Annotated in this window: 34 protein-coding genes and 2 pseudogenes (1 of these 36 cut by a window edge); 26 read left to right on the top strand and 10 right to left on the bottom strand. The window is 36.3% G+C overall.

Annotation, left to right across the window (positions count from 1 at the left end):
- Window positions 1-227: 227 nt before the first annotated feature.
- A complete protein-coding gene (locus E2R67_RS00950) occupies window positions 228-1,358 on the bottom strand; it encodes a YecA family protein (protein WP_134289028.1) in 1,131 nt (376 codons plus the stop codon).
- A 586-nt stretch (window positions 1,359-1,944) separates the two neighbouring features.
- Here E2R67_RS00950 and E2R67_RS00945 point away from each other — a divergent pair.
- The 9 genes and pseudogenes from E2R67_RS00945 (at window position 1,945) to E2R67_RS00910 (ending at window position 22,298) form a co-directional block, all read left to right on the top strand.
- Complete coding sequence (locus E2R67_RS00945) at window positions 1,945-2,781, top strand: helix-turn-helix domain-containing protein (protein ID WP_134289027.1); 837 nt, start codon at window positions 1,945-1,947, stop codon at window positions 2,779-2,781.
- A gap of 99 nt (window positions 2,782-2,880) precedes the next feature.
- Window positions 2,881-6,684, top strand: a pseudogene (locus tag E2R67_RS16980) (beta-ketoacyl synthase N-terminal-like domain-containing protein); the annotation flags it as partial.
- Between the two features lie 48 nt (window positions 6,685-6,732).
- A pseudogene (locus E2R67_RS16975) lies at window positions 6,733-10,866 on the top strand (SDR family NAD(P)-dependent oxidoreductase); the annotation flags it as partial.
- Window positions 10,867-13,341: a PfaB family protein gene (locus E2R67_RS00935; RefSeq protein WP_134289025.1), complete on the top strand. Its 2,475-nt coding sequence runs from the start codon at window positions 10,867-10,869 to the stop codon at window positions 13,339-13,341.
- Window positions 13,342-13,350: 9 nt separating this feature from the next.
- Entirely contained in the window at window positions 13,351-19,092 is a 5,742-nt protein-coding gene (locus E2R67_RS00930; RefSeq protein WP_134289024.1) for a hotdog fold thioesterase, read from the top strand.
- Between the two features lie 11 nt (window positions 19,093-19,103).
- Complete coding sequence (locus tag E2R67_RS00925) at window positions 19,104-20,741, top strand: PfaD family polyunsaturated fatty acid/polyketide biosynthesis protein (RefSeq protein ID WP_243836917.1); 1,638 nt, start codon at window positions 19,104-19,106, stop codon at window positions 20,739-20,741.
- Window positions 20,742-20,786: 45 nt separating this feature from the next.
- Entirely contained in the window at window positions 20,787-21,212 is a 426-nt protein-coding gene (locus E2R67_RS00920; protein ID WP_134289023.1) for a VF530 family DNA-binding protein, read from the top strand.
- A gap of 20 nt (window positions 21,213-21,232) precedes the next feature.
- Complete coding sequence (locus E2R67_RS00915) at window positions 21,233-21,685, top strand: GNAT family N-acetyltransferase (RefSeq protein ID WP_134289022.1); 453 nt, start codon at window positions 21,233-21,235, stop codon at window positions 21,683-21,685.
- A gap of 106 nt (window positions 21,686-21,791) precedes the next feature.
- Entirely contained in the window at window positions 21,792-22,298 is a 507-nt protein-coding gene (locus E2R67_RS00910) for a VF530 family protein (RefSeq protein ID WP_134289021.1), read from the top strand.
- A gap of 145 nt (window positions 22,299-22,443) precedes the next feature.
- Here E2R67_RS00910 and E2R67_RS00905 read toward each other — a convergent pair whose 3' ends face one another.
- The 4 genes from E2R67_RS00905 to E2R67_RS00890 form a co-directional block, all read right to left on the bottom strand.
- A complete protein-coding gene (locus E2R67_RS00905) occupies window positions 22,444-23,616 on the bottom strand; it encodes a PorV/PorQ family protein (RefSeq protein WP_134289020.1) in 1,173 nt (390 codons plus the stop codon).
- 28 nt (window positions 23,617-23,644) lie between these two features.
- Window positions 23,645-24,700 carry a hypothetical protein gene (locus tag E2R67_RS00900; RefSeq protein ID WP_134289019.1) on the bottom strand — a complete coding sequence of 352 codons (1,056 nt, stop codon included), beginning with the start codon at window positions 24,698-24,700 and terminating at the stop codon, window positions 23,645-23,647.
- 156 nt (window positions 24,701-24,856) lie between these two features.
- Window positions 24,857-25,432 (bottom strand): hypothetical protein, encoded by a 576-nt coding sequence (locus tag E2R67_RS00895; protein ID WP_134289018.1) that lies wholly within the window; start codon window positions 25,430-25,432, stop codon window positions 24,857-24,859.
- Window positions 25,433-25,492: 60 nt separating this feature from the next.
- Complete coding sequence (locus tag E2R67_RS00890) at window positions 25,493-26,068, bottom strand: DUF2057 family protein (protein WP_134289017.1); 576 nt, start codon at window positions 26,066-26,068, stop codon at window positions 25,493-25,495.
- Window positions 26,069-26,229: 161 nt separating this feature from the next.
- Between E2R67_RS00890 and E2R67_RS00885 the strand changes: the two genes are divergently transcribed.
- Complete coding sequence (locus E2R67_RS00885; RefSeq protein WP_134289016.1) at window positions 26,230-26,415, top strand: hypothetical protein; 186 nt, start codon at window positions 26,230-26,232, stop codon at window positions 26,413-26,415.
- 53 nt (window positions 26,416-26,468) lie between these two features.
- Here E2R67_RS00885 and fbp read toward each other — a convergent pair whose 3' ends face one another.
- Both fbp and E2R67_RS00875 read right to left on the bottom strand, forming a co-directional pair.
- Window positions 26,469-27,470: a class 1 fructose-bisphosphatase gene (gene fbp / locus E2R67_RS00880; protein ID WP_134289015.1), complete on the bottom strand. Its 1,002-nt coding sequence runs from the start codon at window positions 27,468-27,470 to the stop codon at window positions 26,469-26,471.
- Between the two features lie 369 nt (window positions 27,471-27,839).
- Complete coding sequence (locus E2R67_RS00875; RefSeq protein WP_134289014.1) at window positions 27,840-29,132, bottom strand: DEAD/DEAH box helicase; 1,293 nt, start codon at window positions 29,130-29,132, stop codon at window positions 27,840-27,842.
- Window positions 29,133-29,439: 307 nt separating this feature from the next.
- On the opposite strand from E2R67_RS00875, the gene E2R67_RS00870 reads away from it, so the two are divergent.
- Together E2R67_RS00870 and E2R67_RS00865 are read left to right on the top strand one after the other, a co-directional pair.
- The gene (locus E2R67_RS00870) at window positions 29,440-29,778 is read left to right on the top strand and encodes a hypothetical protein (RefSeq protein WP_134289013.1); all 339 of its coding nucleotides are present in this window, start codon (window positions 29,440-29,442) and stop codon (window positions 29,776-29,778) included.
- 40 nt (window positions 29,779-29,818) lie between these two features.
- Window positions 29,819-31,000, top strand: a complete 1,182-nt coding sequence (locus E2R67_RS00865; RefSeq protein WP_134289012.1) for a cyclic di-GMP phosphodiesterase — start codon at window positions 29,819-29,821, stop codon at window positions 30,998-31,000.
- A 1-nt stretch (window position 31,001) separates the two neighbouring features.
- On the opposite strand, the gene E2R67_RS00860 is transcribed toward E2R67_RS00865, so the two are convergent.
- Window positions 31,002-32,003: a Gfo/Idh/MocA family protein gene (locus E2R67_RS00860; protein WP_134289011.1), complete on the bottom strand. Its 1,002-nt coding sequence runs from the start codon at window positions 32,001-32,003 to the stop codon at window positions 31,002-31,004.
- A 116-nt stretch (window positions 32,004-32,119) separates the two neighbouring features.
- On the opposite strand from E2R67_RS00860, the gene E2R67_RS00855 reads away from it, so the two are divergent.
- The 13 genes from E2R67_RS00855 (at window position 32,120) to E2R67_RS00795 (ending at window position 39,858) form a co-directional block, all read left to right on the top strand.
- A complete protein-coding gene (locus E2R67_RS00855) occupies window positions 32,120-34,330 on the top strand; it encodes a Tex family protein (protein WP_134289010.1) in 2,211 nt (736 codons plus the stop codon).
- A 14-nt stretch (window positions 34,331-34,344) separates the two neighbouring features.
- Window positions 34,345-35,061, top strand: a complete 717-nt coding sequence (locus E2R67_RS00850; protein WP_134289009.1) for a tRNA (adenine(22)-N(1))-methyltransferase TrmK — start codon at window positions 34,345-34,347, stop codon at window positions 35,059-35,061.
- Between the two features lie 160 nt (window positions 35,062-35,221).
- On the top strand, window positions 35,222-35,605 hold the full coding sequence (locus tag E2R67_RS00845) for a hypothetical protein (RefSeq protein ID WP_134289008.1): 384 nt from the start codon (window positions 35,222-35,224) through the stop codon (window positions 35,603-35,605).
- 9 nt (window positions 35,606-35,614) lie between these two features.
- Window positions 35,615-35,962, top strand: a complete 348-nt coding sequence (locus tag E2R67_RS00840; protein WP_134289007.1) for a GFA family protein — start codon at window positions 35,615-35,617, stop codon at window positions 35,960-35,962.
- Window positions 35,963-35,990: 28 nt separating this feature from the next.
- Window positions 35,991-36,461 (top strand): HAD family hydrolase, encoded by a 471-nt coding sequence (locus tag E2R67_RS00835; protein WP_134289006.1) that lies wholly within the window; start codon window positions 35,991-35,993, stop codon window positions 36,459-36,461.
- Window positions 36,458-36,847, top strand: coding sequence for a DUF7079 family protein (locus E2R67_RS00830; protein ID WP_134289005.1), 390 nt, complete (start codon window positions 36,458-36,460; stop codon window positions 36,845-36,847). Before E2R67_RS00835 ends, E2R67_RS00830 begins: the two co-directional genes overlap by 4 nt.
- A 101-nt stretch (window positions 36,848-36,948) precedes the next feature.
- Window positions 36,949-37,341, top strand: coding sequence for a hypothetical protein (locus E2R67_RS00825; protein WP_134289004.1), 393 nt, complete (start codon window positions 36,949-36,951; stop codon window positions 37,339-37,341).
- Window positions 37,342-37,365: 24 nt separating this feature from the next.
- Window positions 37,366-37,635 carry a Rho-binding antiterminator gene (locus E2R67_RS00820; protein ID WP_134289003.1) on the top strand — a complete coding sequence of 90 codons (270 nt, stop codon included), beginning with the start codon at window positions 37,366-37,368 and terminating at the stop codon, window positions 37,633-37,635.
- Between the two features lie 9 nt (window positions 37,636-37,644).
- A complete protein-coding gene (locus tag E2R67_RS00815) occupies window positions 37,645-38,136 on the top strand; it encodes a GNAT family N-acetyltransferase (protein WP_134289002.1) in 492 nt (163 codons plus the stop codon).
- A gap of 29 nt (window positions 38,137-38,165) precedes the next feature.
- The gene (locus tag E2R67_RS00810; protein ID WP_243836916.1) at window positions 38,166-38,483 is read left to right on the top strand and encodes a hypothetical protein; all 318 of its coding nucleotides are present in this window, start codon (window positions 38,166-38,168) and stop codon (window positions 38,481-38,483) included.
- A gap of 57 nt (window positions 38,484-38,540) precedes the next feature.
- Window positions 38,541-38,879, top strand: coding sequence for a hypothetical protein (locus E2R67_RS00805; protein WP_134289001.1), 339 nt, complete (start codon window positions 38,541-38,543; stop codon window positions 38,877-38,879).
- Window positions 38,880-38,906: 27 nt separating this feature from the next.
- A complete protein-coding gene (locus E2R67_RS00800; protein WP_134289000.1) occupies window positions 38,907-39,521 on the top strand; it encodes a LysE family translocator in 615 nt (204 codons plus the stop codon).
- A 25-nt stretch (window positions 39,522-39,546) separates the two neighbouring features.
- A complete protein-coding gene (locus E2R67_RS00795) occupies window positions 39,547-39,858 on the top strand; it encodes a cupin domain-containing protein (protein ID WP_134288999.1) in 312 nt (103 codons plus the stop codon).
- Between the two features lie 123 nt (window positions 39,859-39,981).
- Here E2R67_RS00795 and E2R67_RS00790 read toward each other — a convergent pair whose 3' ends face one another.
- Window positions 39,982-40,737: an SDR family NAD(P)-dependent oxidoreductase gene (locus E2R67_RS00790; protein WP_134288998.1), complete on the bottom strand. Its 756-nt coding sequence runs from the start codon at window positions 40,735-40,737 to the stop codon at window positions 39,982-39,984.
- A gap of 513 nt (window positions 40,738-41,250) precedes the next feature.
- Here E2R67_RS00790 and E2R67_RS00785 point away from each other — a divergent pair.
- Window positions 41,251-41,799: an NUDIX hydrolase gene (locus E2R67_RS00785; RefSeq protein WP_134288997.1), complete on the top strand. Its 549-nt coding sequence runs from the start codon at window positions 41,251-41,253 to the stop codon at window positions 41,797-41,799.
- 70 nt (window positions 41,800-41,869) lie between these two features.
- Here the strand turns inward: E2R67_RS00785 and E2R67_RS00780 are convergent, their stop codons facing one another.
- Window positions 41,870-43,292, bottom strand: partial view of a sensor domain-containing diguanylate cyclase gene (locus tag E2R67_RS00780; protein ID WP_134288996.1) — the 3' portion only. Its footprint extends 581 nt past the window's final position; the window shows 1,423 of its 2,004 coding nt (coding positions 582-2,004); its start codon lies off the right edge, out of view — the gene reads right to left on this strand; its stop codon occupies window positions 41,870-41,872.

The raw sequence follows: 43,292 nt of genomic DNA, 5'->3' as shown, positions 1-43,292 counted from the left end.
ATATGTCAAGAAACCGTTATCTCAATCATGTAAAAAGCAGTTTAGGCAAAGGTGAATTATCGATTAAACGATACAGTACAAAAAACAAGTTTAACCAGAAAGGTTATCCCTTAATAATGAAGGGTGACGAGTTTTTTATACAATATCGACAGTGAAATAATAAATAAAAATCAATTTGAACTTGATTTACAAAGAGTGACCATATATGTCTAATACTTATGTTCTGTTTAAACTGACCAATTTACTAACTCTACAGCATTATATTCAGGGAATTTAAAATCAGCTAGTTTATCCGTTAACCCTTTAGCGTCGGGTTGTAAATCTGTGCTGATGTTATCAGCAAATAAAGTAAGTAATACTTTTCTAGCATCATCAGATAGTATTTCCCACCATTCTGGAGATACATATATATTTTCGAAGTTTTTGAACATGTATTGAACAAGTAAAGATGTGTATAAAATTGGATCTTTTTGCGATAGAGAGCTCATTAATTGTTTACAAACATCATGGCTATTTTCTAACCAAGCAAAAGCAATTATACCCTGCTCACCATCATAATATGATGTCAACGATATGTTTTCAGAACGTACTGTCAATTCCATTAAGTCTTGTAGCTCTCGCCCGCAAAAATCAAAATCAGGGTTCGTCCCACCACAAACCATAACAGGAGGTATTTCGTTAAAGGTAAAAATGACAGCTCTTATACTAGAAAAATCATTGCTCTCTATTACTTGGTCAAAGTAACCTTTATTGTACTTTAAGTCTTCCATCGCAGCTAACGTGCCAATTTCAGTTAAAAAATTCTTCGCTTGTATTTCAATTTGATCTTCTACAGATTTGCCTCTATCAGTTTGATGTCGAAGTGATGAAAGCTGTCTTGCTCCTTCTTTAGCATAAAACTCTTTTGCAAATGCTCTATATGCAAGCAAGAAACATTGCTGTTCTGTATTTTGAAATCGATGTTTTTCTAGCGGAGCAAAAATTAAATCATCATGATTTTTACAGAAACCATTGAATGTTGAAGCACGATTTATTCCTATAGCTTCAAGTTTTGGCTCACCTTTATTTTTTCTAATCGACTCATAACTCATATTTAACCCAAGTACATGTCCATCTTTTGCAATAGCTTTGAGACTAGAAGATTTAGGAATCGTATGTGCTCTAATTATTTTTCCTGCACACTCATCATGGAAAGAGTCAGGAGAAGAACAAACTTGACGAGAATGAATACTTTTAAACTGTTTGTTAATATCCCAGTTTTTTAGAGGTTCTTGCTTGTCGCGGTTTAGGTGGCATTTTTTATATTTAACTTGAGAACCACACCAACATAGATCATTACGACCAATTTTATTTTTCATTAACTTCGCCTTATCCGAGGAGGTTTAACAGCTTCTTAGCTTTCAAAATGTCGTATTTCCTGTGGAAAGATGACAGAAGCTAATGATTAAAATATGATGATAATTTACGCCTATTCATAGATAAAACAAGTGACTGCTACGACATTGTAAATTATTCATCATGTGTAATGGTGACGAAAAGTAATAACGATGATGGAAACACCACAATTTTTCAATAAGATTTACTTAATGAATAGAGATGATTTATTCCATCTCAGAATTTTGAGGTGATGAATACTAATAAAATTATTGTTTCAGTAAATCGAAATAGCCTAGTGAGCACAGACGAACTAAAACTAAATAATTCATATAAAATTCGGGATGTAGCTTTTAAGCTACCTTTAAGTTAACTATATAATCAAGGTCGGATAAATCCGACGTCCCTAAAAAATAAAATCTAAAGATAACTCTTTATCTCAGCACGGAGCACTTAAAATAAAAAGTATCACTAGATTGTATAGGGGGTGATACCTGTGTATATTATCGTTATATTTATCATTTAGTTTCAGTAATTGAGCAAATTTAATGCATAGCGAATCATAATCACTTGACTGCCAAACAGCATAAAAATGCAACCACAACCCCTGAGATCAGAGCTTTCATCCGTGAATCTGAATTACCGACGGCTGTTCTAGCTCGTCTATTAAAAATCTCTGAGTCAACGGTTCGCAAGTGGCGCAAACGTGAAACGCTTGAAGATGCTTCGCATATTCCCAAACACATCAACACAACACTTACCCTGCAACAACAATATGTGGTGGTGCAATTACGCACACATTTAATGCTTTCTCTCGATCAACTATTAAAAGTGTGTCGTGAATTTATTAATGAAAACACCTCTCGCGCGGGTTTACAACGTTGTTTGAAACGTCATGGCGTGTCTAAGTTAGCGGATATTGATCCTGCCGATGAATTAGGGCAGTTAGAGCATCAAGTGAGTGTCGCCATTCAAGATCAAACCTCAGCGGAAGTAAAAAGCTCGGTGGTGAATCCTCAAGCCATGATAGAAGTATTAAACCAGTTACGCGCAGAAGACGCTGCTGAACAATCAAGCAGTGAGTTAGCTAAGCACACTCGAAACGCTAAATCGCGGAGTCTAACCTGTGAAGATGTTGTACAAGTGAGCGTAACAACGTTACCAAACTTAGATGATAAAAAATCAGATAAAGCAACCGTTAAAAATAACAAACCGCATCGTTTATTGATCGCCAATGACCCTGATAGTCAGTGGGTTTATGTGGATTTATATCAAGACGATGAAGCGGATGCCGCAAGACGTTATATGAAACACGTTTTGAGGCATGCACCGTACCCGATACGCCGCTTATTAGCGGCAAATTATAATGAATTTTTGAGCCGATTTCGTTTGTTAAGCGAACAATAACTTACTTGCGTGCAAGTGATATTTAGTTGTGTGCAAACCACTAAATGATGAACAAAGCGTTTAACAGATTAATGAATAGTAGTGCCATTGGAGAAAAGAATGTCGAACAAGCCATCAAATGAGTCAACAAGTGAGCAAGTGTCAGATAAGCAGATCAATTCTCGCTTACAAGAAACCCCGATTGCCATTGTTGGTATGGCGTCTGTTTTTGCTGAGAGTAAAAACCTAAGCCAGTTTTGGGATACGATTGTTAACTCTGTGAATGGCATTCAAGATGTGCCTGAAGATCGCTGGGCGATTGATGACTATTATTCAGCGGATAAAAAAGCCGCGGATAAAAGTTATTGTAAACGCGGTGGCTTCTTGCCTGAAATCGACTTTGACCCAATGGAGTTTGGTTTACCGCCAAATTTATTAGAGCTTACTGATATTACGCAATTGATGGCATTAGTGGTTGCGCGTGATGTATTAGCGGATGCTGGCGTCAATGATGAAAGCAGTTTTGATCGCGATAAAATGGGGATTACTTTAGGTGTCGGTGGTGGACAAAAGCAGGGCGGACAACTAATGTCTCGCTTGCAAGGTCCTGTCCTTGAAAAAGTATTAAAAGCCTCTGGTTTAGATGATAACGATACTAATGTGATCGTCGATAAATTCAAAAAAGCCTACATTCCATGGGAAGAGAATTCCTTCCCAGGTATGTTAGGTAATGTGATTGCTGGTCGTATTGCTAACCGTTTTAATTTTGGCGGTACTAACTGTGTCGTTGATGCGGCTTGTGCCGGTTCATTAGCTGCTATCAAAATGGCAGTGTCTGACTTACTAGAATATCGCTCAGATATGATGTTGTCTGGTGGGATTTGTTGTGACAATTCACCTTTCATGTATATGTCTTTCTCTAAAACACCTGCATTTACTGATGGTGATTGTATTCGTCCCTTTGATGAAAATTCAAACGGTATGATGATTGGTGAAGGTGTCGGCATGATCGCACTGAAACGTTTAGAAGATGCTGAACGTGATGGCGACAGAATCTATTCTGTGATTAAAGGAATTGGTAGTTCTTCTGACGGTAAGTTTAAATCGATTTATGCGCCACGTCCTGAAGGGCAGTTAAAAGCGTTAAAACGTGCTTATGCGGATGCAGGGGTTGATCCTAAAACCTGTGGTTTGATTGAAGCACATGGAACGGGAACAAAAGCAGGCGATGCGGCTGAATTTAGAGGCTTGGATTTATTATTTAGTGAAAGCGCTGACCTTGAAAAAAATGAGAAGCAACATGTTGCTTTAGGCTCGGTTAAATCTCAAGTCGGCCATACCAAAGCGGCTGCTGGTACTGCGGGTCTAATTAAAGCGGCGTTAGCACTGCACCATAAAGTATTACCAGCGACAATCAACGTTGATAAACCGAATCAGAATTTAGATATCGAAAATACGTCACTTTATATCAACTCAGAAACAAGACCTTGGATGCAACGTGCTGACGGTGAAAAACGTCGCGCAGGGATCAGTTCGTTTGGTTTCGGTGGTACTAACTTTCATATCGTTTTAGAAGAATATAACGCAGAACAAAAGGGCGCTTATCGTCTTAATGAAGTTTCACAATCTTTCCTATTCAGTGCTGATAATAAAGCGGCATTAGTGAGTACATTACATGCCAGTGCTAATGCATTAAATGTAGAGAGTGAATTACAACCTTATGCGTTTAATGAGTTGGTGTTGTCATTCCCAATCCAGAAGATCAATAAAGACAAAGTACGTTGTGGTTTTGTAGCAGAAGATGCGGTGGAAGCTAAAAAACTGATTAAACAAATCATTCAACAATTAAGTACCGACGACAGCAAAGCATGGTCTAAACCATCGGGTATTTATTACCGTGAACAAGGGGTAGTGACAAAAGGTAAAGTGGCTGCGTTATTTTCAGGACAAGGCTCGCAATATCTTAATATGGGACGTGAGTTAACTTGTCACTTTCCGAGCATGATGTCATCGCAAACGGCGATTGATAAAGCATTCCATCAAGCAGGTAAAGCTAGTTTGTCTTCGGTGGTTTATCCTACCCCTGTTTTTGAACAAGAAAAACGTGCACAGCAAGAGCTTGATTTACGTTTAACACAATACGCACAGCCTGCCATTGGTAGTTTCTCTGTGGGTTTATTTAATACTTTCAAGCAAGCGGGTTTTAAAGCTGATTTTGCAGCAGGGCACAGTTTTGGTGAGTTAACCGCATTATGGGCCGCTGATGTATTGTCTGAAAATGATTATATGACATTAGCGATGGCGCGTGGTGAAGCAATGTCGGCTCCCGAAGATGTTAGTTTTGATGCGGGAAGCATGGCAGCCGTGATTGGTGATGTAGTAGAGATAGAATCAAAAATAAAAAACATCGATGGCGTCAGCATTGCTAACTATAACGCAAACAACCAAGCGGTAATTGCTGGTGCAACAGATGCCATTAAAGTCGCTGCTGAACAGTTAACAAAAGACGGCTTCAAGGTCATTGAGTTACCTGTTTCTGCTGCGTTCCACACGCCATTAGTTAGCCATGCTCAAGCACCATTCGCTAAGGCGATTGATGCCGTAACATTTAATAAGCCGAAAATGGCTGTTTTTGCAAATGCAACAGGTGAAGCGCATAGTGACAATCAAGATGATATTAAGGCTGCATTAAAAGATCATATTTTACAATCAGTGCAATTCAGTAAAGAAATTAATAATTTATATGATGCTGGTGCGCGTGTATTTGTAGAGTTTGGTCCTAAGAATGTATTAACGCGTTTAGTGGATAATATTCTAGAAGGGAAAGATGATGTAGTGACTATCGCAACCAATGCGAATGCTAAACAATCCTCTGATTTACAATTACGTTTAGCAGCGGTTGAACTCGCTGTGCTAGGTGTTGAACTTGACAATATAGACCCATATTCGGCAATTCAACGTCCAACAGTTGCACCTAAGAAATCACCTTTAGCAATGAAGTTATCTGGTGCATCATACGTTAGCCCTAAAACTAAAAAAGCATTCCAAGATGAATTAACCGATGATTGGAAAATAAGTAGCATTGCCGCTCCAGCCAAAGAAGTTATTAAAGAAGTCATTGTTGAAAAGGTTGTTGAAAAAGTAGTAGAGAAGATTGTATATGTTGATAGCACGGGCAAACCCGTTGCAGATCAGCAAGCGGCTCAAGCTTCAACTCCTGTTGTCTCAAATATCGGGGCGAGTGTAGAGCAGTTTATTAATCATCAGTCTCAGTTATTGTCTGTGCATCAAGCTTATCTTGAAGGACCAAACCAATATGCAGACACCTTTAAAACCGTATTGGAAGCGCAAGCAGGTCAACAAGCATTACCAGAAGGTTTAGATAAAACCTTAGCCATGTATCATGACTTCCAAACAGAAACTTTACGTGTTCATGAAACATACTTAAATAATCAAACGGCATCGATGCAGCAAATGTTATCAGGTGGTGTTGTTGCTCCAGAGGTTACACCGCTTAATTCTAAAGTTGTAGATTCTACGGTTGAAGATAATAAGCCGGCCGTGACATCGGTTGCACCAAACTTGCAACAACAGTTACAAGCAACACATAAAGTTATTCAAGAACATAAAGCACCGATTGTTCATCATGCTAAGGCGGCTGAAAAAGTTCAAGCTGCTACTGTGACTCAAGTGGCTGTTAATACGCCAGTCGATACAAAGGCTATCGAAAATACTATGCTGTCAGTTGTCGCTGATAAAACAGGTTACCCGACTGATATGTTGGAACTAAGCATGGATATGGAAGCGGATCTTGGTATTGATTCTATTAAGCGTGTTGAAATCTTAGGTGCGGTTCAAGATGAAATAACAGACTTACCTGAGTTAGACGCTGAGCAATTATCGCAAATGCGTACCTTAGCTGAAATCGTTAACTACATGAATGAAGTGGCTGCGAGTTCAGCTCCTGTTATTTCTTCAAATGTTAAATCACCAGCAACAGTCTCTAGCTCTATTGATACCAAAGCCATTGAGAATACTATGTTGTCAGTTGTTGCCGATAAAACAGGTTACCCGACTGATATGTTGGAATTAAGCATGGATATGGAAGCGGATCTTGGTATTGATTCTATTAAGCGTGTTGAAATCCTAGGTGCGGTTCAGGATGAAATAACAGACTTACCTGAGTTAGACGCTGAACAATTATCACAAATGCGTACCTTAGCTGAGATTGTTAACTACATGAATGAAGTGGCTGGTGGATCTAATACAGCGACTATTGCTGAAACTGTTACAACTTCTTCAATGCCAGAATTAACAACCTATGCTAATGCCTCTGTTGATCTACAAAAAATAGAAAGCACTATGCTGTCAGTTGTTGCTGATAAAACAGGTTATCCAACAGACATGCTTGAACTAAGCATGGATATGGAAGCGGATCTGGGTATCGATTCTATTAAGCGTGTTGAAATTCTAGGTGCCGTTCAAGATGAGATCACAGACTTACCTGAATTAGACGCAGAGCAGTTATCACAAATGCGCACCTTAGCTGAGATTGTTAACTACATGAATGAAGTGGCTGGCAGTGTTGCTGCTTCGCCTATGCAAGTAGCATCAACAGCGCAAGTTGCGACAGCATCCGTTGATATTCAACAAATAGAAAGCACTATGCTGTCAGTTGTTGCTGATAAAACAGGTTACCCAACAGACATGCTTGAACTAAGTATGGATATGGAAGCAGATTTAGGAATCGATTCTATCAAACGTGTTGAGATCCTAGGTGCGGTTCAAGATGAAATTACAGACTTACCTGAGTTAGATGCTGAGCAATTATCGCAAATGCGTACCTTAGCTGAGATTGTTAACTATATGAATGAAGTGGCTGGTGGATCTAATACAGCGACTATTGCTGAAACTGTTACAACTTCTTCAATGCCAGAATTAACAACCTATGCTAATGCCTCTGTTGATCTACAAAAAATAGAAAGCACTATGTTGTCAGTTGTCGCCGATAAAACAGGTTATCCAACAGACATGCTTGAACTAAGCATGGATATGGAAGCGGATCTTGGTATTGATTCTATTAAGCGTGTTGAAATCCTAGGTGCGGTTCAAGATGAAATAACAGACTTACCTGAGTTAGACGCTGAACAACTATCACAAATGCGTACGCTAGCAGAAATTGTTAACTACATGAGTGAAGTCGCTGGTGGGTCTAATGTTGAAGTTAATGCTGAAATCGTAGCTTCTTCTTCAACACCTGAATTAACAACTTTTGCGAATACTACGGTTGATCTGCAAAAAATTGAAAGCACTATGCTGTCAGTTGTTGCCGATAAAACAGGTTATCCAACGGATATGTTAGAGCTAAGCATGGATATGGAAGCTGACTTAGGTATTGATTCTATTAAGCGTGTTGAAATTCTAGGTGCAGTTCAAGATGAAATAATAAACTTACCTGAGTTAGATGCAGAGCAATTATCGCAAATGCGTACTTTAGCTGAGATTGTTAACTATATGCATGATGTTGCTACACCTTCTGAATCTTCAGTGATGAAAACGTCTGCAAATGAAGATAAGGCTGATATTGAAGTTGTTGTTCTCAATAAAGAAGTGAGTTTTGTGCCTTCACCAAGTTCAATCGTTGAAGTGATGCAACTTCCTGAGATTGAATGTATTGATTCAACTGTAAGCAATAAAAATTGTTTGCTAGTGAATGATGGCCTTGATAGTGCGGTTCAAATTGCAAATCATTTAGTTAAGTTTGGCTGGATTGTCACTTTATTAACACCGAACTGGATAGATTCAACCGCAAGTAAAAAGTTAGATGATGCAATTGCTAATATTACTTTGGCCGATGCAACGGAAGTTGATATTGAAAAAGCGTTAGGCTCTTCGCAATGGCATTCAGTGATTTATCTAAATCCAAAAACTAAGGTTGAAGGTATTCGTTTTGAGTCAAACCATAAGAAAGGCTTACAGCTTGCTTTCTTATTAGCAAAATTAACTAAGTTAAATCAGCCTGTCTTAGGCCAAGAAAATAATGATGTTCGGTCATCATTTGTGGTGTTAACTCGACAAGGTGGGGATTTCGCAACTAATAAAATTGAGAAGAAAGTCGACCTAATCCAAGCTGGCTTAGCTGGATTAGTTAAAACTCTAGATCATGAATGGGAAAATGTGTTCTGTCGAATCATTGATATTCCTTCTAGTTACGCGGCGAATAAAGTTGAAAATATTGTTATCAGCGAATTAAACGATAAACAAACATCGCCTGTTGAAGTGGGGTTTAACAAAGAAGGTCGTTTAACCTTAGTGGCCAAATCGACGGATAGTTATGCCTTAGAAAGTGGTAATCACATTACGCAAAATTCTGTTTTCTTAGTGAGTGGCGGTGCAAAAGGGGTGACGGCACATTGTGTTGTGGAAATTGCTAAACAACATCAATGTCGATTTATTCTATTAGGTCGCTCACAGTATCAGGCCGATGAAGCTAACTGGTCACTAAATCATGCAACGGAAGAGGCGCTGAAGAAAGCGGCAATGCAACATTTGATCGATTCGGGCAAGAAGCCAAGTCCTAAATTAATCAAAGAGATGATTTACCCTGTGATGGCCAATCGCGAAATTACGCAAACGTTAACCAATATAACTGCTGCTGGTGGGGTTGCTGAATATGTATCTGCTGATGTTTGCAATAAACAAAATGTAAGCGATGTGATTCAACCTATTTGTGATGTATGGGGTGATGTGACTGGCATTATTCATGGCGCAGGTGTATTAGCTGATAAATACATAGAGCAAAAAACATTACAGGAATTTGACCAAGTTTATAACACTAAAATTATGGGCTTAGATTCGCTATTAGCTTGTTGTGATTTAAATAAATTAACGCATTTAGTGATGTTCTCTTCGGCGGCTGGTTTCTACGGTAATCCTGGACAGTCAGATTACGCGATTGCGAATGAGATCCTTAATAAAGCAGCATACCGATTCAAGTCATTATATCCAAAAGCACAAGTGCTTAGTTTTAACTGGGGACCGTGGGATGGCGGCATGGTAACGCCTGAGCTAAAACGCATGTTTGACGAACGTGGTGTTTATATTATTCCTGTTGAGTCGGGAGCTAAATTATTAGCAAGTGAACTTGCCGCAAACAGTAATCGTTGTGTTCAAATTGTAGTCGGTACAGATATGTCAGGTGATGCTAAAAGCGAGGACGCTTCAATAAAAAAGCCGTTAACGGGTAGCCTTGTTAAAGTATTTAATACTGAGAACAATTCGCTACTTGCACATCATAAAATTGGTGAAAACCAAGTGTTACCAACGGTTTGTGCAATTGCATGGATGAAAGAAGCCTGTGAAGCGCTATATCCTGATTATTACTATCAAGGTATTGAAGATTTTAAACTGTTTAAAGGCATTGTTTTTGATGGACAGGAAGTAGACCAGTTTTTGATCGAAATGAAGTTAACAGAAACTAAGCCTGTTATAGATGATTCACTTTTAACTGTTGAAGTCACTGTAAGTAGTAAAAAAGAGCAAGGTAAATCGCAATTTCATTATCGCGCACTAGTCAACTTAAGCTTGAACAATGTTAAACAAGAGTTTGTTTATCAAGATGAATTACCTTTGCCACAAGCTTTAACGGTTAAAGCTTGTGAGTCTGTGAATATACTTTATCAAGATGGCAGTTTATTTCATGGCAAAAACTTTCAAGGTATTAAACAACTACATCATATTGATCAGTCAGGTTTATTAATGGAATGTGTTATTGATGAGTCTACCTTAGCGGCACAAGGTGAGTTTTTATTAGCCGATCATAATGTATTAGCGAATGATTTGGTTTATCAAGCTCTGTTAATTTGGACCAATAAATTAATGGGCGTGGGTAGTTTACCGACCAAAACCAATGGCTGGCAGGTTTATCGCGAAGTAGGTATTAATGAAGTCTTTTTCATCAAGCTTACGATCACAGAAACGGCAGGTCAACGCGTGGTTGGCGATCTGTTGCTAGTTGATAGTGATAATAAGATCATTGCTAAAGTAAGCGGTGCTGAAGTGACTTGTAGTGCAACATTAGCTGAACTATTTAAGGCTAGTGCATAGATGTTATCGGTAATAGGTTTAGAGGTTTGTTTTGATTCAGTAAAGGATATCGATGCTTTCGATTATCACCTTTACTGCAATCTGCCTATTGCCGTCAATACAGAAAATTCGTTTGAACAAGTAATCGATAAAACCGTTGTTTTGATTGATGGCATATTAACTACGAATCACTTGTTCAGATCTGAAACACATTTGATTTCTTTAAATGAACCTTCACAAACTTCATTATCGTTTGAAAAATTAACAGATAATTTTGCGAGTGTTAATCAACAGGCTTCGCTTAATGAAGCATTAGATTCTGCGCAAGTCATTAGCGAAGACTGTAATGCGCCTGTATTAATATTGTCAATTAATGAAAATGCCTTTGATGGAGTGGCCGCTCTTTTAGTGTGTGATCAAGTCGTTGCTGCTGTTCATCCACAAATCAAAGTCTGTTATCAGTATGCTGTCATTACAGCGAATGTTTTAAATGCAAATATTCAATCATTTTTGACGGCCAATAACTTAGTACCTGAACAAGTAGAATCTATTGTTTTAAATGAATCGCAGTCAGAATCTCAGCGAGATCAACATCAATCCATATGGTTAGAAGCATTTAAGGATCTTTACTGTCAATCTAGCCTTACTGAAGCTTCAATCCCAAATACCTTATTAACTGAAGTAGATCTTATTAAAAATAGCAGTGGACATTTTGATTTTATGCTGTGTTTAATTAGCGCTATTTTATCTGTCGATCAACGTTATCGAATTGGTTGCGAACATGAGCTGCTTGGTGACTTCTCTCAAGAAGAATGGCAAGCGGCTGGTTTGTATTATTTAGCTGACTCAACGAGTTACCTTAGCAATAAAGGTACTAAACAGCGTCATGTTATTGTGAGTAATTTGAGTCTCAAGCAGAGCATTCAAAAGCAGCAGCTGGTTCTTGTCTCTGAAACTACATCACTAATAACAAAAGCTAAAAAAAGTAAACCCAACTCAAAAGGAGGCTTTCTAGCACAGCAATCGGATAAACCTGTTATTTTTTATGCAGCGGATTGTGAGAGCTTATTAGCTGCTTTGAACCTCACTCAGACTCGTATTGAAAATGCTGAATTACAAGATTTCACTGCTTTTGCACATCAACAATATCAATCCTATGAAGATTTAAACACTCAATCTTTAAAGCCTTCTCATATCTATTGTGTGGTGTTAATTGCTTCCTCATTTGTCAGGTTAAGCCAACAATTAAAGTTAGCATTTTCAGGCCTTGCTGCTGCAATTGAAAGCGCTCAAGTATGGAAAACACCTGTTGGTAGTTATTGTAGTGGTCAGTTAGTCGCAGTGAATAACAAAGTAAATCCAGTTAGTTTTATTTACCCTGGCGTCGGCGCTTTATATGTTGGAATGGGCAAAGATTTATTACGTTTATTTCCTGAATCTTATGAGCAATTATCGGCTATTACTGATGACTTGGCATATAGCTTTCAAGATCATTTAATGACGCCAAGATTAGCCACGCAACCTGATGCAACAATGAAAGCTAAGCAGGAACAATCCTTACGAGCGGAGCTGGCAAATATTGCAGAAGCAGGTGTAAGTTATGCTTGTTTACTAACATCTATTTTTCAAGAGCAGCTTTCAATTAAAGCAACCAGTGCGGCAGGTTATAGCATGGGTGAAGTAAGTATGTTTGCAGCCTTGGGATGTTGGAAAACGCCTCAACTATTAGGTCAACGATTACGTCAAAGCAAAATATTTACCGAACAATTATCTGGCCCTTTAAAACGTTTACATGGCGTTTGGGATAAAGAAAATAGCGAAAGTGGAAAACAATGGGAATCTTATTATCTCAAAGCAGGGTTAATGCAAGTTGAATCCGTGTTGGAAGAGTTTCCGCGTGTTTATATCACTATTGTTAATACACCTGATAGCTTGGTGATAGCTGGTGAACCTTCGCAGTGTTTAGCATTAGCGAAGTGTCTTTCAATACGTGCTTTACCCTTAGATGTACCTAATATCATTCATTGTGACTTGGCAAAAAGTGAATATGAAAGTATGAAAGCTTTATATGCTTTGCCAGTTAATTCATCGGTTCACGCTAAGCTGTTTTCTAGTTCCTGTTATTTGCCAGTGCCAGTCACAGAAAAGGCCATTGCTGTGAGTATTAGTAAATGCTTAACCGAGCAAGTTGATTTTCCTCATTTAATTAAAGCGATCTATTCAGCTCTTTACCAAGCAAAAGCAGACAATGGCAACCATGCATTTATTGAAATGGGTGCAGGTAAGTCATTAAGTACTTGGATTGATCGTATTTTAGAAACAAAACCAGTGACTTGTTTATCAGTCAATCAGAAGAATTTAGATGATTATAGTGGCATCTTAAAAACTATCGCGCCTTTAATCAGCCTTGGTCATCCTATTAATTTACAGTCTTTCTTCAGCGGTTCTTTAGTTAGAAAAGTTGAAAAAATGACTCGCACAACGTTAGTCTCATAGAGAGTGTTTATGGAAAACATCGCCATTGTAGGTATTGCTAATTTATTTCCCGGTTCAAATGCACCCGATGCATTTTGGCAGCAATTACTGCAACAACAAGATAATAGAACACCTATTACTGACATTGAATTAAGTGTTAATCCTAATGAGTATTTAGGTAAGAAAGGTGAAAGTGATAAATACTATTGTTTGTATGGTGGCTACATTCGTGATTTCGAATTTGATGCCAAGGAATATCTACAAAGTAATGAAACTCACTTACCTGAAAATACATTATCAGAAAGTTATCTGAATAATCTTGATGATTTACATCATTGGTCTTTGTATGTGACTAAACGTGCGTTACAAGATGCAGGTTATTGGCAGAGCGAAAAGCTAAAAGAATGTGGTTTGATTTTAGGTAATTTATCTTTTCCAACAAAAAACTCTAATCATTTGTTTCTTGAGTCTTATCGCCATGTGGTGGAATTAGCATTACAGCAAACATTGGCCACCAATTTAACTTTAGCGCCATTTGCAGAAAGCAAAAACGTAGTACCTGAAAATGCATTAGTAGCAGGTTACCCAGCGGCTTTATTAGCACAAATCAATGGATTAGGCGGAAGTCACTTTGCATTGGATGCAGCCTGCGCATCATCATGCTATAGCCTTAAATTAGCCTGTGATTATTTGCAAACAGGCAAGGCGAAGATGATGTTAGCCGGTGCGGTTTCTGCGGCGGATTCACTATTTGTTAATATGGGATTTTCAATCTTCCAAGCTTTTCCTGAGAATAACCGTCACGCTCCCTTTGATAAAGATTCGCAAGGATTATTCGCAGGTCAGGGCGCTGGCATGATGGTGTTAAAACGTCATAGTGATGCGATTGCTGATGGTGATCATATCCATGCTGTGATTAAAGGTGGCTCGTTAACTAATGATGGTAAAGGTGAGTTTGTTTTAAGTCCAAACAGTAAAGGGCAAGTATTGGCGTATCAAGAAGCTTATCGAGATGCGCAGATTGATCCTAAACATGTGGATTATATTGAGTGTCACGCAACAGGAACGCCAAAGGGCGACAAAGTTGAATTAAGTTCAATGGAGCAATTCTTTAGTCGACATGATCATAAACCCTTATTAGGTTCGGCTAAGTCTAATCTTGGTCATTTATTAACGGCGGCTGGCATGCCAGCGATGACTAAAGCGATTTATGCGCTTAATGAAAAAGTGATCCCAGCTACTATCAATGTTACTAATGCGATTAGTACTAAACAAAACTACTTTTCAGCGGCTCAAATTCCAACAAGCCAAATATCATGGCCAGAAAACGCTCATAGAGCAACGGCTGGCGTGAGTGTTTTTGGTTTTGGTGGTAGTAATGCACATATCGTATTACAAGGAAGTGATTCGCCTTTAAGCGTTCCACCTAAACGTCTTAATGACGTACAAGGTTTAGCGATCGTGGGAATGGACTGCCATTTTGGCTCTATTGATAACTTAGGTGATTATCAGCGACTCTTAAATAGTAATGATAATGCTTTTTCTGCGTTACCAAGTCGTCGTTGGCAGGGGATAGAGCTGCAACTTCCTGTGCTACATCAAGCTGGTTTAAATAAAGCGCCTCGTGGTAATTACATTGAACAGTTCGATATTGATTTCTTACGCTTCAAGATCCCACCAAACGATCAAGATAGTTTGATCCCGCAACAATTGTTGATGATGAAAGTGGCAGATAACGCGGCGAAAGATGCTAAATTAAGTGAAAGTAGTAACGTTGCTGTGCTAGTGGCAATGGGATTAGAATTAGATTTACATCAATATCGTGGTCGCGTGAATTTACTTTCTCAAATTAAACAAAGCTTTGTCGAACAAGGGATTACTTTAACGGAAGCACAATTAGCTGAGCTGACGCATATCAGTAAACAAAGCATTAATGAACCTGCACAGTTAAACCAATATACCAGCTTTATTGGTAATATTATGGCGTCTCGCATCTCAGCATTGTGGGATTTTAGCGGACCTGCTTTCACGGTTTCAAGTGAAGAAAACTCGGTTTATCGGTGTGTTGACATTGCCGATAACCTGCTAAAAACATCTGATGTTGAAGCCGTTATTATTGCGAGTGTTGACCTTGCCGGTAGTTTTGAGAATGTTTCTTTAAGACAGCGTTTTAATCCTGTTTCTGAAGATGCACATATACAAGCGGATCCATTACAACAGTCAAATTGGCTAGTGGGTGAAGGCGCTGGTGCGATTGTCGTTAAAGCTACAAATAAAACACAATCACAGCAAGTGTATGCCAATATTGATGCTTGTGTGTTTACAGCTAACGATGGACAAGAAAGTAATCAAATCGCAGCATTGAATGCATTAAAGCAAGCGAGTGTTGACGCTTCTCAAGTCAAGCACATCGAAGCCTTTGCGGCTGGAAACTTGTCGCAATTGGCATCTGAAAGTAAAGCGTTATCGGCGGTTTATGGTAATTGTAATATCGTTTCTTCAAAACAGAAAATCGGGCATTGTTATAATGCTTCGGGCATGGCGAGTATTATTTCAAGTGTGCTTGCTGTTAAAAACGCAAACTATGTTGCTATAAATGGTTTAGGCATGGATAGCAGCGTTGCGCATTTAATACTTTCAAATCGAGATGCAGATAAAGACATACCTTTACAACAAAAAGCAACAATAGCTCCTAAAAAACCAAGTTTGATTAAGACCGTTTATTTAGGTGGTAAATCTATCTTTGATAGCATCTGTTCACAAAAAAATAACCCCGTGATAGTAGAGATAAAGCAGGTGTTAAATGAACAGCTCTTACCTGCGAATCCAATCCAAATAGAGGAGCCAGTTGTGGCAAGATCAACTGTTTCAAAAACGGCGATGTTAAAAGAAACTCAACTAGATGACATAACGCCAAGGTCATCAACGCCAACAAGCCAAATGATTGAGCAACAAGCAAAAACACACCAAGCTTTTTTAAAGCAACGCTTTATGGCTGAAAAACAGATTTCAACCTTAATCAAATTACAAGCTGGCGTAAATGTTTCTAGGGAAGCTTTAAGCGAATTTTTTGTACAAAATGAACAAACAACTAAGCAAACACCAATAACTAAGAACGCTATAGCGAAACAAGTAGGCCAATTATCCATTAAAGGACAAAGTGGGTATCAATATCCTGATTTGCAATTAAAAGAGCAGTTTAATAAACCGGCGAAAGTTATTTTTGATACCGCACAATTAGTTGAGTTTGCTGAAGGTGATATTAGCAAGGTGTTTGGTGATGAATATAAAATCATTGATAGCTATCCACGTCGTGTACGTTTACCAACCACTGATTATTTATTAGTAAGCCGAGTGACCGCGCTAGAGGCAACGACTCACGAATATAAAAAAGCGTCAATGTTTACGGAATACGATATTCCATTGGATGCACCTTTTTTAATTGATGGTCAAATTCCATGGTCAGTGTCCGTTGAATCGGGTCAATGTGATTTGATGTTGATCTCTTATATTGGTATCGATTTTCAAAACAAAGGTGAACGTGTTTATCGCCTATTAGATTGTGAATTAACGTTTTTAGAAGAGATGGCCTTTGGCGGTGAAACGCTACGTTATGAAATCCATATTGATTCCTATGCTAAAAATGGTGAGCAACTTTTATTCTTCTTCCATTACGATTGTTATGTGGGCGATAAAAAAGTATTAATTATGCGCAACGGCTGTGCAGGATTCTTTACTGATGAAGAATTAGCCGATGGTAAAGGCGTGATTGCGACAAAAACCGATCAAGCTGAATTTGATAACGCAGTGAAATCGAGTTTTACACCGTTAATAAGCAATACTAAAACTGAATATAACTATCAAGATATGCTGAAGTTAGTGCACGGTGATATCAAAGGTTGTTTTGGCGAAAATTATGATCAGCAAGGTCGTAATCCTTCTCTTAAGTTTTCATCTGAAAAATTCTTAATGATTGAGCGTATTACTAAAATCGACAGGCAGGGCGGTCATTGGGGATTAGGACTTTTGGAAGGACAAAAAGATCTTTCGCCTGAGCATTGGTATTTCCCATGTCATTTTAAAGATGATCAAGTGATGGCTGGCTCGTTAATGTCTGAAGGTTGTGGGCAAATGGCGATGTTCTTTATGCTTTGGTTAGGCATGAATGGCGAAGTTAATAATGCACGTTTCCAACCGATGGCAGGTGAGGCTCAAACTGTACGTTGTCGTGGACAAGTAAGACCACAAACTAATACGCTAACTTATCGAATGGAAGTTACCGATATTGGCATGTCACCAAGACCTTTTATTAAAGCCAATATTGATATCATTCTCGACGGTAAAGTCGTGGTTGATTTCAAAAATCTTTGTATGGAAATCAAAGAGCAAGATGAGAACAGTCCGTATCCAGTCAGTTTACCTAGTAACGTAGCTTTAGTTGAAAATAAGACGATTAACACAACAACTAATAATGCAGAAATGCTTGATGAACGCGGTATTAATCCGTTCTTAAATCCAAGTCGTCCTTTGATGCGTGTGGAATCAGATTTTTCTGCTCCAACCAATAAAGGCGTAGTGCCCATCAAACATTTCCCGGCTCCGGATATTAATGGTCAAAATAGAAAACCAGATAGTGTTCCTTTTACTCCGTGGCATCTCTTTGAATTTGCAACGGGTGATATCAGCCAGTGTTTCGGCAATGAGTTTGATGTTTACCAAGGTAGAACACCACCAAGAACGCCCTGTGGTGATTTACAAGTCGTGACTCAAGTAACACAAGTGCAAGGCAAGCGAATGGACTTTAAAACGCCTTCGAGCTGTATTGCTGAATATGTTGTACCTGAAGATGCTTGGTATTTCACTCATAATACTAGTGATAATTGGATGCCTTATTCATTGTTGATGGAAATTGCATTACAACCTAATGGTTTCATTTCTGCTTATATGGGCACCACGCTTAAATATCCTGATAAGGATTTATATTTCCGTAATTTGGATGGTCATGGTGAAATTTTAAAACAGGTTGATTTACGTGGTAAAACTATCGTAAATAAATCGGTTTTATTATCGACTAGCATGGCGGGCGGTGCGATTATTCAAAGCTTTAGTTTTGATTTAAGTGTAGATGGTGAAACAATTTACAAAGGTGGAGCTGTCTTTGGTTACTTTAGTGCCGATTCATTAACCAACCAATTAGGTATTGATAATGGTAAGGTCACTCAGCCTTGGTTTGTAGATCATAATATTGCAAACTCTGATATTAAACAGATAGATTTATCCGATAAAGCGCTTAGCTTATATACAACAAAGGCAGATAAACCTGCGTATCGTTTAGCAGGTGGAAAACTGAATTTTGTTGATCAAGTGAGTATCGTTGAAGGCGGTGGCAATCATCAATTGGCCTATATTTATGGTGAACGCACTATTGATGCAAGTGATTGGTTCTTCCGTTATCATTTCCATCAAGATCCTGTGATGCCAGGTTCATTAGGGGTTGAAGCGATTATTGAATTATTACAATGTTATGCGTTAACCAATGATTTGGGTAAACAATTTATTAATCCGCGTTTTATTGCACCAACAACAAAAGTGGAATGGAAATATCGTGGACAAATAACACCGCTTAATAAAAAAATGAATCTCGATGTACATCTTAAAGAAATCATAACGTCAGCAAATGAAGTGCGTTTAATTGGAGATGCGAATCTATCTAAAGATGGTCTGCGTATCTATCAAGTTAAAGATATTGTCCTTAGTATTGTTGAAGCTTAAAGAGAAGAATGATGACAGAACAAATAAATAAAACCGCATTGATTAAAATGAGCAAACCAAGCATTGATTGGAATTGGCAAGTTGAGGCTTCAACATTAAAAAATGACCCTAATAATTTAAAGAAAGCGTTATTAGCGATTGATAAACCTGTTTATTTAGCTGAGTTAAATGATGCTATCGCAGTCAGTCATCAAACTTCTAATACTTCAATTGGTGCAGCTCAAGTATTAGCCTTTGCACAAGCTGTTAATGCTGAAGATTTAGGTTCAGATGAGTTTAAAAAAGCGCATGGTGTTAAGTATGCTTATCATGGTGGGGCGATGGCTAATGGGATTGCATCTGTAGAATTAGTGATTGCATTAGGACAAGCTGGTTTTTTATGTTCATTCGGTGCGGCAGGTTTAATTCCCGATGTGATTGAGGATTCAATCAAACGTATTCAAGCAGCATTACCTAATGGCCCTTTTGCGGTTAACTTGATCCATGCGCCAAGTGAAGAGGCTTTAGAGTCAGGTGCTGTAGAGCGATTCTTGAAGTTAGGGGTTGATACGGTTGAAGCTTCTGCCTATTTAGGTTTAACCGAGCACATCGTACATTATCGTGTTGCTGGGCTTTCACAAAACCCTGACGGTGGTGTTCATATTGGTAATAAAGTGATTGCTAAAATTTCACGTACAGAAGTCGCTGAGAAGTTTATGTCTCCAGCGCCACAAAAGTTACTCGATAAACTGCTAGCTGCTGGGAAAATCACGCCTTTACAAGCAGAGCTCGCATTAACGGTGCCAATGGCTGATGATATTACTGCTGAAGCAGACTCAGGCGGACACACTGATAACAGGCCATTTTTAACATTATTACCGACTATTATTCAGCAGCGCGACCAAATTCAAGCGAAATATAATTATAAAACACCATTACGTGTTGGTGCAGGCGGGGGAATAGGGACACCAGAGTCAACGCTAGCCGCTTATAACATGGGCGCAGCTTATGTCGTGTTAGGATCCGTTAATCAAGCCTGTGTTGAAGCAGGGGCGTCAGAGCATACGAGAAAGTTATTAGCAAACGTTGAAATGGCCGATGTTACTATGGCACCAGCGGCAGATATGTTTGAAATGGGCGTTAAATTGCAAGTGGTGAAGCGTGGCTCTATGTTTGCGATGCGCGCTAATAAACTTTACGAGTTATATAGTAACTACCCAAGTATTGAAGCGATTCCTGCAGTTGAACGTGAAAAAGTTGAGAAGCAAATATTCCGCCAGAATTTAGATCAAGTATGGGATACTACCAAGGCATTCTTTCATGAGCGCGATCCTGAAATGTTAGCAAGAGCTAAGCATGATCCTAAACGTAAAATGGCACTTATTTTTCGTTGGTATTTAGGCTTGTCCTCGCGTTGGTCTAACATCGGTGAAACAGGCCGTGAAATGGATTATCAAATTTGGGCTGGCCCAAGTTTAGGTGCGTTTAATAGTTGGGTTAAAGAAACTTATTTAGCTGATTACCAAGAACGCTATGCTGTTGATGTTGCATTGCATTTATTAACCGGTGCTGCTTATTTAGCACGTATTAACCAACTTAAGCTTCAAGGTGTTTCAATACACAGTAGCTTATTAAACTATCAACCAGCAGAGTCTTTTTTATCAGTTTAATTTTGACTGATAACTCACTAATTAAGTAATTTAAACAAGGTATTCATGACCGTAAAAAAACAAAACAACCCTCTATATGGGTTAAAGCTTGAAGTGTTACTTACTGAAATTTCAGATCATTATACTTGGCCGGGGTTGAGTGAAGCGTTATGTATTGACCGTTTTAACTTTCATACTGGCATGAAATCAACTTGTAAGTTTTTGCGTAATAATCAATGGGCACGTGAAAAGGTCGAAGTGTTTTATCTTTATGAGTTTAAAGCGTATCCGTATCCTGAGCCTAAACAATTGGCCAAACCACCTAGAGATAGAAACATCCCTGCAGATCAATTATCTGGTGAACCAAACCCGATTACGGATGCACTCATTGACCGAGTTGATATTGCCTGTAAATATCGTATTTATGAAAAGTCAGATGTGATAAAAAATGAACCTGTTTATGATCCAAGTAATCCTTGGGGTGTGAAGTAATCATTTAAGTAAGGATAGAAATGTTAACCTGGAAAATTAAGTTTTTTGCTGAGTTAAGCGGCGAAGAGGTTTATCAGATATTAAAGCTTAGACAAGATGTGTTTATTGTGGAACAGGCTTGCCGTTATCTTGATACAGATAATTTAGATCAAAAATCCTTACACGCTTTTTTTGTTTCAGAAGAACGAGATCAAGTGATTGCTTATTGTCGAATATTACCAGAAGGTTTGGTTTCACCGCATGTTGCAATTGGTAGGGTGGTTGTATCACCCGAGTTTCGTCAGCAAGGTCTTGCTAATAAAATGATCACAAAAACCATTGCCTTCATTAAAGAAGAAATGCATCCTGAAGCGATTAAAGTATCTGCACAGTCTCACTTGAATACATTTTATGCTTCATTGGGGTTTGAAAATATTTCTCAGCCTTTTGACGAAGATGGCATTGAACATATTGATATGCTTCTAACGCTTTAATCTAATGCCGTTGTTGGTTCAGGATAAGTTAATGACGATTCTTAGCAATGACTGTTATAATCTACTTTAGATTTATTATTTTTTAGTTATAGGAATACCCAAACCAATGTCTCCTGAATTACAACGCAACAACCCACTTCATGGTTTAAAAACTGAAACTTTATTAACTGAGTTGGTTGAGCATTATGGCTGGAAGATATTATTCGCAGCAACACGTTTTAAATGTTTCGACATTAACCCAACAATTAAAGGCAGCCTTAAGTTTTTACAAAAAACAGAATGGGCTCGATTAAAACTGGAAAGCTTTTATCTATACCGCTTTAAACGTATGCCTAAACCAAATGAAGCCGAGTTTCATTTAGCACCGCGAGAGCGTGGTTTTGAACACGGGATAGTACCATTGTCGCCAATGAAATTGACTATTGAATCGATTGAGTTATCACAAGCTAAATCGGCTTCCGCTTTCAAAGAGCGTCAAAATGAACAACGCAGAAGTAATCATGCGCGTCAAAATGCAAGTAAACATCCAATGCGTGATAATAAAGCGCCTAGAGCAGCTAAAGAACCAAAAGATGAGCCTAAGTACGATCCTTCTAATCCGTGGAATGTGTAACATTTAATTTTGGCTAGTTTATTTCGAGATCAGGCATTACCTTTGGGATGTAGATTTTAATAAAAATAAAAAACAGAAATAAAAAAAGGGAGTTAACATTGAATGTTAACTCCCTTTTTTATAACTATAAATTTTTAAGAGTTAATTACCAGCCAATTGATACATTTAGATTATAACGACGATCTTCTTGATCACCGTATGCAAGACCTAATTGCTCTTGGTATGTAGTAAAGCCAACTTTGAATATTAATGCTGTAAACGTCATACCTGCAGTATAAGCGCCTTGATATACCCCACCAGCTAACTCAAAAGTTGACCAGCTATTCTCATATAATAATGTTGATACACCAAAACGTACTCTTTTAACTACATCTGTATCTTCGATATCAGTATAAGTAGCAGTATCTCCATCACCTAAGTCGTATAGTCGAGTCTGATTGGCATTTAAAACATCTACATAATCGAGGGCCACTGTGGTTTTCTTAATATAAGGAATGTTAGGCTCGATTGAAGCACCAATATTAACCGTCATTGGCAGAGAGCCGTAACTTTCATCAAAATCGAGATCACCTATATTTAATATACTTAAACCAATAGAAGGATTAGTAACAACATTAAATTGATAAATAACACCTAAATCAGCAGCTATAGCAGAGCCATTACTTTCCATTTTATCTTGTAAGTTATCGCCAATAGTATCGAAATTAACTAATTCTGAAGGTGTTATTGAACCCTCATAAGATATTTGATAAATATATTTTGCACCTAAACCGACTGTTAAATCTCCTAATTCTGAAGGTTGAAAGTCATAAGATAGTGCTGATGTGATTCCACCATATGCTCTTGCTTGAACTTCAAGTAGGTTATAGCTGTTCGCATGAGGAGTAAAGTTTGCATCAACGGCAGATAAAACACCAAAAGACCAAGCCAATTTTTCATGTTTATTAGTTAACGAAGTATAATTGGATGCATCTATATGGGTTGTCTGACCAGAATAATCAGCAAATACATCTAATATTTGACTTGTTTCTTCACTATCAATTGCATCACTAAGGTCTGTAACAAGTCCTTCACTGTCGCTACTTACTCCAAGTTGAATACCTAACAATTCAAATACAACACCGTGTTCGTTGCTTACTTTACCAATGCCCGCTGGGTTAGAGAATAAAGAAGTACTGTAACCACCTGTCGAAATATTTGTACCACCTGCAGCCATAATGCGTTGATCTTTATATAAATAGCTAAGTTCTGAAGCTTGCAAAGATGTGATTGAAAAAGCCGTTAAACCAGAGACGACTATCATTGAGAGTTTTTTCATTATTAAATTCCTTTCAGTTTAGTGTCAATTATAGACCGTCTAGATAATCAATTATGTCAGATAGTGTATAGTCACCATCTGTACCAGTTGCTGTAATTTCACTTGTAAAGTCATCAATGGCTTCTTGCAGATCGTCATCATCAGTTAAGCTATCGATATTATTAATTGCATCATTAAACGCGGTTACTAGAAGGTCATTCACAGAATCATCTTCATCTTCTTCACTTGGGCAAATATAGGATATTTGATCGGCAGCTAAGCCTAATGGGTTGTTATGTATATCTTCTGTGACTTCTTCTGTTTCTGTAAAGTCGTTAGTACAAAAGCCATCAGTAAAAGCGATGCTATAGAATCCAGTATCAGTGTCAGCTATTGCTGTTTCTAAAAAATATTCTGAATTATTATCGAGATCTTCAATTGTGAGAAGCGTATAAGATTTAGTGACTGTCCCTTCTGGGTTGGCAAATGTAACTGAATCAGTTTCAATCGTACAATCCGCATCAACTGTTGCGCCTGTTGAATGCTGTAAAGCACAGACTGATAAATCCAATGTTTCTGAATCTTCTATCGATGCATCGCCTGTACCTGAAAGGAAATCAAGTGCTAGTGCGGTTTTAGTTAAAGAAACAACACCTTGCACTAAACAGATACCTTCTTCGGTACTTGTTTTATTAGTAAGCTCACTACAATCAGCACCTAAATAGGTTGTAAAATTATCTGTGGCTAAGTCTAAGTATTCAATACTGTTATCGTTTTTTAATTCAGCGATAGAAGATGTAAAGTCACTAAGGGCATCGCTACCATCTTCACTATCGTCTAATGCTGCTGATAAAATATTTGGGAAAGTATAACCTGAAATACCTAATTGAGCAGAAGCTAGATCGACTAAGTATTCATTGTCAGGGTAAGTGTCTTGACAAGTTGTGGAGTTTAATCGTTCTATTGCACTTTCGTAATCTTCATTATCAAGATCTTGTTGTATGTAATAGCGGCAGCTACTAGCGTCTTCTGATTGGTCTTCACAAGCGCTCAATAGTAATAAGCTAGTGAATGCTGTAAATATTAATATGAAAGGAGTTCGCATTTTATTATCCTTATCTAAATAGATTTGTATAAAACTTTAAATAAGGGATATATAACCATAAATATTTATAAAATTACAATTTATTTACATATTCTTGCATATTAATTGCAACTTTCTTGCACATTTCCTGTCTCCAACTTTAATTATGTCGTTAATTTATATAGCTAATTTACGTTTTAAGATCAAAATCTGTTTAATAAGTTGAGACTTTTCTAACTTTGCTAGCTCTGTAACTTGTAAATCTGAACTGATTAATGAGTCTGCTTGATCATTATTAAGTGTTTCTATTTCTTGTTTAAGTTTTTGGTTCTCTGCATTAAGTTGTTTGATTTGTTGCTGTAATTTTTCAGGATCTTTAGCCTGTGTCTTTCCTGCAAAAATCAAAGTTTCTAATGTTTTATTGAGAGGGGCTTGCTTAGCAATTTTTTTGAGTTGTATTCCAGCGTCAATAGAAAGATTAAAGGTGTACATCTTTTTTCCATTGTCACTATCTCGAGACTTTTTACTACGCCACGCTTTGAACATTTTATTGCGTAATTCTCTGCCTTCTGCTGTTTTTTCTAATAGCTCGCAAAAATGTGTAAATTTACTTTCCGTTAAGTTGCTTAAGTCTAACCCCATGCCATTAGTCAGCGATAAAATTAAAGTGGTTTTAGGCATTAAATAATTTTTAACCCATTTTGAATTCGTATCATTCCATTCAAAGCTGGCAGGGGTATCAACTGTGATCATGTAAAAACTCCTTGACTCTATTCACTAAAACTAAATGGTTATAAATAAAATTAATTGTTTCTAATGCTGAATAAACCACATTTTAAATTGTTCTTTTTGTTCTTGAGTTGCTGCTTTATATTGTTCAATAAGATAATTCTTCGCGTTTTTGTTATTCAACACTTCTTGGTCAATAGGGCCTGTTGAACTAATGTTGTTTAATTGATTGTATTCTTGTACAAGTAATTCGATATTACGATATGGCATAAAACCTTTGCCTTTAAGCTTATCTGCGTCTTCGATGGTATATTTACGCTGTTGGTTTTCAACATGCCAAGCAATATCTTTTTTTATACTATTTTTAGCTTGGGCATAGGTTGTGAATCGATCGGTTGTAAGCTTAGTGTTACCTTCTACTTCAATTGTAAATATGTATGGCTTACTTTCTAATATTTCATCATTTCTAAATTTATGGTTATATTTGACTACGAGCTGATGTGAACCATCTTCAACTTCTATTTTGTTGTTACCAAAAAACGAACTTGTGGTTTTTACACCATTAACTGCTAATACTTCAATACTGTCGCTAACCTGAATTTCACTCGAATAAACAAATGAACTAAGACATAAGGCTAAAAAGAATCCAAAAATTTTCATGTAATTTCCTAACTTAAATAATTAATTAACATAAATATGACAGATCATAATAGGTATTGGTACACGGAAATTTAAATATCGACTATATTTATTCAATAAAATTTAAAAATGATTAAAAATTAATCGTTAAAGCTAATAATACAAAATCAGAGAGGAATATTATGGATATCAATACGGTCGGTCAAATATTAACTGAAAGAACAAAAGTAAACACACTTGATCAAGTTAATGTCGCTTTATTCAAAAATAATAAAGAACAAGCAGAACAGCATGTGAATCAATTGATGGAATCTATTGAGCCTCTTCCCGTAGATAATAAAGGCCATACTATTAATACCAAGGTATAAAACAAAAAAACCAAACAAAAGTTTGGTTTTTTATTATTTATACTAATAAATGCTTATTCTTGATTATCTCGCATCATTTGTTCTGCATCTTTGACCATTTCTGTACTACCACAGAAGAACGGAACACGTTGATGTAATTCAGTTGGATTAATTTCCATAATTCTTTGGAAACCATCCGTGGCTCTACCACCCGATTGTTCAGATAAAAATGCGATTGGGTTTGATTCGTATAATAATCGTAATTTACCATTTGGCGCTTGTGCCGTTGAAGGGTAAATAAAGATACCTCCTTTTAATAAATTACGGTGAAAGTCTGCTACTAATGAACCAATATAACGAGAAGTGTAAGGGCGGTTATCTTCAGGTTCAATTTCCTGGCAGAATTTAATGTATTTTTTAACACCTAGTGGGAATTTTAAGTAGTTACCTTCATTGATAGAGTAGCAATTACCTGTTTTTGGTGTTTGCATGTTTTCATGTGATAAGTAGAAAACACCTAAAGATGGATCACATGTAAACCCGTGTACACCATTACCTGTTGTATAAACCAACATAGTTGATGAACCATAGATAACATAACCTGCAGCAACTTGTTTAATGCCTGGTTGTAAAAAATCATCAATCGTTACAGGGGTGCCCACTTCACTGACACGTTTGTAAATTGAGAAAATAGTACCGACAGAAACATTAACATCAATGTTAGTAGAGCCATCTAATGGATCCATTAAAACAACATATTTACTGTTAATACCACGGTCACTATCAAAGCTTACAAAGTCATCTTCTTCTTCAGAAGCGACACCACAAACTTCACCACGAGCTTCAAGTGCAGCTTTGAATACATCATTTGCATACAAGTCTAATTTTTGTTGTGTTTCGCCTTGAATATTTTCAACGCCTGTTGCGCCAATAATATCTGCAATCCCGGCTTTGTTAATTTCACGGTTAACTATTTTAGAAGCTAAACGAATCGCTCCTAATAAACTTGTTAATTCTCCACTAGCCTCTGGAAAATCATGTTGCTTTTCAATTATGTATTCGCCTAAAGTGATCATACGTACTCCAAAAAATGTAGGGCTTTATTATAGAGGAACTAATAAAAATTTTTCATAAAAAGGTGTGATTTAGTTCTGATTAATCGTGTTAATTGCTATTTTGTCTGACAAATAAATAATTCACTATTTATTGTCAAGCAAGTCTGCTACGTGGCGCGTATGGTACAAGTTATCAAGTTTAACTTACAGGAATATAATATTTATTTTACTTGTTAAATCGGAGTTGAATGAATTTTATACACAAAGTTTGACAAGTCGGCTTTGAATTCATTGCAAAAATGAACTCTTTAAATGATGAGTATTGAAGACGTTTGATGAGGCGTTTGAGATGACCGCTTTAAAACTAATAAAGCGGTCATCTTGTTATGACTATCTTGCTTTTCGAGCTTTATTCTTTGCTCGACGTACTGCGGAGGGTTTGGTTTCTGCTTTACGTTTTTCAATTAATTGATTACGTTCTTGTGTCGCTTTATACCGGCTCTTTTTGAATGTTTTTCCATCCTGTTGGACTTCAGTTGCTGGATTAAACTCATAACCAGGATACACAATACGATCAAACTTTCTTTCAATTAATGTCTCAATATTATCCAAGAACTGTTCATCTTTAGGGCTTACTAAAGAAACAGCATGGCCACTTTTACCTGCGCGCCCCGTTCGACCAATACGATGAACGTAATCTTCAGCAAGGAATGGTAAATGGAAATTAACAACGTGTGGTAAATCTGGAATATCAAGACCACGTGCTGCAACGTCGGTTGCAACGAGTACTCGTACTTGGCCGTCTGCAAATTGTTGAATGGCTTTGTTTCGTGCACCTTGCGTTTTATCCCCATGACATAAGGCTGCTTTTATTCCATCTAACTTTAATTCTTGTGCTAGTAGGTTTGCACTTTCTTTTGTACCTGCAAATACTAGTACTTGTTTCCAGTTTTTAACGCCAATTAACTCAGAGAGTAGTTCACGTTTACGCGATTCACTTACCCAATAAACTTGTTGTTTAACTTTACCTGACGTTGAGTTTTGTTTTGACGTTTCAATATTTTTAGGCGTATGCAGAAGTTGGTTTGCTAAGGTTTTTACTTTATTTGAAAATGTTGCAGAGAACATTAATGTTTGATGCTTTTGTTTAATGATTTCTGTGATTTGTTGAATATCAGTCAAAAATCCCATGTCTAGCATACGGTCAGCTTCATCCAATACTAGATGCTTTATATGTGCTAAATCTACTTGTCGATTTTTAACGTGCTCAATTAAGCGGCCTGGTGTTGCGATTAAAACGTCAACGCCTTGCTTTAACATTTGAGTTTGCGGTGACATATTTGCACCACCTGTAACAACTCCAGAGGTTAAAGGTAAAAATTGACTGTATTGTTTTACATTGTCGGCAACTTGCAAGGCTAATTCGCGAGTTGGTGTCAGGATAAGTACTTTTATTGTACGTGAGCTACCAATATTTTCAGGTTGGTTTTTCGCTAATATATCTAACAAAGGTAATGTGAAAGCTGCAGTTTTGCCTGTCCCCGTTTGAGCGCTTGCTAGCACGTCATGTCCAGAACGAATAATGGGAATTGCTTGTTGTTGGATCGGGGTTAATTTTGAATAACCACATGCTTTAACTGCTTTTAAAAGATTTGCAGATAAACCTGCTGCATCAACACTCATAATTTTGCCCTATCTAAATACACTAAAAATGGGCGCAGTATACCAAACTCTTTTTTGTAATGTCTGGAAATGATGCGTTAAGTCATAATTATATGCATAAATATTGTTTGTTTGATCTATTTTGTTTTTGCTGCGTATTAGAATGCTAATCTTAAACTTATTTAATTTTCAAATTTGTTAGTTAAGGACTAATTTAAATTTTAAATTTGTACATAAATTTGAAACTTATGCTAATTTTATATTTCTCAATAAGTATTTTATTTTTTAAAAGATGGTTCGACCATCGTATTTAATTTTAAGGTTACCAATGTCAGTTCAAAATACATTTCCTGAAGAAAAAAAAATGACAGTTATATTTAGAATGGAGCCAGGTTCTCTAGGGCCCGATGGAGCAGAATATGTCGAAGAGTTTTGTGAATTTGCCCAAACTCAATTACGTGCCTCATCTGAATATTATTTGAATTGGTTTATTGTTCCTCGTTATGACAAGTCGTTAGCAGAAATGAAGTATCAATTAGGTGACAAAGTTTTAAATAAAGAACAAGCAACAAAGTATCTGGGCATGTTCGGAGAAAATTATGCTCATTTTGAGGACCAACTTGAAGACCATTTAGAAGCGATTATAAATCAATATTTTGGTCGTTAACTATTTACTTAATGTACGTTAAATAATACTGGTAATAATAATGCTTAAAAAGATCACCGCTCAACAATTACGCATCGGCATGTTTATTAATGATCTTGAATGCAGTTGGTTAAAGCATCCATTTACTTTAAATAAGTTTTTAATTGAAGATGCCCAAGAAATACAAAAAATTCGTTCTGCAGCCATTAAGTCAATTGAAATTGATACCAGTAAAGGCCTTGATGTTTTACCTGTAAAAACAAAATACGTACAAACTAAGCCGCTTAAAGATATTTATAAAAGTAATCAAAATAAAGGTGGTATTAACAATGTCAAAGTAGAGATGCAAGCCGCTAAAATTGCCTACAGTGAAGCTGAAACATTCATTACCAATATGATGGCCGATGTAAAAATGGGCATACAAGTAGAGCTTGAACAAATAAATCCTGTTATTAATAAGTTAAGTGAATCTATTTTACGAAACCCTAATGCATTATTAGGTTTGTCACGTATTCGTACGATGGATAAATATACTTTTGAACATTCTGTTAGTTTCTCTGTATTGATGATGTCTTTTGCTAAAAGTATGGGGAAAGATGAGGAGTTTATTCGTTTAGTTGGAATAGGGGGTCTATTACACGATATTGGCAAAACCTTAACGCCTGATCATATCTTAAATAAACCGAGTAAATTAACAGCAGACGAATTTGTGATCATGAAAGAACATGTGGTGCATAGCCGCTTGATCCTTGAGAAAACAAAAGGATTATCGCAAATCTCTATGGATGTAGCCGCTATGCACCATGAAAAATTTGATGGTAATGGTTATCCTAAAGGGCTGAAAGGTGATGAGATTAGTTTCGCTGGACAAATGGCTGCGATTGTTGATGTTTATGATGCGTTAACTGCTGAACGTTGTTATCACAAATGTAGAGAACCAGCTGAAGCCTTGAAGTTTCTTTTAAATGGAGCGGGTACTCATTTTAATCCAGAATTAGTGAAACAGTTTATTCAGTCAGTTGGAATTTATCCTGTTGGTTGTCTTGTCTTATTGAATAACAACTACTTGGCGAAAGTTATTGAAATCAAAGATAATATGTTAAAACCAATTGTTGAGGTCTTTTTAAACGCTAAAAAAAGAAGTTATGTACCTCGTCAAATTATCGATTTAAGCACTCAAACTGAAATTAATATTCAAAGCCCAGAAAGTTATGATAAATGGAATGTAAAACCTGAGGTTTAAGTTAAATGCTTTTATCATCAGGAAAGAACACTCCTGTCTGACGACGGATCTCATTAATGACGGAAGCGGTTTGTAATGAGCGTTGTTCAAATTGCTTGTTTATTTTCCCTGTTTGTATTTGTTCAACAAATGCGATGGCTTCATAGCTCATACTATTTTCCGCCTGTTCTTGGCTTAGCTCTATCATTCTATTGTCTCGATGACTTTGATGAAATATTTGTGAGCATTCCCCGATATGATTAATTAATAAAGCGCCTTTTTCACCTTGTATTTCGCTAAGTTGATCTGATGCTGATATTTTAGAGTGATCAATAGTGACAGAGAAACGCTCGTAATCTAATAAAACACTACCACATCCATCGACTCCTGAATCTAATAAAGTTGCCTGTGCTTTAATGTTTATGGGGGCGCCAAATAACGCTATTGTGATCGCGATACAATAATAACCAATATCCATAATTGAACCGTTTGAAAATTCAGGATTAAATGTATTTGGTTTTTGTCCTGCTAAATAAGCGTCATAACGTGATGAATATTGGCAATAATGAATATGTGCTTTACGCAATGTGCCTATTTTAGATAAGTTATTTTGAATAACATTGAAATTAGGAAGGTGAGCTGTTTTGTAAGCCTCAAAAAATATAACATTATTTTCCTTAGCTATTCGATATAGGTCTTTGGCTTGCTGATAGTTAGAACTTAACGGTTTTTCACAAATTACATGCTTTTTATGTTCAAGCATTAACTTGCTTTGACTGTAATGAAGTGAATTAGGACTGGCGATATAGATCGCATCAATAGTGTTATCTTTGGCGAGTTTATCTAAATCATCAAATATACAAGAAACCGAGAAATTATTAGCAAAATCTTTGGCTTTATGTAAATCCCGAGAGTAAACCGCTGACAGTTGCATTAACAGGTTTTTGCCTTGCGGAGGTTGCATTGTGCCATGAATAAATTTCTCTGTGATCCAATTGGTTCCAATAATGGCAAACTTAATCATAAATAACCTCTACATGAAAGACGAACGACATTAACAATAAAATCGCATCGAATAAAGTAATAAGATGTGATAAAACTAAGGCTTGTATATTTGACCATTAAAAGAATAGTAAAACTATGTCATCACCTGAAAAACATCTCGTTGAGCTGTTAGCCAAAGAGTGTCACATCACGACACAACAAGTAGAAAGTGCGATTCAATTATTAGATGATGGTAACACAGTGCCATTTATTGCACGTTATCGTAAGCACCTTACACAGTCTTTAGATGATACTCAGCTTCGTTTATTAGATTCAAAACTGATTTACTTTAGAGAACTCGCAACACGTAAAGTTGCGATTTTAAAAGCGATAGATAGCCAAGGAAAGTTAACTCCAACGTTAAAAAAACAGATCGAAGCGATACAAGACAAAGTCAGCTTAGAGCATAGTTATGCCCCTTTTAAAACATCCCGTGTGAGTAAAGCCAAATTAGCTGAAGAGGCTGGTTTAACTAAATTGGCTGATGCATTGTGGCAATCACCTAGACAACCTTTAGACAAAGCAGCAAGCGCTTATATTAATGTCAGCAAAGGTTTTACAGATACTGATGAAGTCATTGAAGGGGCGTTAGCTATTGCAGTGGATAAGATCACACAAGATCTTTCATTACTTGCTTTATTAAAAGAACATTTATATGAACAAGCAACATTAACTTCTACTGTGGTTAAATCCAAGCTAAATGAAGCGGTTAAATTTAAAGATTATTTTGATTTTGATGCGCGCTTAAATCGTTTGCCAGCGCATCGCGTGTTAGCTATGTTACGTGGAAAATCAGAAGGTTTTTTACGTTTAAAAATCAATGCGGACCCATTTCAAAAAGATAAAAAAGCTTACAGCTATTGTCAAACCATAATAGCTAAACATTTAAACGTGTATTTGGCTAAAGATGATCATGATTCATGGCATCGAAGAGTCATTGATGCTACTTGGCGTACTAAACTATTAGTAAGTTTAGAAAAGCAGTTTTTAGTGCAATTAAAAGAACAAGCTGATGGAGAGGCTATTGAACAATTTGCTAACAATTTATCTGCTCTGTTAATGGCTGCGCCCGCGGGTGAAAAAGTTACCTTAGGATTAGATCCTGGGTTTAGAAGTGGCTGTAAATTAGCTGTCGTTGATAAAACAGGTAAGTTGTTAAATACTGCAACAATTTATCCGCATCAACCACAATTACAAACTCAACAAGCATCGCAAAAACTAAACCAATTAATTAAACAATATAACGTTGAATTAATTGCGATTGGTAACGGTACTGCTTCACGTGAAAGTGAGCAATTTATTGCTTCGATTTTGAAAAATTTGAATCAAGATATTCAAGCTATTTCAGTGAGTGAAGCGGGCGCTTCGGTTTATTCTGCTTCTCAATTAGCCGCAGACGAATTCCCTGAACTTGATGTGACATTAAGAGGGGCTGTTTCAATTGCTCGACGCTTACAGGAACCATTATCAGAATTGGTGAAAATAGAAGCGAAAGCGATTGGTGTGGGGTTATATCAACATGATGTCCAGCAAACATTACTAGCAAATCGTTTACAAGCTGTTGTTGAAGATTGTGTTAATAAGGTGGGAGTTGATTTAAATACGGCCTCATCCTGTGTATTAACGCATGTGGCAGGTTTAAATGCTGCTATTGCTAAAAATATTGTGGCTTATCGAGAAGAAAATGGACGCTTTAATTCACGTCAAGAGCTAAATAAAGTACCGCGTTTAGGTGCTAAAGCTTTCCAGCAAGCCGCTGGATTTTTAACGGTAACCGCCGGCAATAATTGTTTGGATGAAACAATATTACACCCTGAGCAATACCCATTAGCTGAACATCTAATTAAATTTAATAACCAACAATTAGAACAAGTTATTTTAACGTCTACGTTATCGACACAATTCAAATTACCAGCAGTGGCGAATGATGCAAGATTTGAAAATGAAGCAAATGCAAAAGCCGCTTATCAAGAAGTGATTAATGTTTTATCCATGACTCGTCGCGATCCTCGATCTGAATTCACTACTGCTAAATTTGATCAAAGCATTCAGAAAATCAATGATCTTGAAGTGGATATGGAATTACAAGGTGTTGTTACTAATGTCGCTAATTTTGGTGCTTTTGTTGATTTAGGTGTGCACCAAGATGGTTTGGTTCATATCTCAATGTTAAGTGAGCGTTTTGTTGATGACCCGCATAAAATAGTGAAAGTTGGGCAGATCGTGAATGTAAAAGTAATGAGCGTTGATGTTGAGCGTAAACGTATTGCTTTGACGATGAAAACTATAAAACAACCATCAAATTAAATAACACTTAAACAATGAAATTAAATAAACGTTTATTAGCGCTAGCTGAAATGGTTAAACACCCTTATGGGGTAGTATGGGATTGTTGCTGCGATCATGGCTTATTAGGGTTTCAAATTCTTGCAAACGGGCTTGTAAAACAAGTTAATTTTGTGGATGTGGTTCCTGATATTATTGACCGTTTAAACACAAAATTAAAAACATACTCTCATCATTTACCCAGTGACGTTCAATGGCAAACGTTTTGCGCCGATGTCGCTGATATTCCTTTAGCTAATAGCCAAGATTTGATGCAGGCTCAAGCAAGTGGAAAACCTCAACAACTTGTTATCATAAGTGGAGTCGGTGGCGAGTTAATGATCGGTATGTTGGATAAGTTAATCCAGCGATATAATGGACACAACATCGATTATTTATTATGTCCTGTTCATCATGCTTATAAGTTACGTAATAAATTGGTACAACTTGATTTCAAACTAAAACAGGAGCAATTAATTACCGATAATCAACGTGAATATGAATTGTTACTAGTGAATCAGTTAGAAGGGCGAACATTGAGTGTTACTGGCAATGAACTATGGGAAAATACAAAGCAACATCAAGATTATTTAGTAAAGTTAATCTCACATTATCAACGTGTCACTAAGGCTGAGAGTTTAGACGATTTAATCAATATGGCAGCTTTGAAGGATTATGCTTTGTTACAAGAAAACTATATCGCCAATAAATAGTTTCATTAAAATGAACAGCCAAAGCATTGCTAATTAGGTTCTTGTGGAACGTTAACATAGTGACAACAAAAACATTTTTAAAATCTTTTCATTACTGTCAATTCACTTCATGATATAAAGATATGTGAAATGTCACGATTTATAAAAACAAGGAATTAATATGGAATCGCTAGAAGACGATACACTTGTTGAAGAAAGAAAAAGAAGTTTTTGGTTATCTGCTTTTTTAATCATTATGTTTATTACCAATCCGCTTACTGCATTTTCTTACTTTGCTTATCCTGATGCATTGGTACAAACCTATCCATTGCTTTCCATTCCTGTTATTTATTTTATGGCCGTGCTCGCTATTCTCAATACTATTTTAGTCGTTGCGATTTGGTCTTGGAAAAAAATAGGTGTCTACGGTATCTACATTACAATGACGATTGCTTTTATTATCAACCTTTATATTGGTATTGGTTTATATAGTTCATTAATGGGCTTAGCGGGTGGTTTGATCATATTTGTGACCACAAGAAAAAATTGGTCTCACTTTAGTTAACTGATAAAAATGAAAACCTTTAAAGGATCTTGCCACTGCCAAGCGGTACAATTTGAAATTGATACAGACTTATCAGAGTTAACTACTTGTGATTGTTCAATCTGTGTTAAAAAGAATGCGCTCATGATTAAAGTGCATGAAACTTCAATGCGTATCTTATCTGGAAATAAATCTCTCACCACTTATCAATTCCATTCTAATACTGCAAAGCATTATTTTTGCAATATTTGTGGAATTTATCCATTTCATCGTAAACGTGTCACACCGGATCATTTTGGTGTTAATGTACATTGTTTAGATGACTTTCCAATTAATGATATTCCTGTACGAGCGACCATTGGTGCTGCAATGAAATAGTCATTTTTATACGATTAAGAAAGATGCAATGATAGACACTTATTTATTTGATTGGGGTGATACTTTGATGGTCGACTTCCCCGGCATAGCAGGGAAAATGTGTGATTGGCCAACGGTTGAAATCGTTGATGGTGCCAAAGAAACATTACAAATTTTGTCCAAACAAGCCCGCATTTTTATTGCTACAGGGGCTGCTAATTCAACAGAATTAGATATTAAATCTGCTTTTCAACGTGTTGGTTTAGATCCATTTATTTCAGGCTATTTTTGTGAAGAAAATATTGGGATAGCAAAAGGATCAACAGATTTTCTTCGTGCTATATTAAATACGCTCGACATCGATACCGAATCGGTAGCCATGGTTGGAGACAGTTTTGATAAAGATATTAAACCAGCAACGATGCTTGGCATACGGTCATTTTGGTTTAAAGGAGACGATACAAAAGGCGTTGAAAAAAGTGTCAGTATCATTAATCAACTCACGGAATTATGCCCTTGAATACTGAGTTCAGTGTATTTAAAGAAGATGAACGCCTGGCTGTTTGGCGTGTACTTTCTGATTTATTTTTAGATACTGAGTTAATGGATGATAATTACGAATTTATAGCGATTACGTTGGCTGATTCAAGTTATTCATTAAAAGAATTAGAGGGCATCTTATATTATGAAGTTTATCCTGTTTGTAAGCATAATTTACTGAGTATCGCAGGAGAATGGGCTGTTTTTAATGATAATTGGATAATGGAAAATATAGCACCTAGAAAAAACAAGCGTCCTTTATTCTGTTTTAGTCCTTTTCATAAACGCCTGTTTATTAGAGAATGGATTGAAGTTTGTGAACGCATAACAATAAAAAGAAAGGAAAAAAAGCAGCATAATAAATAACAGATTTAGGAGTTCATTAGTTCAAACTAGTTCATATATTTTTACTTGGTTGTTTGGTTATTAATAACTTAAGCAGCTTACAGAATAAAAGAGGCATGGTTATGAATGAGATATTAGAGTTATTGGTCAAAATTATTTTAGTCGTTGCTGGATTCTCTGTTTTCTATCAATTAGTTCCTTTTAAACATCATAAGCAAACTAAGCCTAAATTAGCTATTTTCCCTAAATATGTTGCGTGTTTTGAATCTTCTGTGGATGAAATCGAACAGTCTTTAGCTCAACTTGAATTTATTATTAATGAAGAAGGGCTTTATACTCGAAGTAAAGCCTACGGTGATTTTGCGGCTAAAAATATCAAATTATCCGTTGAAGTTGATGAACAAGCTAAGAAGTTGAAAGTGTATTCTCCATTCATTGGTATATTGTTTGATACAGGTGATCTTTGGCAGGTAACCTCTGATATATTAAATAAAAACAATCAAACATTATTATAATGAATTAAAAGGCGTACTCACCATATGATTAGTTGTAATGAATATGATGCGATAGAAATAGTTTGTATGTATCATTATCCACTTAAAATAAGCACTAAAAACGATCAAATCATCGAATGTATTGCTTTAGATACTAAAATAAATACTAATCGAGAAGAATGTATTAAGGTTAAATTATTAGATCCTCTGAATAAATTCGAAGCAGAGAAAACTCAACTTATCGTATTAAATGATATTTCTTCAATGACTGTAAGTATAAAAAACCCACATTTCCAAGTTGTAACATTTAAGTAGAAAGGTGCTATGTCAATATTAACAATACGTAATGTACAAGAGACAGATTTAGAAAGATGCTTCGAGATAGAGACGCTAGCTTATGCTGGAGAAGAAGCTGCGACAAAAGAAAAAATTCTCACTCGAATCCAAGGTTATCCAGATGGTTTTATTGTGCTTGAAAACGAAGATGAAATAATAGGTTTCATTAACTCAGGAGCAACTCATCAAGTCGTTCTCTCCGATGAAGAATTTAAAGAGTTGGTTGGGCACGATCCAAAAGGGGACTATATTGTTATTATGTCTGTTGTGATTCATCCTGATTATCAAGGGCAAAGTATGACAACTAAGTTAATGTCACATTTTATTAAGCAAATGAAAGCACTAGGTAAAAAAAGTATTTATTTAATTTGCCAAAGTGAATTAGTCGACATGTATGCAAAATATCGCTTTATTCATATTGGCGAGTCAGACTCTGTTCATGGTGGTTTGAGTTGGCATGAGATGTCTTTGGTACTTTAGTTTTTATAAATGGCTAGTCTAGGGTTAAAATGTTAATTGATAAAGCTGAAATAAATACTTGTTTTGAAATCGCTATTTTTAAAGTGCCAGAAAAAAACAAGGCGAGAGTTATTGAATTAAGTTTGTCTATTGTTAAAGAAATTAATGCAGAAAAAACCGTTATTTTGTCTCATCAAATATTATCTAAAATAGATAATTCCGAAGAGATATGTTGGCATTTAACGTGGTTAAATAAAGAAGCTGTTGCCTTAATTGCAAAAAAATGGAAAAGCTTTCCTAGCAGCAAAGAATTAGAATCATTGGTTGCAGAAAAAATTTATTATGGGCACTTTGTTAGCCTTTTTTGAAGCATTAAATTTACATAAAAAAATTAAATAATATTGTATAGGAATCAGATAAATAACATGAATAAACCAACCAAGGCAGCCATGATGTCGTTATTCATTTATCCAGGAATAGGGCAGTTTTTCTTAAAGAAATATATTAGTTCAAGTGTATTTATAACTCTGTTTTCAATTCCTTTTTTTTGGACTTTGTTTGATGTGTTTGAAAAAACCAATTTGTTAATGAAAAACATAGTAGAAAATCAGCTCCCTTTGGATGTCGCCACATTAACTGACGTGTTTTCAAACTTAGTGTCAGAGCAGACTCAAACGTTAGACAATAAAGCACTACTGATGATGATTATTTGGCTGTTGAGTACAGTAGATGCTTATCGTTCCGCTTATTATCAAAAAGATTAATGATATCAATTTTAATAAGGAACATTCATGCAATTAGAAACATTTTTAGCTTATGTTATTGCTTGTTTAATATTAACGGCAACCCTAGGGCCGAGTATTTTCCTTGGAGTAGTTCATTCACTTAACTATGGTGTAAAAAGAACCGTTTTTACAGCCTTAGGAGATATTAGCGCAAACTTTATTCAAATGATCTTGGTATCAATTGGGCTTGGTGTGGTCATTACAAATTCTGCTGTCGCTTTTGATGCCATAAAGTGGATAGGAGCTGCAACCCTTTTTTATATGGGAATCAAAATGTTGTTGTCTTCTAGTAAAAAATTACAGCAAGGAAACAAAGTTAAAACACTCTCTAATCGCAAACTCTATACATCAGGGTTTATGGTGGCTGCTGGTAATCCTAAAGCGATTGTTTTCTTTACTGCCTTTTTCCCTCAGTTTATTGATACGACTCAACCGGTTTTTCCACAGTTAGCGATTATGTGTCCAACCATGGCTCTATTGGATTTCACCTTAGTGATGTTATATGCCTTTTCCGCAAATAAAGTATTGCAAACAAGTGGTAATAAATTGAACATAATAAATCGAGTCAGTGGTGGTGTTTTAGTCGCGGCTTCAGGCGCACTTGCATTAACAGAACGATAAAACTATTTAAGTAATTAAGGCCACTATGGAAGTTATTAGAAGTAAAGAATTCACCGCCTCACAAGCATGGGGTGCAAAAGACATTGCTAACATTAATGGTACGACAATTCGTCTGCATTGGACTGATAAGCCTTATAAATGGCATATTAATGATGGCGAGGAAGTCTTTGCAGTATTAAATGGCAATGTGAAAATGCTATATATGCAAGATGGTGAAGAAAAATCAGCATTACTTGAAACTGGCGATGTGTTCTATGCATCAATCGGGACTGAGCATGTTGCTCATCCTCAAGGTGAAGCCAGAATTTTAGTGATTGAAAAAGAAGGAAGTGTTTAGGTAAATCGTTGAATAAACTTTATGTTGAGCAGAATAAGTAATAAAAAAGCCACATAATTTATTATGTGGCTTTTTAGTTTCAGAGGGTAAAGTTAATTAAATAACTTTAACAAACAATAGGTACTAGATACCTAGAGCTTGACCACCACCGATTTGTACAGTTTCAGCTGTAATGAATGCAGCATCTTCACTTACTAAGAAAGAGATAACGCCAGAAACATCTTCAGGTTGACCTAAACGGCCTAACATGATGCTGTCTTTCCAAGAAGCGAAAACTTCTGGTTTAGTATCTTTAATTTGTTGGTGGAATGGAGTATCGATAGTACCTGGAGATACAGCATTTACACGGATACCAGCTGGTGCTAGTTCTTTAGCTAGTGCACGAGTTAATGTGTGAACAGCAGCTTTAGAAGTACCGTAGATACCAGCGCCTGGGCCACCAGCATTCCATGCAGCATTTGAAGTGTAGTTGATGATTGAACCACCAGTTGTTTTCTTCATGAATGGAATTGCAGCACGAGAAACAAAGAATGCGCTATCTAGATTAAGAGCCATTACGAAACGGAAGAATTCAGTTGTCATTTCTTCGATTGGGCTACGACCACCTAAACCACCAGCGTTGTTAACAACAACATCGATTTGACCGTATTTGTTACCGATTGCATTAACGTTTTCAGTTACAGCTACATCGTTAGTTACGTCAAAACCGTAGTATTCAGCTTCGATACCTTCAGCTTTAAGTTCAGCAACACGTTGTGCGCCGATTTCATCTTCAATACCGTTAAGTACAACAGTGTAACCATCTTGACCAAGACGTTTTGCAACAGCAAAACCGATTCCACCAGTTGCACCAGTGACTAAAGCAATTTTTTTAGACATGTTTATATTCTCATTTAATTAATATGCCAGAGGCATAAAGGGAGTAACCAATATTGTTTATTTAAATTAATGATAATGTATGTGTGAAGAATAAATTCTCATTGTTACAATGCATGAGCATTAATTTTAACTTACAAAGCTGATCACCTTTTAATTCGCTGCTTTTATATTCAATAAAATGTTTATAAAAAGCGGCATTAAATCTTCAAGTGTTATTGTATTACAAATAGGGCAATTGTAAAATTGTTTAGTGAATTGAGCGCTGAATATGTTACCTCGGTTACGCTTTTTTATTTGAGTCTTTATCTGATCTTATTTATCTTTTGATGTAGATCATTAAATGGTCATTCGTAAATTAATTTTTTATTCATTTAATAGCTATCAAAAAAGAAACCAAGCTTACTTTAACTATAAAAATGTATTTCATTTGCTTTTGTTCGTATTTAAAAGAAAAACTCTTATTCTACTCACTGCATTAGCATTACACCTTAATACCTTTGATATGAGAACATTATGCATTTACTAAAACGAGTTGTTCACGACTCTATTAAAGAAACAAATTTATCACCTGAACATTCTGATTGTTTCACTCGCATTGCTACACGTGCCATTGTGATTAAAGATAATAAAATTTTGCTAATGTTTACTGAACGATATAACGATTACTCTTTACCTGGAGGTGGTGTTGATGAAGGGGAAAGTTTGTTAGATGCGTTTAAACGAGAGCTAAGTGAAGAAACTGGTGCACTTGATATTTGTAACATTCAAGCCTTTGGTTTGTATGAAGAATATCGACCTCATCGTAGCGATAAGTATTTTCCTGAGTGCTCTATCATGCATATGCTTTCTTATTGTTATACCTGTGAAATTGCAGAGCAATTAGGTACGACTCAATTAGAAGATTATGAGATAAAAAATGGAATGCAAGTGCTATGGGTGACCATTGATGAAGCCATTCAGCATAATTTAGCCACTATTGAAAATGATAAAAAACAAGGGCTTTCAATTCAACGTGAAACTTATTTGTTAGAACGAATTAAATCTTCATTAATGTCTATCTAATCGCTGTTCATATTTCAGAGTCATTTCGTTAATAATTTTGGTATTAATTATTAACGAAGCTTATTAACGACTAAATCGCTTTATTACGTCCTGTGGTTTTAGCTTCATATAAAGTGATATCAGCACGTTTTAATAAATCTCCTATATCATCTTTGTGATTATCTCTTTGTGAAGTGCCGATAGAGATCGTCACGTTAATTGTTAATTTAGGGTTAATCACGATGGGAGTTGCAGCTATTTTTACGCAAATTTTCTCAGCAAGTTGTAACGTTTTTTTTGCATCTAATCCTGAAAGTAACACTGCAAATTCTTCGCCGCCTAATCTTGCTAAAATTGCCTTAGTCGGTAATGCCTGTTGTAAGATAGAAGCTATATATTTTAAAACATCATCACCTGCATCATGTCCATATAAATCATTTACTTTTTTGAAGTGGTCAATATCTAGCATTAGTAATGAAAGTGCTTCCTCCGATGCAAATTTTTCATTAGCTAAAGTGAAGAAGTGACGTCGATTACTGATTTCAGTTAAAACATCTGTGTTAGCAATATAGGCAAGACGATTTTCCAATTCAATTCGATCGGTAATATTAAAAGCCGATGTACGCGCGATAACAAAGTTTCCTTGTTCAAGAATGGATGTTGCCGATGTAGATACAAAGAAAGTGTTGCCCTTTTTACATTGAATTTCTAATACCACACCTTCAATTTTTTTATTTAAAGGTAAGCTTTTTAAAAACTCTTCAAATACTTGGGTACTTTTTGACGTTAAAAAATCAGTAAAAGATCTGCCTATCACTTCTTTTCTCGTGTAACCAAGCCAATTTAATTCTGTTTGATTCATTTTAAGTACTCGACCTTTGCTATCCAAACTATGATAGCCACAAGGTGAATTTTCATATAAATCATTTAACTCATCTTTAATAAACAAATCATAATTATTTTGTCGGCGTTTTTCTTCAGAGATAATCAACAATAAGAATATAATTACAGCTAAGGAGATAAAGAAAAATACAATAATTATTTTACCTTCTCTACTACAAAAAAAAGATTCTTTTTGAATGGTTTCATTAGGTAAAAAAACAACCAATTTCCAATTGTTATTTTCCTTAGACTGCTCACTGATGGTTAATTTTATTTTCTGCTCCACTTCATAACTACCTATGCTGTCTAGGCTAAATGGATCAATGGCTTTATAGCGGAAGATACCTTGAGAGGTTTTAAGAATGCCTTGTTTGTTTTGCTGGATTGCTTGCCAAGCTTCTGGATATTGATCTACAAATTTCTGTTCAACTTGATCTAAGCTGTTTCCCCATTCATTTGCTCTATCATGATTACTTATCCAATATCCTTGAGGGTCAATTAACATACCTTGTCCACGTATTCGTAATTCCATTTGGTCACGAAAATTTTGTAATAGTTCTGTGGCTAAATAATTTAAAACGATAAGTCCAATTTTATTGCCTTTATTATCAACAACTGGCGTAACAAAACGT

This window comes from Psychromonas algicola (genome assembly GCF_004378355.1).
GTDB lineage: Bacteria > Pseudomonadota > Gammaproteobacteria > Enterobacterales > Psychromonadaceae > Psychromonas.
The sequence above is the reverse complement of the archived record's forward strand: the minus strand, read 5'-3'. Positions and strand labels throughout refer to the sequence as shown.

Excerpts from the sequence above, each read along its gene's own strand:
- E2R67_RS00950 (WP_134289028.1), bottom strand. The coding sequence starts at position 1,358 with ATGAAAAATAAAATTGGTCGTAATGATCTATGTTGGTGTGGTTCTCAA.
- E2R67_RS00860 (WP_134289011.1), bottom strand. The coding sequence starts at position 32,003 with ATGATTAAGTTTGCCATTATTGGAACCAATTGGATCACAGAGAAATTT.
- E2R67_RS00920 (WP_134289023.1), top strand. The coding sequence starts at position 20,787 with ATGACCGTAAAAAAACAAAACAACCCTCTATATGGGTTAAAGCTTGAA.
- E2R67_RS00845 (WP_134289008.1), top strand. The coding sequence starts at position 35,222 with ATGGAATCGCTAGAAGACGATACACTTGTTGAAGAAAGAAAAAGAAGT.
- E2R67_RS00890 (WP_134289017.1), bottom strand. The coding sequence starts at position 26,068 with ATGAAAATTTTTGGATTCTTTTTAGCCTTATGTCTTAGTTCATTTGTT.
- E2R67_RS00870 (WP_134289013.1), top strand. The coding sequence starts at position 29,440 with ATGTCAGTTCAAAATACATTTCCTGAAGAAAAAAAAATGACAGTTATA.
- E2R67_RS00935 (WP_134289025.1), top strand. The coding sequence starts at position 10,867 with ATGTTATCGGTAATAGGTTTAGAGGTTTGTTTTGATTCAGTAAAGGAT.
- E2R67_RS00930 (WP_134289024.1), top strand. The coding sequence starts at position 13,351 with ATGGAAAACATCGCCATTGTAGGTATTGCTAATTTATTTCCCGGTTCA.
- E2R67_RS00800 (WP_134289000.1), top strand. The coding sequence starts at position 38,907 with ATGCAATTAGAAACATTTTTAGCTTATGTTATTGCTTGTTTAATATTA.
- E2R67_RS00840 (WP_134289007.1), top strand. The coding sequence starts at position 35,615 with ATGAAAACCTTTAAAGGATCTTGCCACTGCCAAGCGGTACAATTTGAA.
- E2R67_RS00885 (WP_134289016.1), top strand. The coding sequence starts at position 26,230 with ATGGATATCAATACGGTCGGTCAAATATTAACTGAAAGAACAAAAGTA.
- E2R67_RS00905 (WP_134289020.1), bottom strand. The coding sequence starts at position 23,616 with ATGAAAAAACTCTCAATGATAGTCGTCTCTGGTTTAACGGCTTTTTCA.
- E2R67_RS00815 (WP_134289002.1), top strand. The coding sequence starts at position 37,645 with ATGTCAATATTAACAATACGTAATGTACAAGAGACAGATTTAGAAAGA.
- E2R67_RS00785 (WP_134288997.1), top strand. The coding sequence starts at position 41,251 with ATGCATTTACTAAAACGAGTTGTTCACGACTCTATTAAAGAAACAAAT.
- E2R67_RS00835 (WP_134289006.1), top strand. The coding sequence starts at position 35,991 with ATGATAGACACTTATTTATTTGATTGGGGTGATACTTTGATGGTCGAC.
- E2R67_RS00865 (WP_134289012.1), top strand. The coding sequence starts at position 29,819 with ATGCTTAAAAAGATCACCGCTCAACAATTACGCATCGGCATGTTTATT.
- E2R67_RS00925 (WP_243836917.1), top strand. The coding sequence starts at position 19,104 with ATGACAGAACAAATAAATAAAACCGCATTGATTAAAATGAGCAAACCA.
- E2R67_RS00855 (WP_134289010.1), top strand. The coding sequence starts at position 32,120 with ATGTCATCACCTGAAAAACATCTCGTTGAGCTGTTAGCCAAAGAGTGT.
- fbp (WP_134289015.1), bottom strand. The coding sequence starts at position 27,470 with ATGATCACTTTAGGCGAATACATAATTGAAAAGCAACATGATTTTCCA.
- E2R67_RS00825 (WP_134289004.1), top strand. The coding sequence starts at position 36,949 with ATGAATGAGATATTAGAGTTATTGGTCAAAATTATTTTAGTCGTTGCT.
- E2R67_RS00810 (WP_243836916.1), top strand. The coding sequence starts at position 38,166 with ATGTTAATTGATAAAGCTGAAATAAATACTTGTTTTGAAATCGCTATT.
- E2R67_RS00915 (WP_134289022.1), top strand. The coding sequence starts at position 21,233 with ATGTTAACCTGGAAAATTAAGTTTTTTGCTGAGTTAAGCGGCGAAGAG.
- E2R67_RS00805 (WP_134289001.1), top strand. The coding sequence starts at position 38,541 with ATGAATAAACCAACCAAGGCAGCCATGATGTCGTTATTCATTTATCCA.
- E2R67_RS00895 (WP_134289018.1), bottom strand. The coding sequence starts at position 25,432 with ATGATCACAGTTGATACCCCTGCCAGCTTTGAATGGAATGATACGAAT.
- E2R67_RS00900 (WP_134289019.1), bottom strand. The coding sequence starts at position 24,700 with ATGCGAACTCCTTTCATATTAATATTTACAGCATTCACTAGCTTATTA.
- E2R67_RS00910 (WP_134289021.1), top strand. The coding sequence starts at position 21,792 with ATGTCTCCTGAATTACAACGCAACAACCCACTTCATGGTTTAAAAACT.
- E2R67_RS00820 (WP_134289003.1), top strand. The coding sequence starts at position 37,366 with ATGATTAGTTGTAATGAATATGATGCGATAGAAATAGTTTGTATGTAT.
- E2R67_RS00850 (WP_134289009.1), top strand. The coding sequence starts at position 34,345 with ATGAAATTAAATAAACGTTTATTAGCGCTAGCTGAAATGGTTAAACAC.
- E2R67_RS00790 (WP_134288998.1), bottom strand. The coding sequence starts at position 40,737 with ATGTCTAAAAAAATTGCTTTAGTCACTGGTGCAACTGGTGGAATCGGT.
- E2R67_RS00875 (WP_134289014.1), bottom strand. The coding sequence starts at position 29,132 with ATGAGTGTTGATGCAGCAGGTTTATCTGCAAATCTTTTAAAAGCAGTT.
- E2R67_RS00795 (WP_134288999.1), top strand. The coding sequence starts at position 39,547 with ATGGAAGTTATTAGAAGTAAAGAATTCACCGCCTCACAAGCATGGGGT.